At 44.9% G+C, this 57,671-nt stretch carries 41 protein-coding genes, 6 tRNA genes, 6 rRNA genes and 1 riboswitch (2 of these 54 cut by a window edge); of the genes, 42 read left to right on the forward strand and 11 right to left on the reverse strand.

Translation table 11 applies throughout. From position 1 onward, the window contains the following. Positions 1–996, forward strand: the 3' portion of a protein-coding gene (alr, locus tag OCU36_RS01410) for an alanine racemase (RefSeq protein WP_261838716.1). It extends 90 nt beyond the left edge of the window; 996 of the gene's 1,086 nt are visible here — the last part of the coding sequence; its start codon lies beyond the left edge, outside the window; it ends in the stop codon at positions 994–996. 167 nt (positions 997–1,163) lie between these two features. Here the strand turns inward: alr and OCU36_RS01415 are convergent, their stop codons facing one another. Beyond that, complete coding sequence (locus OCU36_RS01415; protein ID WP_261838717.1) at positions 1,164–1,589, reverse strand: secondary thiamine-phosphate synthase enzyme YjbQ; 426 nt, start codon at positions 1,587–1,589, stop codon at positions 1,164–1,166. Positions 1,590–1,915: 326 nt separating this feature from the next. Between OCU36_RS01415 and pgi the strand changes: the two genes are divergently transcribed. Further along, entirely contained in the window at positions 1,916–3,568 is a 1,653-nt protein-coding gene (gene pgi / locus OCU36_RS01420) for a glucose-6-phosphate isomerase (RefSeq protein WP_261838718.1), read from the forward strand. Between the two features lie 165 nt (positions 3,569–3,733). On the opposite strand, the gene OCU36_RS01425 is transcribed toward pgi, so the two are convergent. Then, the gene (locus tag OCU36_RS01425) at positions 3,734–4,195 is read right to left on the reverse strand and encodes a chemotaxis protein CheX (RefSeq protein WP_261838719.1); all 462 of its coding nucleotides are present in this window, start codon (positions 4,193–4,195) and stop codon (positions 3,734–3,736) included. 17 nt (positions 4,196–4,212) lie between these two features. Continuing rightward, entirely contained in the window at positions 4,213–4,659 is a 447-nt protein-coding gene (gene zur, locus OCU36_RS01430) for a zinc uptake transcriptional repressor Zur (RefSeq protein ID WP_261838720.1), read from the reverse strand. Positions 4,660–4,885: 226 nt separating this feature from the next. On the opposite strand from zur, the gene OCU36_RS01435 reads away from it, so the two are divergent. The 3 genes from OCU36_RS01435 (at position 4,886) to OCU36_RS01445 (ending at position 6,997) form a co-directional block, all read left to right on the forward strand. Further along, positions 4,886–5,089, forward strand: a complete 204-nt coding sequence (locus tag OCU36_RS01435) for a hypothetical protein (RefSeq protein ID WP_315972666.1) — start codon at positions 4,886–4,888, stop codon at positions 5,087–5,089. Further along, positions 5,089–5,250 (forward strand): hypothetical protein, encoded by a 162-nt coding sequence (locus OCU36_RS01440; RefSeq protein ID WP_261838722.1) that lies wholly within the window; start codon positions 5,089–5,091, stop codon positions 5,248–5,250. Before OCU36_RS01435 ends, OCU36_RS01440 begins: the two co-directional genes overlap by 1 nt. A gap of 187 nt (positions 5,251–5,437) precedes the next feature. After that, a complete protein-coding gene (locus OCU36_RS01445) occupies positions 5,438–6,997 on the forward strand; it encodes a HEPN domain-containing protein (RefSeq protein ID WP_261838723.1) in 1,560 nt (519 codons plus the stop codon). A gap of 56 nt (positions 6,998–7,053) precedes the next feature. Here the strand turns inward: OCU36_RS01445 and OCU36_RS01450 are convergent, their stop codons facing one another. Beyond that, on the reverse strand, positions 7,054–7,359 hold the full coding sequence (locus tag OCU36_RS01450) for a tyrosine-type recombinase/integrase (protein ID WP_261839668.1): 306 nt from the start codon (positions 7,357–7,359) through the stop codon (positions 7,054–7,056). 166 nt (positions 7,360–7,525) lie between these two features. On the opposite strand from OCU36_RS01450, the gene dusA reads away from it, so the two are divergent. From dusA to OCU36_RS01545, 19 genes are all read left to right on the forward strand, one after another. Then, positions 7,526–8,527 carry a tRNA dihydrouridine(20/20a) synthase DusA gene (gene dusA / locus OCU36_RS01455; protein WP_261838724.1) on the forward strand — a complete coding sequence of 334 codons (1,002 nt, stop codon included), beginning with the start codon at positions 7,526–7,528 and terminating at the stop codon, positions 8,525–8,527. Positions 8,528–8,747: 220 nt separating this feature from the next. Then, the gene (pspG, locus tag OCU36_RS01460) at positions 8,748–8,969 is read left to right on the forward strand and encodes an envelope stress response protein PspG (protein ID WP_261838725.1); all 222 of its coding nucleotides are present in this window, start codon (positions 8,748–8,750) and stop codon (positions 8,967–8,969) included. Between the two features lie 135 nt (positions 8,970–9,104). Then, on the forward strand, positions 9,105–9,776 hold the full coding sequence (locus OCU36_RS01465; RefSeq protein WP_261838726.1) for a TIGR04219 family outer membrane beta-barrel protein: 672 nt from the start codon (positions 9,105–9,107) through the stop codon (positions 9,774–9,776). A gap of 194 nt (positions 9,777–9,970) precedes the next feature. Then, positions 9,971–10,201 (forward strand): hypothetical protein, encoded by a 231-nt coding sequence (locus OCU36_RS01470; RefSeq protein ID WP_261838727.1) that lies wholly within the window; start codon positions 9,971–9,973, stop codon positions 10,199–10,201. Positions 10,202–10,324: 123 nt separating this feature from the next. Next, complete coding sequence (locus OCU36_RS01475; RefSeq protein WP_261838728.1) at positions 10,325–12,190, forward strand: assimilatory sulfite reductase (NADPH) flavoprotein subunit; 1,866 nt, start codon at positions 10,325–10,327, stop codon at positions 12,188–12,190. After that, positions 12,190–13,917: an assimilatory sulfite reductase (NADPH) hemoprotein subunit gene (cysI, locus tag OCU36_RS01480; RefSeq protein WP_261838729.1), complete on the forward strand. Its 1,728-nt coding sequence runs from the start codon at positions 12,190–12,192 to the stop codon at positions 13,915–13,917. The genes OCU36_RS01475 and cysI overlap by 1 nt, the downstream gene beginning before the upstream one ends. After that, positions 13,910–14,686, forward strand: coding sequence for a phosphoadenylyl-sulfate reductase (locus tag OCU36_RS01485; protein WP_261838730.1), 777 nt, complete (start codon positions 13,910–13,912; stop codon positions 14,684–14,686). The genes cysI and OCU36_RS01485 overlap by 8 nt, the downstream gene beginning before the upstream one ends. A 647-nt stretch (positions 14,687–15,333) precedes the next feature. Continuing rightward, positions 15,334–16,888: ribosomal RNA gene (locus OCU36_RS01490) — 16S ribosomal RNA — on the forward strand. Between the two features lie 67 nt (positions 16,889–16,955). Next, a tRNA-Ile gene (locus OCU36_RS01495) sits at positions 16,956–17,032 on the forward strand. Between the two features lie 14 nt (positions 17,033–17,046). Next, positions 17,047–17,122 (forward strand) — tRNA-Ala (locus OCU36_RS01500). A gap of 350 nt (positions 17,123–17,472) precedes the next feature. Next, positions 17,473–20,366: ribosomal RNA gene (locus OCU36_RS01505) — 23S ribosomal RNA — on the forward strand. Between the two features lie 92 nt (positions 20,367–20,458). Next, positions 20,459–20,574: ribosomal RNA gene (rrf, locus tag OCU36_RS01510) — 5S ribosomal RNA — on the forward strand. A gap of 398 nt (positions 20,575–20,972) precedes the next feature. Further along, a 16S ribosomal RNA gene (locus OCU36_RS01515) occupies positions 20,973–22,527 on the forward strand. A gap of 67 nt (positions 22,528–22,594) precedes the next feature. After that, positions 22,595–22,671: transfer RNA gene (locus tag OCU36_RS01520), tRNA-Ile, on the forward strand. 14 nt (positions 22,672–22,685) lie between these two features. Beyond that, positions 22,686–22,761, forward strand: a tRNA-Ala gene (locus OCU36_RS01525). 350 nt (positions 22,762–23,111) lie between these two features. Further along, positions 23,112–26,005 (forward strand): 23S ribosomal RNA (locus OCU36_RS01530). A 99-nt stretch (positions 26,006–26,104) separates the two neighbouring features. Then, positions 26,105–26,220: ribosomal RNA gene (gene rrf / locus OCU36_RS01535) — 5S ribosomal RNA — on the forward strand. Together the 16S, 23S and 5S rRNA genes with 6 tRNA genes alongside form the textbook arrangement of a ribosomal RNA operon. 67 nt (positions 26,221–26,287) lie before the next feature. Continuing rightward, positions 26,288–26,364 (forward strand) — tRNA-Asp (locus OCU36_RS01540). 60 nt (positions 26,365–26,424) lie between these two features. Then, positions 26,425–26,501: transfer RNA gene (locus tag OCU36_RS01545), tRNA-Trp, on the forward strand. Positions 26,502–26,854: 353 nt separating this feature from the next. On the opposite strand, the gene OCU36_RS01550 is transcribed toward OCU36_RS01545, so the two are convergent. Next, a complete protein-coding gene (locus OCU36_RS01550) occupies positions 26,855–27,199 on the reverse strand; it encodes a helix-turn-helix domain-containing protein (protein WP_315972667.1) in 345 nt (114 codons plus the stop codon). A 162-nt stretch (positions 27,200–27,361) separates the two neighbouring features. Further along, positions 27,362–28,642, reverse strand: coding sequence for a cation:proton antiporter (locus OCU36_RS01555; protein WP_261838731.1), 1,281 nt, complete (start codon positions 28,640–28,642; stop codon positions 27,362–27,364). A gap of 168 nt (positions 28,643–28,810) precedes the next feature. On the opposite strand from OCU36_RS01555, the gene metH reads away from it, so the two are divergent. Continuing rightward, positions 28,811–32,488, forward strand: coding sequence for a methionine synthase (gene metH, locus OCU36_RS01560; protein WP_261838732.1), 3,678 nt, complete (start codon positions 28,811–28,813; stop codon positions 32,486–32,488). A gap of 116 nt (positions 32,489–32,604) precedes the next feature. Here the strand turns inward: metH and lysC are convergent, their stop codons facing one another. Next, positions 32,605–33,972: a lysine-sensitive aspartokinase 3 gene (lysC, locus tag OCU36_RS01565; protein WP_261838733.1), complete on the reverse strand. Its 1,368-nt coding sequence runs from the start codon at positions 33,970–33,972 to the stop codon at positions 32,605–32,607. Between the two features lie 108 nt (positions 33,973–34,080). Beyond that, positions 34,081–34,257: riboswitch (Lysine riboswitch) on the reverse strand. A gap of 177 nt (positions 34,258–34,434) precedes the next feature. Between lysC and OCU36_RS01570 the strand changes: the two genes are divergently transcribed. Then, positions 34,435–35,574: a pyridoxal-phosphate-dependent aminotransferase family protein gene (locus tag OCU36_RS01570; RefSeq protein ID WP_261838734.1), complete on the forward strand. Its 1,140-nt coding sequence runs from the start codon at positions 34,435–34,437 to the stop codon at positions 35,572–35,574. Between the two features lie 103 nt (positions 35,575–35,677). Here the strand turns inward: OCU36_RS01570 and OCU36_RS01575 are convergent, their stop codons facing one another. The 4 genes from OCU36_RS01575 to OCU36_RS01590 form a co-directional block, all read right to left on the reverse strand. Beyond that, on the reverse strand, positions 35,678–37,441 hold the full coding sequence (locus OCU36_RS01575) for a PglL family O-oligosaccharyltransferase (protein WP_261838735.1): 1,764 nt from the start codon (positions 37,439–37,441) through the stop codon (positions 35,678–35,680). A gap of 90 nt (positions 37,442–37,531) precedes the next feature. Then, entirely contained in the window at positions 37,532–40,369 is a 2,838-nt protein-coding gene (gene uvrA, locus OCU36_RS01580) for an excinuclease ABC subunit UvrA (protein WP_261838736.1), read from the reverse strand. A 147-nt stretch (positions 40,370–40,516) separates the two neighbouring features. Next, positions 40,517–41,389 (reverse strand): UTP--glucose-1-phosphate uridylyltransferase GalU, encoded by an 873-nt coding sequence (gene galU, locus OCU36_RS01585; RefSeq protein ID WP_261838737.1) that lies wholly within the window; start codon positions 41,387–41,389, stop codon positions 40,517–40,519. A gap of 160 nt (positions 41,390–41,549) precedes the next feature. Then, the gene (locus OCU36_RS01590) at positions 41,550–42,197 is read right to left on the reverse strand and encodes a LuxR C-terminal-related transcriptional regulator (RefSeq protein ID WP_261838738.1); all 648 of its coding nucleotides are present in this window, start codon (positions 42,195–42,197) and stop codon (positions 41,550–41,552) included. Positions 42,198–42,475: 278 nt separating this feature from the next. Between OCU36_RS01590 and OCU36_RS01595 the strand changes: the two genes are divergently transcribed. The 16 genes from OCU36_RS01595 to OCU36_RS01670 all read left to right on the forward strand — a co-directional run. Further along, positions 42,476–43,030, forward strand: coding sequence for a single-stranded DNA-binding protein (locus OCU36_RS01595; RefSeq protein ID WP_261838739.1), 555 nt, complete (start codon positions 42,476–42,478; stop codon positions 43,028–43,030). Positions 43,031–43,191: 161 nt separating this feature from the next. Continuing rightward, the gene (gene csrD / locus OCU36_RS01600) at positions 43,192–45,213 is read left to right on the forward strand and encodes an RNase E specificity factor CsrD (protein ID WP_261838740.1); all 2,022 of its coding nucleotides are present in this window, start codon (positions 43,192–43,194) and stop codon (positions 45,211–45,213) included. Beyond that, entirely contained in the window at positions 45,210–46,652 is a 1,443-nt protein-coding gene (locus OCU36_RS01605) for an MSHA biogenesis protein MshI (protein ID WP_261838741.1), read from the forward strand. The genes csrD and OCU36_RS01605 overlap by 4 nt, the downstream gene beginning before the upstream one ends. Continuing rightward, a complete protein-coding gene (pilO, locus tag OCU36_RS01610) occupies positions 46,652–47,299 on the forward strand; it encodes a type 4a pilus biogenesis protein PilO (RefSeq protein ID WP_261838742.1) in 648 nt (215 codons plus the stop codon). The genes OCU36_RS01605 and pilO overlap by 1 nt, the downstream gene beginning before the upstream one ends. Then, positions 47,292–47,624: an MSHA biogenesis protein MshK gene (locus tag OCU36_RS01615; protein ID WP_261838743.1), complete on the forward strand. Its 333-nt coding sequence runs from the start codon at positions 47,292–47,294 to the stop codon at positions 47,622–47,624. The genes pilO and OCU36_RS01615 overlap by 8 nt, the downstream gene beginning before the upstream one ends. 15 nt (positions 47,625–47,639) lie before the next feature. After that, positions 47,640–49,310: a pilus (MSHA type) biogenesis protein MshL gene (mshL, locus tag OCU36_RS01620; RefSeq protein WP_261838744.1), complete on the forward strand. Its 1,671-nt coding sequence runs from the start codon at positions 47,640–47,642 to the stop codon at positions 49,308–49,310. 53 nt (positions 49,311–49,363) lie between these two features. Further along, entirely contained in the window at positions 49,364–50,203 is an 840-nt protein-coding gene (locus tag OCU36_RS01625) for an ExeA family protein (protein ID WP_261838745.1), read from the forward strand. A gap of 2 nt (positions 50,204–50,205) precedes the next feature. After that, the gene (locus tag OCU36_RS01630; protein WP_261838746.1) at positions 50,206–51,372 is read left to right on the forward strand and encodes a tetratricopeptide repeat protein; all 1,167 of its coding nucleotides are present in this window, start codon (positions 50,206–50,208) and stop codon (positions 51,370–51,372) included. Then, a complete protein-coding gene (locus tag OCU36_RS01635; protein ID WP_261838747.1) occupies positions 51,362–53,086 on the forward strand; it encodes a GspE/PulE family protein in 1,725 nt (574 codons plus the stop codon). The genes OCU36_RS01630 and OCU36_RS01635 overlap by 11 nt, the downstream gene beginning before the upstream one ends. Positions 53,087–53,098: 12 nt before the next feature. Further along, positions 53,099–54,322 (forward strand): type II secretion system F family protein, encoded by a 1,224-nt coding sequence (locus tag OCU36_RS01640; RefSeq protein WP_261838748.1) that lies wholly within the window; start codon positions 53,099–53,101, stop codon positions 54,320–54,322. Between the two features lie 3 nt (positions 54,323–54,325). After that, entirely contained in the window at positions 54,326–54,790 is a 465-nt protein-coding gene (locus tag OCU36_RS01645) for an MSHA biogenesis protein MshF (RefSeq protein ID WP_261838749.1), read from the forward strand. Positions 54,791–54,860: 70 nt separating this feature from the next. Beyond that, positions 54,861–55,436 (forward strand): prepilin-type N-terminal cleavage/methylation domain-containing protein, encoded by a 576-nt coding sequence (locus tag OCU36_RS01650; protein WP_261838750.1) that lies wholly within the window; start codon positions 54,861–54,863, stop codon positions 55,434–55,436. A 35-nt stretch (positions 55,437–55,471) separates the two neighbouring features. Then, positions 55,472–55,942 (forward strand): type II secretion system protein, encoded by a 471-nt coding sequence (locus OCU36_RS01655; protein WP_261838751.1) that lies wholly within the window; start codon positions 55,472–55,474, stop codon positions 55,940–55,942. Positions 55,943–56,081: 139 nt separating this feature from the next. Continuing rightward, entirely contained in the window at positions 56,082–56,588 is a 507-nt protein-coding gene (locus OCU36_RS01660; protein ID WP_261838752.1) for a prepilin-type N-terminal cleavage/methylation domain-containing protein, read from the forward strand. After that, positions 56,588–57,157 (forward strand): type II secretion system protein, encoded by a 570-nt coding sequence (locus OCU36_RS01665; protein ID WP_261838753.1) that lies wholly within the window; start codon positions 56,588–56,590, stop codon positions 57,155–57,157. The genes OCU36_RS01660 and OCU36_RS01665 overlap by 1 nt, the downstream gene beginning before the upstream one ends. Continuing rightward, positions 57,157–57,671, forward strand: the 5' portion of a protein-coding gene (locus OCU36_RS01670) for a PulJ/GspJ family protein (protein WP_261838754.1). 226 nt of this gene lie beyond the right edge of the window; the window shows 515 of its 741 coding nt (coding positions 1–515); the start codon lies at positions 57,157–57,159; its stop codon lies beyond the right edge, outside the window. The genes OCU36_RS01665 and OCU36_RS01670 overlap by 1 nt, the downstream gene beginning before the upstream one ends.

The raw sequence follows: 57,671 nt of genomic DNA on the forward strand, positions 1-57,671 counted from the left end.
AAGGTCATGTCGGTTGTGAAAGCCAACGGCTACGGACACGGCTTACTGCATATCGCCAAGCATTCAAAAAGCTCTGATGCTTTTGGTGTGGCGCGTATTGAAGAAGCACTGCAACTTCGTGCTGGTGGCATTGTTAAACCTATTTTGTTACTGGAAGGGTTTTACTCTTCGTGCGATTTGCCAATCTTGGTGACCAATAACATCCAAACTGTGGTGCACTGTGAAGAGCAATTAAGCGCACTAGAGAATGCGGATTTGGAAACACCCGTTGTGGTATGGCTAAAAGTCGACAGTGGTATGCACCGATTAGGTGTTCGCCCTGAGCAATATCAGAACTTTGTTGAGCGTTTGCATCAATGTGCGAATGTTGCCAAACCTCTGCGTTACATGAGCCACTTCGGTTGTGCGGATGAACTGGATAGATCCACCACCGTTGAACAGACAGCGCTTTTCTTGTCTCTTACCGAAGGTTGTGAAGGGGAGCGTTCACTGGCTGCCTCTGCGGGTTTACTCGCTTGGCCAGACAGTCACCTTGATTGGGTTCGACCGGGAATCATCTCTTACGGTGTCTCTCCGTTTGTGGATAAATCAGCGCAAGCGCTAGGTTTTCTACCTGTGATGACCCTGACCTCACACCTGATTGCCGTTCGTGATGTAAAAGCCGGTGAAAGTGTCGGTTATGGCGCTAACTGGACCAGTGAGCGTGATACCAAGGTTGGTGTTATCGCGATTGGTTACGGAGATGGCTACCCTCGCACTGCGCCTAACGGCACGCCAGTGTTCGTTAACGGTCGAAAAGTACCGATCGCAGGACGAGTATCAATGGACATGCTAACGGTCGATCTCGGCCCTGATGCGGCCGATAAAGTCGGTGATGAAGCGACATTATGGGGTAAAGATTTACCTTCAGAAGAAGTGGCTGAACATATCGGCACTATCGCTTACGAGTTAGTCACTAAACTGACTTCACGTGTTGCGATGGAATATGTGAAGTAATGGCTTAACCAAAACTCGACAATACAAAAATCTGCTTTTATAAAACAGTGCATCAAAACGAAACGCTCTACTTTTTAGGGTGGCACAGAACCGTGTCACCCTTTTTGATGGGTTCCTTGCTTGCGATGTATGGCTGTTGAATGTCGAACCTATCGATAGCAGACGGACTAAAACGACTCACCTTGAATGGTCGCAATCACCGTACGGCTGCCACCACAATCGCGATGCTCACCTAAGTAAATGCCTTGCCATGTTCCTAAAGCTAAACGACCGTTCGTTATCGGTATTGTCACACTGGTGCCAAGTGTCGATGCTTTAATGTGGGCGGGCATGTCATCATCGCCTTCATCGATGTGTCTGTAGTAGGGGGCTCGCTCGGGAGCAAACTGATTGAAGTGCGACTCCATATCGGTACGGACTGTCGGATCGGCATTCTCATTGAGGGTAAGACTGGCCGAGGTATGTTGAATAAAGAGATGTAGTAAACCAACAGATAGACCATTGATATCGTTTACCTGTTGTTCAATTTCATCAGTAATGAGATGAAATCCCCGCTTTCGTGGGTTTAGGTATATCGTTTTCTGCAGCCACATACGCCATCCTCTATAATGTATTTGGAAAAAAAGTGGTTTAAGGCTATCTTTTTAACTTGAATTTATCCGGTTTCGCTCGCATCTAACTATGTTAGAGGGGTTTCCATCGCTGATCTTTCTATCAGGAAATCGAATCCTGATTTATCTCAAGGTACAGCTCTTCATATGCGGCATAATACGTCGTGAAAAAAAATTACAAAGAATCTTTCAGTGATGACGCGGTTTGGTCATCATAGAAAAATATAAACTTTCGCCTAATCGGGGGTTCTATTCATCACCTCGGTGACGTTTAGAATAAAACCTACAGTAACATCGGGATAGATACCATGTTGAAAAATATCAACCCAACGCAAACACAAGCGTGGAAAGCTCTAACGGCACATTTTGAGTCTGCTCAAGATATGGATATGAAAGAGCTGTTTGCTCAAGATGCAAAGCGTTTCGAGAGTTTTTCTGCTCGTTTCGGTTCAGACATCTTAGTCGATTACTCTAAGAACCTTATCGACGCTGAAACGATGCAGCACCTATTTGCTCTTGCGAACGAGACTGAAGTTAAGTCAGCAATCGAAGCAATGTTCGGCGGTGATGCAATCAACAAGACTGAAGGTCGTTCAGTTCTTCACACGGCTCTACGTAACCGTAGCGACAAGCCAGTAATGGTGGATGGCAAAGACGTAATGCCAGCCGTGAACGCAGTACTCGCAAAAATGGAACTGTTCACACACCGCATCGTTTCTGGTGAGTGGAAAGGTTACACAGGAAAAGCGATCACGGATGTTGTGAACATCGGCATCGGCGGTTCGGACCTTGGTCCATACATGGTGACTGAAGCACTCACGCCATACAAAACGCGCCTAAACATGCACTTCGTTTCGAACGTAGACGGCACTCACGTCGTTGAGACGCTTAAGCCTCTCAACCCAGAAACAACGCTATTCTTAGTGGCATCAAAAACATTCACGACTCAAGAAACAATGACTAACGCGCACTCTGCACGTGATTGGTTCTTGGCGGAAGCGGGTGATAACGCTCATGTTGCTAAGCACTTCGCAGCACTATCAACCAACGCAACAGCGGTCGCTGAGTTTGGTATTGATACTGACAACATGTTCGAATTCTGGGACTGGGTTGGTGGTCGTTACTCACTATGGTCTGCAATCGGTCTTTCTATCTCACTATCTGTTGGCTTCGATAACTTCGTTGAGCTACTAGAAGGTGCTCACGAGATGGATAACCACTTTGCTTCAACTGAGTTTGAAAGCAATATTCCAGTAATCCTTGCGCTTATCGGTATTTGGTACAACAACTTCCACGGCGCAGAGTCAGAAGCAATTCTACCTTACGATCAATACATGCACCGTTTTGCGGCTTACTTCCAGCAAGGCAACATGGAATCGAACGGTAAATTTGTGGATCGTGACGGCAACCCAGTAGAGTACCAAACAGGTCCTATCATCTGGGGTGAACCTGGTACAAACGGCCAGCACGCTTTCTACCAACTGATTCACCAAGGCACTAAGCTGATCCCATCAGACTTCATCGCGCCGGCTATCAGCCACAACCCAGCCTCTGATCACCACCAGAAGCTAATGTCTAACTTCTTTGCTCAAACGGAAGCTCTCGCTTTCGGTAAGACAAAAGAGACAGTAGAAGCTGAATTTCTAGCTGCGGGCAAAACAGCTGAAGAAGTGGCTGAGCTAGTACCTTTCAAAGTCTTTGAAGGTAACCGCCCAACGAACTCAATTCTTGTTAAGCAAATTACCCCTCGCGCTTTAGGTAACTTAATCGCGATGTACGAGCACAAGATCTTCGTTCAAGGTGTTATCTGGAACATCTTCAGCTTCGACCAATGGGGTGTAGAACTTGGTAAGCAACTGGCGAACCAAATTCTTCCAGAGCTGGCTGACGATGCGCAAGTAACGTCTCACGACAGCTCAACGAACGGTCTCATCAACGCATTTAAAGCACTTAAAGCTTAATTGAGTTAATAGCACCAAAAAAACGCCAACCTTCGGGTTGGCGTTTTTGTCTCTGTCGATCAAGCAAAGGCCACATCGCAGCCAATAAAAAAGGCTGACATATGGACGTCAGCCTTCTCAATTCTGAGTGGTTGTTTCGATAGCGATATATTTTAGCCGATGACTTTATTCGAAACAGATCTCGATGAAAGCATTGCCCCATTGAGAGGTGAACGGCATGATGATGATAGCCCCTTCACACTTGTGACGAATAGTATGGCCTTTACCAGAAACAACAATCGGGGTCGCCATATCGAAATCGAACCCGCTTTCAGCAAGAATGCGCTTGGCACCGCCAGTCACCATGTTGGTAATTTCACCCACCATATCGGTCACTTCTTCGTTTAAGCCATTTGGTCGCTCGCCTAGCATGTTTTCCATGATCTCTAGGGCAAGGCTCTCATCAAAAGTGATCGACATCGAGCCTCTAGACTGTGTTCCAACCATACCAATCAGGCCAGAAACATCACCACGAGCGATTTCATCTTTCTTAACTCTCGGTTTTTGTGGCTTTAACTCTAAGGAAGCCATCGTTTTTAGTACATTCATTAAAGAAGCTAAAAACGGGTTTACAAATTCAGCGCGCATAATGTTCTTCTATAATCTTATTCTTTCATATCAGAGGAGCAAGTTTGGCAAATGCCATGAGACTCAATAACGTGATTCGTTAATTGAAAACCGTGCTTCTCGGCGTTTTTAGCGAGTTGCTTGATAAGAGCATCGTCTTGTAGCTCTATGACTGTGCCACACTTATCGCAAATTAAGAGCTGCGAAAAATGTTGCTTCGCATTACATGAACAGCAACATATAAAGCTATTGGTTGACTCAACTCGATGAATGAAGCCTTGTTCCAACAAAAAATCTAAAGCGCGATAAACGGTAGGAGGTTTAGCTTGCGGTTCACTGACTTTCAATTGCTCTAACAATTCATAAGCACTAGAGGCTTTCCTATTAGAGAAAATGAGTTCAAACACTCGTTTTCTCTGAGGTGTTAGCCTAACTCCTCGCGATGTACATATCCCTTCAACTTGCTCTATTAATGTGTGGTCCAAATTTTTTCACCATTCAATTGGATATCCCCAATATAACACGATTTCTAGGGTGCTTCTTTTTAGGAGCCATTGATTTTTATTAAAGTCAGGTACAGGGCATATTGTGACCTACGACTTCGAATAAGACAAGTTAACTCAAAAGAACGGTGGGACTCAAGACATAACTGATTAATGAACCTTAACTATAGCCATTATGAATGTGTGGAAAAATGATGGCGTGGTGTGTATGTGGCTAAAGGTTGACCTTGACCCACCATCCACTAAAAAGGGTTTAGCGTTACTTGGCGCGGGAGCGGCTTTGGTCGCTGGTCACCCTGAACTTATCACCGCTAGCGTATCGGCAGACGGTGTTCAATTCGGTGGCATTATTGGCGCAAGTGCTCCAATAGTATTTGGCCTATGGGAAACCCTACGCAACGAGTTCAAGTAATGGCAGAGTATCAAACATTAATAATCGCAGTTGCTAGCGCTTTATCTAGTGGAGTTGGTGTAGGTATAACCTTGAAAACGGATGTTAAGTGGATGCGCTTAATGATGGAAAAGATGGATGATCGTTTAACTCGACTTGAAAGCAAAAGCCCTAATTTGTAGGGCTTTTTTGATTAAATGAGTTTTGTTCTGACTTCTTCAGTTATAACTTTTGGTAATGAGAATCGACTCATCTAATAGGTATATTCAACTGATTGATTTGCACTGTCTCACGCGCCCAGTTTATGTATATGTACTTTTTTGCGAGTGTTCTTCATAGTGGCTAGTTGGGACATGATAGGAATTCAGAATGTTTAATATTTTTAACAAGTTAAGACAGTTGCTTGGTGTGCATTGCCTAGAGTATGCGTTGAACCAGACTAACCTTGAAACTATTCAGAGTGCTGATGGAGTCGTATTTAATGCAAATGAGATTGCGGTTCTTGAATTACTCAACCAGAAAATAAAAGAAATACGAGTCGCTTTGATTCAAAAGGACTCTTATGAAGACCAATACCTTACTCTTTTAAGTGAAATGGAGGCTGGTGGTAAGCCTATTTTCCACCTTTGTCGAGCCTTATGTGGTGGTGAGCCACTTCTTCGTACCTCTGAAACAGATGAGCTTCTTAATTATTGTTTCCAGATAGCGAGTAGAGAATATCCAACACTTCTTATGAAGCAGAGTGGATTGATGGCAAAGCAATACAATTACAATCAAAAATACCCAATGGACTTTGAAGGGTTTGAAGCTTTGATAAAAAGAGACAAGATATCTGACTTGTTAAATAGAGAAGCTGGCTTGATGAGTGCGATCAAGTTTGTGACTGATGATGGTATCAGTCACTACACTCAAACTGTTCAATTGTTAGAGAACATCATCACAATTTCATTTCAAAACTGCACCTTTAGAGGGTGTTTTACTTATGACGACTTAACTCGTGAGATTGAAAAACAAGTTTTGTTCCTGCGACACATTGTGAACAACGAAGAAGCTGACTATTCAAGTTTCATTGGTATTGTTGGTTTAAATTTAGGGGATCTTGGCGAACTGAGACTTGAAGATATAGTCGTTAGGCAGTTTGACGACAGAAATAGTCCTAATAAAATTGCCCAAATGGCAATGCATAACAGAAGCCAAAATGGTGAAGTAACTTCATTTGGTTGTATTGGAGAAATTAATCATCGAACAAGATTGACTGGAGATGTTAAAGATTACTCTAGCTCCAATTCCAGAAAGACTAATGAATATGTCAATAAAATCGAGAATGCATTTAGTTTAGCGTTGATTTTTACAACATTTGAACCAAAAGGCTTTAAGTATGTATTTTCGACTATGGGTTTATGTACATCGTCCGCGGGAAACTTTTCTTACACTTCAGACAATAAACCTCATGGGATGCTGTCTATTGAAGAGGGGCATCTTGATAAATTAGAAATGTGGTATCAGTTATTAAAAAATACTGATTTAAAAACGGTGGAACTACCGTTGCGTAAGCTGTCCCAAGCCGTTTTTGAAAGAAAGAATTCTACTGATTCGTTTATCGATGCTATTACTGCTTTAGAAGGAATGTTTGGTGCTCAGGGGGAGACTCTTTTCAAGGTATCAACAAGTGTTTCTAGGTTTTTGTATGATTCTTTTGAGGAACGTACAAAATCGAAAAGGTCGATTAATACCCTCTATAAATTAAGAAGCAAATTGGTACATGGTGCAAATGACTCCGTACCTTCGCACGAAGTAATTGAAGAAAGCACAAACCAAATTTTAGAGTTGTGTTTTCATGCTATGTCGAAGCTTCTACAAGACGAGAAGCTATTGGCACTACAGCCCCATGAGAGGATTAACCTAATAGTTTACGGCGAAGACTACTAATCAGGCTATTTTGAATAGCTAGAGCTCTCTAAGAAATGTTTTTAAAGGGTCATTACTCAAGTTTTGTTATGCAATTTATGCGGAAACAGCTGAGTGTAAACTTGCCATAAAATATTTAAATTTCTATGACCTGTTACCTGGGCTACTTCTTCAATGGAGTAGCCTTTTTCAAATAAACGACTTGCCCCTTCTCTCCGTAAATCGTGGTACCTCAAGTCCTCAATACCTAATTCGTTTCTCACTCTTTGGAATCCCGCACTAACACTGCGTGAGTTGTATGAAAAAATAAGTTCCTCTTTGTTCCTGAATGTTTTTGATTCCCTGTGTATAATCGGCCCATTATTTTTGACTACAATGTCCACTGTGAAGCGTGATTCACCGCTTTTTAGTGTTCTTTTTTTAATGCTAAATGATGCCATTCGTCCTACTTTATCGCTACGCACTATATGTGTACCGAAAGGGTGAGTTAGGGGCATTCTAGCCAGTCGCTGTATATCGATGCAGTGTATAGATTTTGAGTAACACCTTATGAAACCTGACAATACTAGTAAATATGCGGCTAACCGCTTATCCGTTGCACCCATGTTGGATTGGACCGACCGCCACTGTCGTTACTTTCACCGTTTGCTTTCTCAGCAGACTCTTCTGTACACGGAAATGGTAACAACGGGCGCGATCTTACATGGTAAGGGTGACTTTCTAGAGTATAGCGAGCAAGAACATCCTCTTGCCCTTCAACTTGGCGGTTCAAACCCCGTTGATCTTGCTGCTTGTGCCAAACTGGCCGGTGAGCGTGGTTATGATGAAGTCAACCTTAACGTAGGTTGCCCTTCCGACCGAGTTCAAAATGGTCGCTTTGGTGCTTGCTTAATGGCCGAGCCGGAGCTGGTGGCAGATTGTGTCTCGGCGATGAAAGAAGCCACGGATATTCCAATCACGGTGAAAACGCGCATTGGTATCGATGATCAAGACTCTTATGAGTTTCTCACTCAGTTTATTTCAACGGTTTCTGAAAAGGGCGGTTGTGAGCAATTTACTATCCATGCGCGTAAAGCGTGGTTGAGTGGTCTTAGCCCGAAAGAGAATCGAGAGATCCCACCGCTAGATTACGATCGCGCATACCAAATCAAGAAAGATTTCTCTGATCTTGTGATTGCCGTGAATGGTGGTATTACGACTCTTGAGCAAACGAAAGAGCACTTGCAACATCTTGATGGTGTGATGATTGGTCGTGAGGCTTACCATAGCCCATTCATCTTGGCAGAAGTCGATCAGCAGATCTTTGGTTTAGACACGCCAATTAAGAAGCGCTCACAGGTTGTCGAAGAGATGTATCCGTACATTGAACGTGAACTTTCAAATGGCGCTAGTTTAGGCCACATTTCTCGTCATATGCTTGGTTTGTTCCAAAGCATGCCGGGAGCACGACAATGGCGTCGCTATATCAGTGAAAATGCACATAAGAAAGGCGCAGGCATCGAAGTGATACAAACGGCATTGGCGAAGATCCCTAAAGAGCTAAATGTATAACCTCTTTCAAGGTTAAGAGCCTAAGCTGAAAACGGGAGGTTAAATTCGCCATTAGCGGTTAAATTTACCCTTGTGAGTTTAAGGAAAGCCATGCATGAAGATGTGTGGCTTTTTTATTTGATTGATAAATAAGGTTTTTGTTGGTGCTGTTAACTTGGTATGGAAGCTGCAATGTTAGACAGTAGGCGAGCTCGGTCATTAACTCATTAGGGAGACCATTATGTTTGAATTAATCTTTGTGGTTATTTTCGTCGCAACTTTACTTGTCACGGGGATCACATTCGTGACGATATTGGCTGCAACCGGAGTGGCGTTCGCGGTTCTGCTGGTCTTAGGGATGATGGGGGTTGTGTTTAAGTTGCTGCCTTGGTTGATTGTGATTGCAATCGGTGTGTGGTTTTTCAAAAACGTTGTATATCGGTCTCATCCAAGACGTTATTAAGGTCAGTGGGTCGTCAAATCTTTGGTCGTCAGAGGTTTATCGTTTTAGTATTTTAGATGTGTGGTAGAATTTTCCCCAATAATCTATGAATGTGCATACAATGCGCACAACGATATGGAATTGGAGCTATCTCAAATGAATAAAATGCCATTAATTGCTTTAGTGGGAATGCTATCTTTAAGTTCGGCTGTGTCTGCTGAAGACGGTTTTTCTTACACGGCGAAAGCTGGTGCCGATATGTGGTTGGGAAGTACAAAGCTAAACGAAGTGAAACAAAGTGAGGATGCGAACTCACCTTCGGTGTATTTCGCATTTGAGCATAATCTTCCAATGTTACCGAATGCGAGTTTTCGTTATACCTCTGTGGATACTAAAGCGTTGGCTTTCGATAAATACGACTACACGCTCTACTACACCTTGTTAGATCATAAGTTGATGGACTTTGACGCCGGTGTGACGTTTACCCAATACGCGAACTCGAATTACATTGAACCTAAGCCTACTGGTGCGAAAACGGCAACGTTTGATGAGATGACTTGGAGCTTCTACGGTAACGCAGAGATCAATGTTCCTGATACGCAATTCGATATCATTGGTATGATGGAGTTTGGTAATAGCGGCGGGATCAAGAGTACGGATTTGATGGCTGGGGTTCAGTACCGTCTTCCAATCGCAGAGACTGAATTGGCATTTCGTGGTGGCTACCGTGTGATTGACCTTGATTCGGAAGAGTTTTTCTCTTCAGATTTAGGCAAGCAGTTTGTGATGGTTAATGGCTGGTTTATGGGTGCTGAAGTACGCTTTTAAGGCTATTTTAAAAACGCATCTGGAACAGATTTTAAGAACGCCGCTCGATTGAGTGGCGTTTTTTTATACCTATTGATTATATCTTTCTGGAATGAGTTAGCACATTCATCACTTTCGACCAACTTTATGCAGAGCTCTGATTAGCGTCTATCCTTATAAGGTCTATGTTGTGAGGTCAAAGCAAGGGATGAAATATGACACTCAATGAATTACGAAATTTGTATCGAGAAAACCTGTTAGTTGAAGCGGTTATTGAACCCTCAATTCAAGAGGGGGCGTGGGTTGTCGAGTTTCGCCATATGGGGGGCGGCTTCGTTTTGCTTACCGATGCTCACGGCGAAGAGTGCCACTACGCTGACCTAGATTTAGCATCGAAATCGGCAATGGCGGTTGGTTTTCAGCAAGTACGTATTGAGAATCAGTAGGCCAATTGATCGTTCAATCGCTTTTATCTTCCAAAAAGTTATAAAACATACTTTTCTATTCTTTCTTGTTATTAAAGTGAGTGGTTAATCTATCGTCACGCAATGATTAGGGATGTCGTGACCATGTCTTTATATAAGAAAGAGTCTTCACAAAATAATAATGCACCGGCTGGGGCAAGTGAGTTACCTGGGCTGGCAGCACCACTCAATGACCAACAATTGGGTCATCTTCAACAAACGGTTTCTGAGTTATCTTCACAACAACTGGCTTGGGTCAGTGGTTACCTTTGGGGGGTAAGCCAAGCTCAGCCTGTCGGTGCAGCAGCACCAATCGCTCAAGCGGCCGCGGCTGTCGCGGCGAAACCTGCGGGCAAGCTCAGTATTATCTTTGCTTCTCAAACGGGTAACGCTAAAGGTGTTGCTGAATCGCTTGAGGCGGAAGCGAAAGCTTTAGGCATTGCTGTCGAGCTTTTTGATGCCAGTGATTATAAAGGTAAGAACCTAGCCAAAGAGACTCACGTGATTTTTGTGGCTTCCACCAATGGTGAGGGCGAAGCTCCTGATAATGCCATTGAGTTACATGAATTCCTGCAATCGAAGAAAGCGCCAAAATTATCAAATCTGCAATACGGAGTGATCGGTTTAGGTGACTCTAGTTACGAGTTTTTCTGCCAAACGGCGAAAGACTTCGATAACTTCCTCGCTAAGCTCGGTGCAAAATCGTTTATTGATCGTCTTGATTGTGATGTTGATTACGAAGCATCAGCAACGGAATGGCGCGCGAAAGCATTAGAGCAAGTCAAAGAAACGCTATCGACAGGTGCCGAAGCAGATATCGTTCAGTTACCTGTAGGTCAAGCGGCTGCCGGTCATTCGCAATACACCAAACAAAATCCATATACAGCGACACTATTGACGAGTCAAAAGATCACGGGGCGTGACTCGGGTAAAGATGTACGTCATATCGAGATCGATCTTGCCGGATCAGGGATAACCTACCAACCCGGTGATGCATTAGGCGTGTGGTTTGAAAACAGTTCAGAACTCGCCAATCAGATCCTGTCTAAGGTTGGGTTGTCTGGCATTGAAAGTGTTGATGTCGATGGCCAAAACTTATCTCTTCATAGTGCCCTAATCAGTCATTTTGAGATCACGTCATCAAACCCTCAACTAGTGGCTAAGTTTGCTGAGCTTTCAGGCAGCAAAAAGTTAACTAAGCTGTTGGAAGATAAAGACAAGCTTCGTGAATATGCAAGCAACACTCAAATTGTCGATGTGCTGGCTGAAAAGAAAACCAAGCTATCGGCTGATGAGTTAATTAGCCTGTTACGTAAGCTGACTCCGCGCCTCTACTCAATTGCATCAAGCCAAGCCGAAGTGGATGAAGAAGTTCATTTAACGGTTGGTCTGGTTGAATACCAAAAAGGCGAAGAGTCTCGTTTGGGCGGCGCTTCAAGTTTCTTAGCACAACGCCTTGAAGAAGGTGGTGAAGTGAAGGTGTTTGTTGAGAACAACAATAACTTCAAACTGCCGCAAGATGATAATACTCCCATCATTATGATTGGTCCGGGTACTGGTATCGCACCTTTCCGCAGTTTTGTGCAAGAGCGTGAAAACAATGATGCTCAAGGCAAAAGCTGGTTGTTCTTTGGTGACCGTACCTTTACTCAAGATTTCTTATACCAAGTTGAGTGGCAGAAGTTTCTTAAATCAGGTGCGTTAACTAAGCTCGATGTGGCCTTTAGCCGAGATCAAAAAGAAAAGGTCTATGTTCAAGATCGCTTAATTGAACAAGCTGATCAGGTTTGGCAATGGCTTCAAGAGGGCGCGTACCTTTATGTGTGCGGTGATGCGACTCGAATGGCAAAAGATGTTCATGAAGCACTCGTCACTATTGCAGAAAAACATGGCAATCAGAGCCGCGAGCAAGCTGAGCAATATATTAATGATTTACGTAAAGCGAAACGTTACCAAAGGGATGTGTACTAATGAGTAAGCAAGTAATAGAGCAAGAAGTGCTAGGTCAAGTACTTGGACCTTTGGCTGACAATGAGCGTCTTAAGCGTGAAAGTAATTATTTGCGCGGAACAATTGAACAAGATCTCCAAAATAGAATAACGGGTGGTTTTACTGCGGATAATTTTCAACTGATCCGTTTCCACGGTATGTATCAACAAGATGACCGTGATATTCGTAACGAGCGTGCAAAGCAAAAACTAGAACCTTTGCATAATGTGATGCTACGTGCGCGCATGCCCGGTGGCATTATTACGCCTAAGCAGTGGTTGGCGATTGATAAGTTCGCCGATGAGCATACCTCTTATGGTTCTATTCGTCTCACAACCCGTCAAACGTTTCAGTTCCACGGTGTGTTGAAGCCGAACATTAAGTTAATGCACCAAACGTTGAATAACATTGGTATTGATTCAATCGCGACGGCGGGGGATGTAAACCGAAATGTTTTGTGTACCACAAACCCGGTTGAGTCCGAGCTCCACCAAGAAGCGTATGAGTGGGCCAAAAAGATCAGTGAACACCTATTACCTAAAACTCGTGCTTACGCAGAGATCTGGTTAGATGGTGAAAAGCTAGCAACAACGGATGAAGAACCTATCTTAGGCAGTAATTACCTACCGCGTAAGTTCAAGACAACGGTCGTAATTCCTCCGCAAAATGACGTCGACGTTCATGCTAACGATCTTAACTTCGTTGCCATAGCTGAAGACGGAAAGCTGGTGGGCTTTAACGTGTTAGTGGGTGGTGGTCTTGCCATGACACACGGTGATACCTCAACTTATGCTCGTAGAGCGGATGATTTTGGTTTTGTGCCATTAGAGAAAACACTTGATGTGGCAGCAGCCGTTGTGACGACGCAGCGTGATTGGGGTAACCGTTCAAACCGTAAGAATGCCAAAACGAAATACACGCTAGATCGTGTCGGTATTGAGGTCTTTAAAGCGGAAGTCGAGAAACGTGCAGGCGTTGAGTTCTCGGAAAGTCGTCCTTATGAGTTTACTGGTCGTGGTGACCGCATTGGTTGGGCGGAAGGTATTGATGGTAAGCACCACTTAGCACTGTTCATTGAGAATGGTCGTTTACTTGATTTTCCAGGTAAAGCTCTGAAAACCGGTGTTGCTGAGATTGCTAAGATCCATAAAGGCGATTTCCGGATGACCGCTAATCAGAATCTGATTGTTGCTGGAGTCCCTACGAATCAGAAATCTAACATCGAGAAAATCGCTCGTGAGTATGGCTTAATGGACGATAGCGTTTCTGAGCAGCGTAAAAACTCGATGGCGTGTGTGGCATTTCCAACGTGTCCTTTAGCAATGGCAGAAGCCGAACGTTTTCTTCCAGGGTTCGTGACCGATGTTGAAGACATTCTGAAAAAGCATGGATTACCTGAAGATGACAACATTATTCTCCGTGTCACGGGGTGTCCGAACGGTTGTGGTCGTGCAATGCTGGCGGAGATCGGCTTAATCGGTAAAGCTCCGGGGCGATACAACATGCACTTAGGTGGCAATAAGGCCGGAACTCGTATTCCTAAGATGTATAAAGAGAACATCACATCGGCTCAGATCTTAGAAGAGATAGATTCGCTGGTGGGACGCTGGTCTACAGAGCGTAACGACAATGAAGGATTCGGCGATTTTACAATTCGAGCTGGGATCATCGAAGAGGTGATCATTTCAAAGAGGGATCTGCATGCCTAATTCTGTCGCTTCAAAATTAAAGTTAGCAGAGCTACTCACATTAACGAAGACGGAGCAGATACTTCGTCTTGGGCAAATTAACGCTGAGTTAGAACAGCTAACGGCATCAGAAAGGGTCAAGTGGGCTCTAGATCATTTAGAAGGCGTCCATGTAGTGTCTTCCAGTTTTGGGATCCAAGCGGCGTTGATGCTGCATTTAGTGACTCAAGCTAAACCGGACATTCCTGTTATCCTGACGGATACGGGCTATCTATTTCCAGAGACCTATCGTTTTATCGACGAATTAAGTCAGAAGCTGACTCTAAACCTTCAAGTCTTTCGCGCACAACAGAGTCCTAATTGGCAAGAAGCGCAATATGGGAAATTGTGGGAGCAAGGTCTAGAAGGGATAGAGAAGTACAACAAGCTTAATAAAGTTGAACCAATGCGAAGAGCGCTGGATGAGCTCGAAGCTGGTACATGGTTTTCTGGGTTAAGAAGAGAGCAATCTCAATCGCGTGCAAACCTGCCGATCTTATCGATTCAAAATGGTGTGTTTAAATTTTTGCCAGTCATCGATTGGACGAATAAAGACGTACACTATTACTTAGAAGAGCACGGTCTAAGTTACCACCCTCTTCGTGAGCAGGGTTACCTTTCGGTGGGAGATACACACACCACTAAGAAATGGGAGCCGGGTATGACGGAAGAGGAAACACGTTTTAATGGCTTAAAACGTGAATGTGGTCTTCATGAAGACGATGGAGAGCAATATGGGTCTGGAATTTAGATTCATTACTCTTTAAAAAGCTGCTGATGGCAGCTTTTTTGCTTTCTAGAGCGTTGAAATAAAGCAATTGTGGATAAGTCTGTGGTTATTTTGTAGGTACTTTGTGGTTAAACTTACACAAATAAGGCTTTGGTTGTTTATTCGGCATGTAGTCGTTATTTTTACATTTTTCTTCAATAAACGCTTGCCAAAGAGATGAACATCTCTATAATGCCGCCTCACTGACACGGCAGACGCCACAAGGCTTCTGCGAAGAATGTTAGTAAGGCAACTAGCTTTAAGCGATGATTCGCTTCTACTTTAGAAAGTAGAAATTAATTCAAAATAAGTGTTTGACACTGAGAATTAAATCGCTAGAATGGCCGCCTCTTCCATAGTGATGTGAGTCACAATGAAGAGAAGCTCTTTAACAATTTAAACCTATCAATCTGTGTGGGCACTCGTTGATGAATATCAAAACGTTTTATCGTTAGATAAAACAGATTCTTCGGAATCAAAATTGATTTCAATGAACTGAGTGACCAATCGAGATTAAGTTTACTTAGTCTTGGCACAGTCAATTCATTATCATTCTGTTGGAATGATAATAGCTTTAGAATTACTTTTTGTAGTTTTGAAGTCAGTATTCGTTGAGTCGACAAAATCTTAAATTGAAGAGTTTGATCATGGCTCAGATTGAACGCTGGCGGCAGGCCTAACACATGCAAGTCGAGCGGAAACGACACTAACAATCCTTCGGGTGCGTTAATGGGCGTCGAGCGGCGGACGGGTGAGTAATGCCTAGGAAATTGCCTTGATGTGGGGGATAACCATTGGAAACGATGGCTAATACCGCATAATGCCTACGGGCCAAAGAGGGGGACCTTCGGGCCTCTCGCGTCAAGATATGCCTAGGTGGGATTAGCTAGTTGGTGAGGTAATGGCTCACCAAGGCGACGATCCCTAGCTGGTCTGAGAGGATGATCAGCCACACTGGAACTGAGACACGGTCCAGACTCCTACGGGAGGCAGCAGTGGGGAATATTGCACAATGGGCGCAAGCCTGATGCAGCCATGCCGCGTGTATGAAGAAGGCCTTCGGGTTGTAAAGTACTTTCAGTTGTGAGGAAGGGGGTAGTGTTAATAGCGCTATCTCTTGACGTTAGCAACAGAAGAAGCACCGGCTAACTCCGTGCCAGCAGCCGCGGTAATACGGAGGGTGCGAGCGTTAATCGGAATTACTGGGCGTAAAGCGCATGCAGGTGGTTCATTAAGTCAGATGTGAAAGCCCGGGGCTCAACCTCGGAACTGCATTTGAAACTGGTGAACTAGAGTACTGTAGAGGGGGGTAGAATTTCAGGTGTAGCGGTGAAATGCGTAGAGATCTGAAGGAATACCAGTGGCGAAGGCGGCCCCCTGGACAGATACTGACACTCAGATGCGAAAGCGTGGGGAGCAAACAGGATTAGATACCCTGGTAGTCCACGCCGTAAACGATGTCTACTTGGAGGTTGTGGCCTTGAGCCGTGGCTTTCGGAGCTAACGCGTTAAGTAGACCGCCTGGGGAGTACGGTCGCAAGATTAAAACTCAAATGAATTGACGGGGGCCCGCACAAGCGGTGGAGCATGTGGTTTAATTCGATGCAACGCGAAGAACCTTACCTACTCTTGACATCCAGAGAAGCCAGCGGAGACGCAGGCGTGCCTTCGGGAGCTCTGAGACAGGTGCTGCATGGCTGTCGTCAGCTCGTGTTGTGAAATGTTGGGTTAAGTCCCGCAACGAGCGCAACCCTTATCCTTGTTTGCCAGCGAGTAATGTCGGGAACTCCAGGGAGACTGCCGGTGATAAACCGGAGGAAGGTGGGGACGACGTCAAGTCATCATGGCCCTTACGAGTAGGGCTACACACGTGCTACAATGGCGCATACAGAGGGCAGCAAGCTAGCGATAGTGAGCGAATCCCAAAAAGTGCGTCGTAGTCCGGATTGGAGTCTGCAACTCGACTCCATGAAGTCGGAATCGCTAGTAATCGTGAATCAGAATGTCACGGTGAATACGTTCCCGGGCCTTGTACACACCGCCCGTCACACCATGGGAGTGGGCTGCAAAAGAAGTGGGTAGTTTAACCTTTCGGGGAGGACGCTCACCACTTTGTGGTTCATGACTGGGGTGAAGTCGTAACAAGGTAGCCCTAGGGGAACCTGGGGCTGGATCACCTCCTTATACGAAGATACTTACGATGAGTGTCCACACAGATTGATTAGGTTTAGAAAAGTTAAGAGACGATATTGGGTCTGTAGCTCAGCTGGTTAGAGCGCTCGCCTGATAAGCGGGAGGTCGGTGGTTCAAGTCCACTCAGACCCACCAATATCGACCTAGATGGGGCTATAGCTCAGCTGGGAGAGCGCCTGCCTTGCACGCAGGAGGTCTGCGGTTCGATCCCGCATAGCTCCACCATCTTTAAGCGTTCTTGTTAGATAAAAAGTCTTACGAGAGTCTTTAAAAATGGTTCAATTTATTGAATCAAGCTCTTTAACAATTTGGAAAGCTGACTGATTGATTACTTACGAGTAATTCAATCAAATTTAAAAGTTCTCAATGTTTATCTTTCATTAGATAGACACAACAAACACATTCAAGTGTCTTGTATTCGATTCAAACTTGTTTGAATCACAATTGAGTCCGGCAAACAGTTATTAAGAATTAACCCTTCTTAATGACAACCAAAAACCTTGGTTGCTTTTTGTCTTCACTTTTTAAAAGTGAAAGCAAATTTGTATCATACATAAGACCCTTTCGGGTTGTATGGTTAAGTGACTAAGCGTACACGGTGGATGCCTTGGCAGTCAGAGGCGATGAAAGGCGTAATAACTTGCGATAAGCCCAGATTAGGTAGTAATAACCTTTTGAGTCTGGGATTCCTGAATGGGGAAACCCACTTACATAAGTAAGTATCCTGTTGTGAATACATAGCAACAGGAGGCAAACCGGGGGAACTGAAACATCTAAGTACCCCGAGGAAGAGAAATCAACCGAGATTCCGAAAGTAGCGGCGAGCGAAATTGGATTAGCCCTTAAGCTTTTAATGATGCAGGTGAAGAGTCTGGAAAGTCTCGCAGTAAAGGGTGATAGCCCCGTAACCGACACATCATAATCAGTGAAAACGAGTAGGGCGGGACACGTGATATCCTGTCTGAATATGGGGGGACCATCCTCCAAGGCTAAATACTACTGACTGACCGATAGTGAACCAGTACCGTGAGGGAAAGGCGAAAAGAACCCCTGTGAGGGGAGTGAAATAGAACCTGAAACCGTGTACGTACAAGCAGTAGGAGCACCTTCGTGGTGTGACTGCGTACCTTTTGTATAATGGGTCAGCGACTTAATTTTAGTAGCAAGGTTAACCGTTTAGGGGAGCCGTAGGGAAACCGAGTCTTAACTGGGCGTACAGTTGCTAGGATTAGACCCGAAACCAGGTGATCTAGCCATGGGCAGGTTGAAGGTTGAGTAACATCAACTGGAGGACCGAACCGACTAATGTTGAAAAATTAGCGGATGACTTGTGGCTAGGGGTGAAAGGCCAATCAAACCTGGAGATAGCTGGTTCTCCCCGAAAGCTATTTAGGTAGCGCCTCGGACGAATACTACTGGGGGTAGAGCACTGTTAAGGCTAGGGGGTCATCCCGACTTACCAACCCTTTGCAAACTCCGAATACCAGTAAGTACTATCCGGGAGACACACGGCGGGTGCTAACGTCCGTCGTGGAGAGGGAAACAACCCAGACCGCCAGCTAAGGTCCCAAAGTATAGCTAAGTGGGAAACGATGTGGGAAGGCTCAGACAGCCAGGATGTTGGCTTAGAAGCAGCCATCATTTAAAGAAAGCGTAATAGCTCACTGGTCGAGTCGGCCTGCGCGGAAGATGTAACGGGGCTAAGCTATACACCGAAGCTGCGGCTACGTACCTTAGGGTGCGTGGGGTAGGGGAGCGTTCTGTAAGCCGTTGAAGGTGGTCTGTAAGGGCTGCTGGAGGTATCAGAAGTGCGAATGCTGACATGAGTAACGATAAAGGGAGTGAAAAACTCCCTCGCCGGAAGACCAAGGGTTCCTGTCCAACGTTAATCGGGGCAGGGTAAGTCGACTCCTAAGGCGAGGCCGAAAGGCGTAGTCGATGGGAAACGGGTTAATATTCCCGTACTTCTTACAATTGCGATGGGGGGACGGAGAAGGCTAGGTGGGCCTGGCGACGGTTGTCCAGGTTCAAGTACGTAGGCGGGTGGTTTAGGTAAATCCGGACCGCTACTAACGCTGAGATACGATGTCGAGCTACTACGGTAGTGAAGTCATTGATGCCATGCTTCCAGGAAAAGCCTCTAAGCTTCAGATTGTAAGGAATCGTACCCCAAACCGACACAGGTGGTCGGGTAGAGAATACCAAGGCGCTTGAGAGAACTCGGGTGAAGGAACTAGGCAAAATGGTACCGTAACTTCGGGAGAAGGTACGCTCTTATCAGTGAAGTCCCTTGCGGATGGAGCAGACGAGAGTCGCAGATACCAGGTGGCTGCAACTGTTTATTAAAAACACAGCACTGTGCAAAATCGTAAGATGACGTATACGGTGTGACGCCTGCCCGGTGCCGGAAGGTTAATTGATGGGGTTAGACTTCGGTCGAAGCTCTTGATCGAAGCCCCGGTAAACGGCGGCCGTAACTATAACGGTCCTAAGGTAGCGAAATTCCTTGTCGGGTAAGTTCCGACCTGCACGAATGGCGTAATGATGGCCACGCTGTCTCCACCCGAGACTCAGTGAAATTGAAATCGCTGTGAAGATGCAGTGTACCCGCGGCTAGACGGAAAGACCCCGTGAACCTTTACTACAGCTTGGCACTGAACATTGAACCTACATGTGTAGGATAGGTGGGAGACTATGAAACCGCGTCGCTAGATGTGGTGGAGTCGTCCTTGAAATACCACCCTTGTAGTTTTGATGTTCTAACGTTGGTCCCTGAATCGGGATTACGGACAGTGCCTGGTGGGTAGTTTGACTGGGGCGGTCTCCTCCCAAAGAGTAACGGAGGAGCACGAAGGTGGGCTAAACACGGTTGGACATCGTGTGGTTAGTGCAATGGCATAAGCCCGCTTGACTGCGAGAATGACAATTCGAGCAGGTGCGAAAGCAGGTCATAGTGATCCGGTGGTTCTGAATGGAAGGGCCATCGCTCAACGGATAAAAGGTACTCCGGGGATAACAGGCTGATACCGCCCAAGAGTTCATATCGACGGCGGTGTTTGGCACCTCGATGTCGGCTCATCACATCCTGGGGCTGAAGTCGGTCCCAAGGGTATGGCTGTTCGCCATTTAAAGTGGTACGCGAGCTGGGTTTAGAACGTCGTGAGACAGTTCGGTCCCTATCTGCCGTGGGCGTTGGAAAATTGAAAGGGGCTGCTCCTAGTACGAGAGGACCGGAGTGGACGAACCTCTGGTGTTCGGGTTGTCATGCCAATGGCATTGCCCGGTAGCTAAGTTCGGAATCGATAACCGCTGAAAGCATCTAAGCGGGAAGCGAGCCTTGAGATGAGTTTTCCCTGGCGCTATAAGCGTCCTAAAGGGTTGTCGTAGACTACGACGTTGATAGGCAGGGTGTGTAAGTGCTGCGAGGCATTGAGCTAACCTGTACTAATTGCCCGTGAGGCTTAACCATACAACACCCAAGGGGTTTTGTGGGCTCAATAGAAAGACAGACCTTGAATGAGTTTGAAGAGAATTTAACAGCTTTCTGAATTTTAAAATTTGCTTGGCGACCATAGCATTGTGGACCCACCTGATTCCATGCCGAACTCAGAAGTGAAACACAATAGCGCCGATGGTAGTGTGGGGCTTCCCCATGTGAGAGTAGGACATCGCCAGGCTTTAATTTCGACTTTGTCTATTAAATAGACAAGTCACCATAGAGTTCTAAGTTTTCTTAGTATTTTATGTTGACTTTCAAAGTAGAAAGCGTATTATACGCGTCCTGCTTAAGTGCTAAGGCACTGAAAGCGTTCTCTTTTTAGAGAACAAGCTCTTTAACAATTTAAACCTATCAATCTGTGTGGGCACTCGTTGATGAATATCAAAACGTTTTATCGTTAGATAAAACAGATTCTTCGGAATCAAAATTGATTTCAATGAACTGAGTGACCAATACGTTTAACTACTTGTAGTTATTCGGCACAGTCAATTCATTACCATTCTGTTGGAATGGTAATAGCTTTAGAATTACTTTTTGTAGTTTTGAAGTCAGTATTCGTTGAGTCGACAAAATCTTAAATTGAAGAGTTTGATCATGGCTCAGATTGAACGCTGGCGGCAGGCCTAACACATGCAAGTCGAGCGGAAACGACACTAACAATCCTTCGGGTGCGTTAATGGGCGTCGAGCGGCGGACGGGTGAGTAATGCCTAGGAAATTGCCTTGATGTGGGGGATAACCATTGGAAACGATGGCTAATACCGCATAATGCCTACGGGCCAAAGAGGGGGACCTTCGGGCCTCTCGCGTCAAGATATGCCTAGGTGGGATTAGCTAGTTGGTGAGGTAATGGCTCACCAAGGCGACGATCCCTAGCTGGTCTGAGAGGATGATCAGCCACACTGGAACTGAGACACGGTCCAGACTCCTACGGGAGGCAGCAGTGGGGAATATTGCACAATGGGCGCAAGCCTGATGCAGCCATGCCGCGTGTATGAAGAAGGCCTTCGGGTTGTAAAGTACTTTCAGTTGTGAGGAAGGGGGTAGTGTTAATAGCGCTATCTCTTGACGTTAGCAACAGAAGAAGCACCGGCTAACTCCGTGCCAGCAGCCGCGGTAATACGGAGGGTGCGAGCGTTAATCGGAATTACTGGGCGTAAAGCGCATGCAGGTGGTTCATTAAGTCAGATGTGAAAGCCCGGGGCTCAACCTCGGAACTGCATTTGAAACTGGTGAACTAGAGTACTGTAGAGGGGGGTAGAATTTCAGGTGTAGCGGTGAAATGCGTAGAGATCTGAAGGAATACCAGTGGCGAAGGCGGCCCCCTGGACAGATACTGACACTCAGATGCGAAAGCGTGGGGAGCAAACAGGATTAGATACCCTGGTAGTCCACGCCGTAAACGATGTCTACTTGGAGGTTGTGGCCTTGAGCCGTGGCTTTCGGAGCTAACGCGTTAAGTAGACCGCCTGGGGAGTACGGTCGCAAGATTAAAACTCAAATGAATTGACGGGGGCCCGCACAAGCGGTGGAGCATGTGGTTTAATTCGATGCAACGCGAAGAACCTTACCTACTCTTGACATCCAGAGAAGCCAGCGGAGACGCAGGCGTGCCTTCGGGAGCTCTGAGACAGGTGCTGCATGGCTGTCGTCAGCTCGTGTTGTGAAATGTTGGGTTAAGTCCCGCAACGAGCGCAACCCTTATCCTTGTTTGCCAGCGAGTAATGTCGGGAACTCCAGGGAGACTGCCGGTGATAAACCGGAGGAAGGTGGGGACGACGTCAAGTCATCATGGCCCTTACGAGTAGGGCTACACACGTGCTACAATGGCGCATACAGAGGGCAGCAAGCTAGCGATAGTGAGCGAATCCCAAAAAGTGCGTCGTAGTCCGGATTGGAGTCTGCAACTCGACTCCATGAAGTCGGAATCGCTAGTAATCGTGAATCAGAATGTCACGGTGAATACGTTCCCGGGCCTTGTACACACCGCCCGTCACACCATGGGAGTGGGCTGCAAAAGAAGTGGGTAGTTTAACCTTTCGGGGAGGACGCTCACCACTTTGTGGTTCATGACTGGGGTGAAGTCGTAACAAGGTAGCCCTAGGGGAACCTGGGGCTGGATCACCTCCTTATACGAAGATACTTACGATGAGTGTCCACACAGATTGATTAGGTTTAGAAAAGTTAAGAGACGATATTGGGTCTGTAGCTCAGCTGGTTAGAGCGCTCGCCTGATAAGCGGGAGGTCGGTGGTTCAAGTCCACTCAGACCCACCAATATCGACCTAGATGGGGCTATAGCTCAGCTGGGAGAGCGCCTGCCTTGCACGCAGGAGGTCTGCGGTTCGATCCCGCATAGCTCCACCATCTTTAAGCGTTCTTGTTAGATAAAAAGTCTTAAGAGAGTCTTTAAAAATGGTTCAATTTATTGAATCAAGCTCTTTAACAATTTGGAAAGCTGACTGATTGATTACTTACGAGTAATTCAATCAAATTTAAAAGTTCTCAATGTTTATCTTTCATTAGATAGACACAACAAACACATTCAAGTGTCTTGTATTCGATTCAAACTTGTTTGAATCACAATTGAGTCCGGCAAACAGTCATTGAGAATTAACCCTTCTTAATGACAACCAAAAACCTTGGTTGCTTTTTGTCTTCACTTTTTAAAAGTGAAAGCAAATTTGTATCATACACAAGACCCTTTCGGGTTGTATGGTTAAGTGACTAAGCGTACACGGTGGATGCCTTGGCAGTCAGAGGCGATGAAAGGCGTAATAACTTGCGATAAGCCCAGATTAGGTAGTAATAACCTTTTGAGTCTGGGATTCCTGAATGGGGAAACCCACGTGCATAAGTACGTATCCTGTTGTGAATACATAGCAACAGGAGGCAAACCGGGGGAACTGAAACATCTAAGTACCCCGAGGAAGAGAAATCAACCGAGATTCCGAAAGTAGCGGCGAGCGAAATTGGATTAGCCCTTAAGCTTTTAATGATGCAGGTGAAGAGTCTGGAAAGTCTCGCAGTAAAGGGTGATAGCCCCGTAACCGACACATCATAATCAGTGAAAACGAGTAGGGCGGGACACGTGATATCCTGTCTGAATATGGGGGGACCATCCTCCAAGGCTAAATACTACTGACTGACCGATAGTGAACCAGTACCGTGAGGGAAAGGCGAAAAGAACCCCTGTGAGGGGAGTGAAATAGAACCTGAAACCGTGTACGTACAAGCAGTAGGAGCACCTTCGTGGTGTGACTGCGTACCTTTTGTATAATGGGTCAGCGACTTAATTTTAGTAGCAAGGTTAACCGTTTAGGGGAGCCGTAGGGAAACCGAGTCTTAACTGGGCGTACAGTTGCTAGGATTAGACCCGAAACCAGGTGATCTAGCCATGGGCAGGTTGAAGGTTGAGTAACATCAACTGGAGGACCGAACCGACTAATGTTGAAAAATTAGCGGATGACTTGTGGCTAGGGGTGAAAGGCCAATCAAACCTGGAGATAGCTGGTTCTCCCCGAAAGCTATTTAGGTAGCGCCTCGGACGAATACTACTGGGGGTAGAGCACTGTTAAGGCTAGGGGGTCATCCCGACTTACCAACCCTTTGCAAACTCCGAATACCAGTAAGTACTATCCGGGAGACACACGGCGGGTGCTAACGTCCGTCGTGGAGAGGGAAACAACCCAGACCGCCAGCTAAGGTCCCAAAGTATAGCTAAGTGGGAAACGATGTGGGAAGGCTCAGACAGCCAGGATGTTGGCTTAGAAGCAGCCATCATTTAAAGAAAGCGTAATAGCTCACTGGTCGAGTCGGCCTGCGCGGAAGATGTAACGGGGCTAAGCTATACACCGAAGCTGCGGCTATGTACCTTAGGGTATGTGGGGTAGGGGAGCGTTCTGTAAGCCGTTGAAGGTGGTCTGTAAGGGCTGCTGGAGGTATCAGAAGTGCGAATGCTGACATGAGTAACGATAAAGGGAGTGAAAAACTCCCTCGCCGGAAGACCAAGGGTTCCTGTCCAACGTTAATCGGGGCAGGGTAAGTCGACTCCTAAGGCGAGGCCGAAAGGCGTAGTCGATGGGAAACGGGTTAATATTCCCGTACTTCTTACAATTGCGATGGGGGGACGGAGAAGGCTAGGTGGGCCTGGCGACGGTTGTCCAGGTTCAAGTACGTAGGCGGGTGGTTTAGGTAAATCCGGACCGCTACTAACGCTGAGATACGATGTCGAGCTACTACGGTAGTGAAGTCATTGATGCCATGCTTCCAGGAAAAGCCTCTAAGCTTCAGATTGTAAGGAATCGTACCCCAAACCGACACAGGTGGTCGGGTAGAGAATACCAAGGCGCTTGAGAGAACTCGGGTGAAGGAACTAGGCAAAATGGTACCGTAACTTCGGGAGAAGGTACGCTCTTATCAGTGAAGTCCCTTGCGGATGGAGCAGACGAGAGTCGCAGATACCAGGTGGCTGCAACTGTTTATTAAAAACACAGCACTGTGCAAAATCGTAAGATGACGTATACGGTGTGACGCCTGCCCGGTGCCGGAAGGTTAATTGATGGGGTTAGACTTCGGTCGAAGCTCTTGATCGAAGCCCCGGTAAACGGCGGCCGTAACTATAACGGTCCTAAGGTAGCGAAATTCCTTGTCGGGTAAGTTCCGACCTGCACGAATGGCGTAATGATGGCCACGCTGTCTCCACCCGAGACTCAGTGAAATTGAAATCGCTGTGAAGATGCAGTGTACCCGCGGCTAGACGGAAAGACCCCGTGAACCTTTACTACAGCTTGGCACTGAACATTGAACCTACATGTGTAGGATAGGTGGGAGACTATGAAACCGCGTCGCTAGATGTGGTGGAGTCGTCCTTGAAATACCACCCTTGTAGTTTTGATGTTCTAACGTTGGCCCCTGAATCGGGGTTACGGACAGTGCCTGGTGGGTAGTTTGACTGGGGCGGTCTCCTCCCAAAGAGTAACGGAGGAGCACGAAGGTGGGCTAAACACGGTTGGACATCGTGTGGTTAGTGCAATGGCATAAGCCCGCTTGACTGCGAGAATGACAATTCGAGCAGGTGCGAAAGCAGGTCATAGTGATCCGGTGGTTCTGAATGGAAGGGCCATCGCTCAACGGATAAAAGGTACTCCGGGGATAACAGGCTGATACCGCCCAAGAGTTCATATCGACGGCGGTGTTTGGCACCTCGATGTCGGCTCATCACATCCTGGGGCTGAAGTCGGTCCCAAGGGTATGGCTGTTCGCCATTTAAAGTGGTACGCGAGCTGGGTTTAGAACGTCGTGAGACAGTTCGGTCCCTATCTGCCGTGGGCGTTGGAAAATTGAAAGGGGCTGCTCCTAGTACGAGAGGACCGGAGTGGACGAACCTCTGGTGTTCGGGTTGTCATGCCAATGGCATTGCCCGGTAGCTAAGTTCGGAATCGATAACCGCTGAAAGCATCTAAGCGGGAAGCGAGCCTTGAGATGAGTTTTCCCTGGCACTATAAGTGTCCTAAAGGGTTGTCGTAGACTACGACGTTGATAGGCAGGGTGTGTAAGTGCTGCGAGGCATTGAGCTAACCTGTACTAATTGCCCGTGAGGCTTAACCATACAACACCCAAGGGGTTTTGTGGACTCAAAGAAAGACCAGACCTTGAATGCGTTTGAAGAGATAGACTTTTAAATCAGTTTTCCGAATTTTAAAATTTGCTTGGCGACCATAGCATTGTGGACCCACCTGATTCCATGCCGAACTCAGAAGTGAAACACAATAGCGCCGATGGTAGTGTGGGGCTTCCCCATGTGAGAGTAGGACATCGCCAGGCTTTAAATTAAATCTTTAGGTTGACCGACCTGGAGATATGGACGCTCACTTAGTGAGTTGACCACTGCGGAGTGGTAGTTCAGTTGGTTAGAATACCGGCCTGTCACGCCGGGGGTCGCGGGTTCGAGTCCCGTCCACTCCGCCACTTATTCGATAACCTCGCCTAGTGCGAGGTTTTTTCGAATCTGAAGTAATAAAAAGTTTTAGGGGTGTAGCTCCAATTGGCAGAGCAGCGGATTCCAAATCCGCGTGTTGGGAGTTCGAATCTCTCCACCCCTGCCATATTTAAGGCTCTAGCAGAAATGCTAGAGCCTTTTTGCTTTCTATGATTTGGACACCAATCCCTCTTGATGGACATACAGAGCCAAATATCAAATTGCTGCTGTTTTACCAAGCGAGGTCTCGTCCCACGAGCTGCCCAAAGACGTGTTGTTTGTTCTGCTGACCAAATCGAGCTTCATCTTGAAACCAGACATCAACACGGCTGGGGATCTTAAGGATCGTTTCGATTTGGAATTTTTTTTAAATCGTCTTGGATTTTCTGTGATGGTTTAGGGTGTTTGGAACAGGAAGTTATCCAAGAAAACCCCATATGGGCGAGGAGATAATAAATGGAATTTGGGTGGTAGTGTTTATCACAGTTTAACGATGTAGTCATGTATATCGCTCCCGACAAGGCGTCCGCCAGAAGGTGATTCGACTTTTTTCTTTATAAACTCGTTGAGTTGTTTTCGTTGTCCTTCAGTGATGTAGGCTGGTCTACCTGTGCAGGGTTTCTCTTCAAGTCCTTCCAAACCTTTTTCAAAAAAAGTCTTAACCCATTTATTCACACTGTTCCGACTGACTTTGAGGGCTTTTACAATTTGTGCACGAGAGAGGCTGTCTTTAAAGTGTGCAAGCGCTAGTAAGTGAACCTTTATCTGAATGGTTTTTTGTTGGCTCGCTAGCTTTTTTAAATCGGTATTATTCAGGCTATTGATGGCTAAATTTCACAATAATTTATCAGTTTCAATTCGATCATATGTTTACTTTCATTGGTATTAGTGACGAGAACACCAAGTGGTGTGCATGAAAAAAGCCAGTAACGGGGCTACTGGCTTAATAACAATCGGCAATATATTTTAGAGCGAGATCATGAGATGTTAATCTAAATTTTTCTCTGCTTGCTTCGCTTTTTCGATCATAGGAGTAATCGTAGAGCCTTGTACTAAGATAGAGAATACAACGACCGCATAGGTCATAACGAGGATGATTTCTTTTACATCAATGAGTTTTTCTTCAATTACCCAAATGCCGGAAGGGATTGAAAGTGCCATCGCCAGAGCTAGACCACCACGCAAGCCTCCCCAGGTCAGAATATTAATTGACCACGGGTTGTAAGTTCTAAAGCGTTTGAATCCGATATAAGATAGGAAAACACTTAAGTAACGAGCACTTAGTACTAAAGGAACAGCGAAAGCCATCAAGATCCAGTCTTCTTGATGGAATTTAAATAACAACATTGACATACCAATTAATAGGAACAATACACCATTCAATAGTTCATCAACTAATTCCCAGAAGTGGTCTAGATGCTCCTCGCTCTCTTTTGAGAAGCCAATAAAGCGTGTCCAATTCCCAATCATGATACCCGAAACCACCATGGCTAAAGGTCCTGAAACATGCAGATATTCAGCAAAAGCATAACCTGCAGTTGGGACACCAATCGTTAACAGTAATTTCATTGAATGGTCATCAGTCGTACTGATCAAGTAATGAAAGATTAACCCTAAAATAAAGCCATAAACGATGCCGCCAATCGCTTCTTGGATAAATAGCAGTGCGACACTACTGACGGTTGGAGTGTCTGTGCCAAATGCGATAGTAAATAAGGTCACGAAGATGACAAGTCCAAAGCCATCATTGAAAAGTGACTCACCTTCAATTTGAGTTGATATACGTTTAGGAGCATTAAGCTTCTTAACTATTGCCAAAACGGCTATTGGGTCGGTTGGGGATATGAGTGAGCCAAAAAGTAAGCAGTAAATCAGATCAAAATGAATGCCGATCAACTGACAAAACCCATATAGAACGAAGCCAACAAAGAACGTTGAGAAGAGCGTAGCACCAAGTGCGAGCACTGTAATTTCCCATTTCTGGTCTTTTAAATTAGGTAACTTAATCCCCAATCCGCCAGCAAAGAGTAGGAACCCTAATATTCCTTTGAGTAGGAAATCTTCAAAGTTGATGCTAGCTACAGTTTCTGAAGCAATATCAGATAGTTGAAACCAATTATTTTGCCCTGCAATGATGATTAATAGAGATAACATCATTGAACCAGCGGTAATCGCGATAGTTGTCTGCATTTTACCAATTTTGCTATTAACTAAAGCAATAAGCATGGCTGCTGCGGATAAGAAGCATAAGGTGTAATAGACTGACATTGGGATTCCAATATGTGACAAAGTGTGAATATGAATTTTCGTTGTCTCATGTTCAAATAGCAACCATTTTTTGTCATGAATCGGTAATCAATTTACTCATTTAGACGTCTAGACTCCTTTTTAATGTGTGATAGGATGGACGAATAATTAAAGGAATGAGGTTGTATTGTGGGAAGTAATATAAGGCAAAAGATTGAATCTCTGTTGAAGCAACGAATTTTGCTGATCGATGGTGGTATGGGTACCATGATTCAGGATCGTAAATTGGACGAGCAGGACTATCGAGGTGAGCGCTTTGCTGATTGGCATAGTGACTTAAAAGGGAACAACGACCTTTTGGTACTTACACAACCTAATCTTATCAAAGGTATCCATACCGAGTATTTGGAAGCGGGGGCTGATATCCTCGAAACGAATACCTTTAATGCAACAACCATTGCTATGGCTGACTACGATATGGAAAGCCTTAGTGAAGAAATTAACTTTGCTGCTGCTAAGCTTGCTCGTGAAGCGGCTGATGAATGGACCGCAAAGACCCCGGACAAACCTCGCTTTGTGGCGGGTGTGTTAGGTCCAACTAACCGAACTTGTTCTCTCTCCCCGGATGTTAATGATCCGGGTTATCGTAATATTAGCTTCGATCAACTGGTTGAGGCCTATTCTGAATCAACTCGAGCTCTGATCAAAGGCGGCTCAGATCTTATTCTGATCGAAACTATCTTTGATACCTTAAACGCGAAAGCATGTGCGTTTGCGGTTGAATCTGTTTTTGAAGAAGTCGGCATTACTTTACCAGTCATGATCTCCGGTACCATTACTGATGCATCAGGCCGTACCCTTTCAGGTCAGACGACAGAAGCATTCTACAACGCTCTTCGTCATGTTAAACCTATCTCATTCGGCTTGAACTGCGCATTAGGCCCAGATGAACTGCGCGAATATGTCGGTGAGATGTCTCGTATCTCTGAATGCAATGTATCTGCACACCCTAATGCGGGTCTGCCCAATGCATTTGGTGAGTATGACCTTTCTCCCGAAGAGATGGCGGAACATGTTAAAGAGTGGGCTGAAAGTGGATTTTTGAACTTAATTGGCGGATGTTGTGGTACAACGCCAGAACACATACGCCAAATGGCAGAGGCTGTTGAAGGTGTAACGCCACGTCAATTGCCTGATTTGCCGGTTTCTTGTCGTCTTTCTGGACTTGAGCCTTTGACGATTGCTAAAGAGTCTTTGTTCGTGAATGTCGGTGAGCGGACCAATGTTACCGGTTCAGCTCGCTTTAAGCGCCTCATTAAGGAAGAATTATACGATGAAGCGTTGAGTGTGGCTCGAGAGCAAGTCGAAAACGGTGCTCAGATTATCGATATCAACATGGATGAAGGGATGCTAGACGCCGAGGCGTGTATGGTTAAATTCCTCAATCTATGTGCTTCAGAACCTGAAATCTCGAAAGTGCCGGTTATGGTCGATTCTTCTAAGTGGGAAGTTATCGAAGCTGGCCTAAAATGTATTCAAGGTAAAGGCATTGTTAACTCCATCTCTCTAAAAGAAGGCAAAGATAAGTTTGTTGAGCAAGCCAAATTAGTTCGTCGTTATGGTGCTGCTGTCATCGTGATGGCGTTTGATGAGGTCGGTCAGGCGGATACTCGAGAGCGTAAAGTTGAGATCTGCACCAATGCCTACAACATTCTTGTTGATGAAGTCGGTTTCCCGCCAGAAGATATTATTTTTGACCCGAACATTTTCGCAGTGGCGACTGGTATCGATGAACACAATAACTATGCGGTTGATTTTATTGAGGCGGTAGGGGACATTAAACGCGATCTCCCGCATGCGATGATCTCTGGCGGTGTGTCGAATGTTTCATTCTCATTCCGTGGTAATAATTACGTCCGTGAGGCGATTCACGCGGTGTTCCTATATCACTGTTTTAGAAATGGTATGGATATGGGTATTGTAAACGCGGGTCAGTTGGAAATTTACGATAATGTTCCAGAAGATCTGCGTGATGCGGTTGAAGATGTCGTACTAAACCGTCGTGATGACTCAACCGAACGCTTGCTTGATATCGCGACTGAATACCTAGAGCGCGCTGTCGGTAAGGTTGAGGATAAATCGGCATTAGAGTGGCGCACTTGGCCGGTAGAGAAGCGTTTGGAGCACTCTTTAGTAAAAGGTATCACTAACTTTATTGTTGAAGATACCGAAGAAGCTCGCATTAATGCCTCTCGTCCTATTGAAGTGATAGAAGGTCCTTTAATGGATGGCATGAACGTAGTTGGTGACCTGTTTGGTGAGGGTAAGATGTTCTTACCACAGGTTGTAAAGTCTGCGCGTGTTATGAAGCAGGCGGTTGCTCACTTAGAACCGTTCATCAATGCAACCAAAGATGTAGGTGCAACTAACGGGAAAATCTTACTTGCGACAGTCAAAGGCGATGTTCATGACATCGGTAAAAACATAGTAGGCGTGGTTTTACAGTGTAATAACTACGAAATTATCGATTTAGGTGTGATGGTGTCATGCGAAAAAATCCTTAAGGTCGCTAAAGAAGAGAACGTCGATATCATCGGTCTTTCGGGTTTGATCACGCCTTCACTGGATGAGATGGTTCATGTTGCTAAAGAGATGGAGAGGCAAGGTTTTAAACAGCCTCTGTTAATCGGTGGGGCAACGACATCTAAAGCACATACTGCAGTCAAAATCGAACAGAATTATTCAGAACCTGTCGTCTATGTAAATAATGCCTCGCGTGCTGTCGGTGTTTGTACTTCACTACTGTCAGATGAATTGAAACCCGCTTTCGTTGAGAAGTTGGATATCGATTACGATCGGGTTAGAGATCAACACCATCGTAAAAAGCCTCGTACTAAACCTGTTACGCTTGAGAAAGCACGAGCTAACAAAGTGGCTATTGATTGGGATGCTTATACTCCACCGGCCCCTGCGAAGCCGGGTGTACATATCTTCAATGATTTTGATGTATCTACTTTACGTCAGTACATCGACTGGACCCCATTCTTTATGACATGGTCATTAGTCGGAAAGTACCCTGCAATTCTTGATCATGAAGAGGTGGGTGATGAAGCTAAACGCCTATTCAAAGATGCCAACGATTTACTGGATCGCATCGAGAAAGAGAAGTTGCTTGAAGCGCGAGGTATGTGTGCTTTGTTCCCAGCGAACAGTGTTGGTGATGATATTGAGGTGTATACCGATGAATCTCGTACCGAAGTTCTAAAGGTTCTACACAACCTTCGTCAACAAACAGAAAAACCAAAAGGCTTTAACTATTGTTTATCTGATTACATCGCGCCAAAAGATAGCGGTAAAGCAGACTGGATTGGTGGATTTGCGGTAACGGGTGGCATTGGTGAGCGAGAGTTGGCTGATGAATACAAAGCGAAAGGCGATGACTACAACGCCATTATGATTCAGGCAGTTGCTGATCGATTAGCTGAAGCGTTCGCGGAGTATCTGCATAAAGAAGTGAGAAAGGATATTTGGGGTTACTCGCCAGATGAGGATTTGTCTAACGACGATTTGATTCGAGAGAAATACCAAGGTATTCGTCCAGCCCCGGGTTACCCTGCTTGTCCTGAGCATACAGAGAAAGGCACGTTATGGGAGTTGATGGACGTTGAAAAATCGATCGATATGTCATTAACGACGAGCTATGCGATGTGGCCAGGTGCCTCAGTATCTGGTATGTACTTCTCACATCCTGATGCCCGATACTTTGCTATTGCACAGATTCAACAGGATCAACTGGAGAGCTATGCCGACCGTAAAGGTTGGGATATGTTAGAAGCCGAGAAGTGGTTAGGGCCAAACATTAACTAACTTTTAGGCTATGACGAGCTTGGATTCGTAAAGTAAAAAAGAGAAAGGGTTGCTCAAGAGCAACCCTTTTTGTAGCTGTGATTTAGTTATTTATCTGTCGATGATAAACGCATTTTCTACTCAAACAACTCTTGGTGCAGTTTTTGAATCGCCAACTTAGCAACAGATTCATCTAGCAAGAAACACAGGTTGTGTGGGCTTGCTCCGTAACAAATCATACGTAAGTTGAAATCTTCCAGAGTACTGAAAACTTGCTTTGCATAGCCTTTGCTTTCACTCATGTTATTGCCAATAAGAGCCACAACGCACAAGCCGTGCTCGATATCCACAGAGCACAGCTCCTCAAGTTCAATTCGAGCCGCTTCTGGTAATTCTGGTGCACCACCAGAGGTATCTGTTTGGTCTAAAGTGAGTGAAACACTGATCTCTGAGGTGGTGATCAGATCAACAGAGATCTTATGTTTAGCTAGGATCTCGAATACCTTCGCTAAAAAGCCGTAAGCATGGAACATATTAGCGCTGCGCAGCGTAACCATGGTTTGATTGCAGCGTAGGGCAAGCGCTCTAAATAGAGGAGAGCTTTCAACTTGTTGGCGAATCCATGTACCACCAAGTTCAGGAGCTTTAGAGGAGCCGACAAATACTGGGATTTGGTGACGGAGTGCCGGAACTAGCGTTGATGGGTGCAGTATTTTCGCTCCAAAGTTTGCCATTTCCGATGCTTCGCTGAAGCTGATTTCTGGAATCGGCGATGCTTTAGGTGCAATACGAGGATCTGTTGTGTAGATACCTGGAACATCCGTCCAGATCTCTAAACCTATCGCTTGCACAGATTCGGCAATCAGCGCTGCTGAATAATCACTGCCACCGCGGCCCAAAGTCGTGGTATTACCTTGGCTATCAGCACCGATAAACCCCTGAGTAACGACAACTTGTTGCTGGCAAAGTGGGATCAGTTTCTCTTGCGCTAGAGCAGCAATGTCTTCTAGCTGAGGTTCGGCTTTACCAAAATCATCATTAGTACGCAGCACTTCTCTGATATCAAAACGAACCGCTGGTGTGCCGCGCTCGCGAATGATTTGAGCGAGGATATGTGTCGACATCAGCTCACCACATGCGACAAGGTGATCAGTCAGTTTGGCACTGGTTTGGAATGATGCAGCCTCTGCTGCATTCGCAATATCATCAAGAATACCGTGAACTTCTTTCTCGATGCTAATCGAGTCTGTGAGTTGATTAAGAATCACGTTATGAATGTCTGTTAATTGTGCCATTAATTCCTGACGACGAGCTTTGTCTTGAACGCCATTTGCCAGTTCAACCAGTAGGTTTGTGACACCAGAACATGCACTACTTACAACCAGTTTTGTATTGGAGTTGTTTTCAATAATGGCAGCACAACGGCTCATTGCTTCAAAGTTGGCAACACTTGTTCCACCAAACTTAGCGACATTAAAAGAACCAACTACATTAGATGCACTCACGATATATCTCCCACGACTTCCTAAAATAAAATTACGGTTGGGTAATCCAACGTCCGATGTTTTTCGAAGAGAGTATTAGAGCAAAAAGAGAGGAATGATTAGAATAGTCACCTCAGAAGCTCTTCACCATAGATATATGGTGACAGTTGCCGGGATTCAGCCCGCTCAACCGACAATAAAAGTCTGCATCCTTTTATTATCTCGGCACTGCTCCCCATCAATGTTTTGTATTGGAAATGCGGTTCCACAAAACACCTGCCTGGGCAGTGCTCCTCTTCTGCTAGATAGCCGTTTCATTGAACGTGTTTCCGGCAATAATGTCAATCTGTAACTGGAGATAGGCGTAAAAATAATTTTAACAATTATGTGACACTGGTATGACATCAATACTTCTGTCTAATTGCTGAGGTGATCGATTTGCTTTAGGGTGGAATATTCACACCATTAACGTAAGGGATGTACATGTCTAATTTAACACTCACAACGGCCATCGAGAGCTTTTATCCGCCACACCGAACGTTAATGGGACCGGGGCCTTCAGATATTTCTCCTCAAGTTTTACAGGCCTTGAGCCGTCCAACTATTGGCCACCTCGATCCGTTGTTCATCGCGATGATGGATGAACTGAAACAACTTCTTAAGTATGCATTCCAAACAGAGAATGAATTTACGATTGCCGTTTCTGCTCCGGGCAGTGCGGGAATGGAAACTTGTTTTGTTAACTTGATTGAGCCTGGCGAGAAAGTCATTGTTTGCCGCAACGGTGTTTTTGGTGAACGTATGCGAGAGAATGTTGTGCGCTGTGGTGGTGTAGCGGTTCTGGTTGATGACGAGTGGGGCAAGCCCGTTTCCGTTGCAAAGGTAGAACAAGCGTTAGTGGAAAATCCCGATGCCGTGGCTGTTGCTTTTGTGCATGCAGAAACATCAACCGGAGCACTATCTGATGCTCAAGCTATTTCAGCTGTCGCTTGTCAGTTTGATGCGTTAACAATTGTTGATGCTGTGACATCATTGGGTGGTGTGCCATTGTTGGTTGATGAATGGCAGCTTGATGCGGTTTATTCTGGAAGCCAAAAGTGTCTGTCTTGTGTTCCTGGCCTGTCTCCGGTGACATTTTCTCAGCGTGCCGTCGATAAGATGAAAGCCCGTCAAGCGCCAGTACAAAGCTGGTTCCTAGATCAAAGTTTGGTTCTAGGGTATTGGAGTGGAGAAGGTAAGCGGAGCTACCACCATACGGCGCCCGTGAACAGCTTGTATGCTCTACATGAGTCTTTGGTTGTACTGAAAAATGAAGGTTTGGACAATGCTTGGTCACGTCACTACGCGATGCACCAAGCGCTTAAAGTTGGTGTCGAAGCTTTGGGGTTAAAGTTTGTGGTTGATGAAGAGAGTCGTTTACCTCAATTAAATGCGCTTTATTTTCCCGAAGGGATTGATGAAGCAAAAGTTAGAGCCCAGCTGTTAGAAGAATATAATCTTGAAATTGGCGCAGGGCTTGGCTCGTTGGCCGGTAAGACTTGGCGTATTGGTTTAATGGGCTACGGTGCGCGTAAAGAGAATGTCGCGTTGTGTCTAAAAGCGCTAAAAGATGTATTGAAATAGTTGCAATGAACTGAAATTAAAAAGAAAAGCGCATGAGATATCATGCGCTGTTTTCGACTAACCTCAAACGGTTAAATGGTACTTGAGTGCTGAGAGTTCACTATCATTCAGTTGATGATACGTTATCTTCTGCTGGCGGCACTTGCTTATACTGAACCTTTGAAAAGTCTCTGTTAGGGAATAAAAAGCTCGCTTCGCTACGAATTTGCTCCGCTTTACTTTCTTCTCCTAGGCCTTGATATGCCAGAATCAGATTGCTGTAGAAAGCCGGTCTTGGCTTTCTCTTTATGATCTCCAGAGACCAATCAATGTAAGGCTGTATAAGGCTTGGATCAGCTTTGTAGAGACCAATATTAAGGTAAGTGCTGTAAATGTCCCAATCGTAGCGATCTTTCCATACCACAGGGTTCGTTACTAGCTTAAGAATGTCCGGATTTTTAGGCCTAGACACTTCAAATTTAGTCAGTACATAATTGGTGTGCAAGGCGCTCAACATATAAAAACTGATCAAGATAGGTACCACTAAGCTCGACACTCTAAACAGGGTTTTACTGATGATACTGAACGGTTGTTGATAATGTCGAGAAGAGCGTTGATCGACCCAGTAAATCAATATAATAAATGTAATCCAATGAATCGCTGAGTGGTAAAAAGGGTACTCAAGCTGAGAGTGCAAAAGGATTGGAATGAACAACGCGATCAAGGCTAGACGAGTGCCCTTTGCTGAACTTGCTATACGTGACATGACCAATATCGCGGCCATCAAGATCCCGATGATTGGTACAATTCCTCCTTCAACGCCCCAAAATAGGAACTCATTGTGCGGGTGATCCATTGAAGGAAGGCCTGGGTGATAGCTCGAGTTGAGCTGGTGTTGGCGAGCCGTGTATAGGATGTATTCGGCTTCGAACTTTCCGTAGCCATAACCTGTAAATGGCTTTTCGATCATCATATCTAGCGCTTGAGGGAAGGTATAAGCTCGTGGGCTTTCTAAGTTTACCCTTTTACTCGCGAGACTATCGGTTGCGCTGAGGTTTATCACCGAAAAGGCAACAACGATGCCGACTACGATGGATGTACACCAACCGTAAAATCGCTTTTTAGTCGAGAACTTGTATAGATACGGCAGAATGCATATCAACCCGATTGAGGCCGCTAACCATCCAGTACGTGATGCAATGATAATCAGCAGTGGTACGGTTAAGGTTGGGGTTAGGTAGAGTAGGAATGACTCGCTAATTTTGTGATTATACTTAGTTGGTTGCCTCGCTAAAAGATAAGCGGACAGCACAAAACCCGTAGCCAAAAAGCTAGCCATGACATTAGGTTGCTGAAATATCCCATATGGTCGGTTTGTCGCTGTGTTGTAGCCAAATAGGTTGCCAGGTTCTAATAAGAAATATTGCACATAGCCAAACAGTGCTTGTATAACGACAGCAAGTACTATGAACCACAACATACGCTGCTTATGTTTGTTGCTGAATTTAAATTGCTGGAGGACAACAAATAATGCAAAGCCTGCCCATAATCCAAGTAAGCGCCCTGACGCCGCTTGAGGAGAGGCGTTAGTGTAAAATATCGGCAGTGTCAGTATCACGCAGCTGATCAGCAAGCCTACGGTTAATTTGGAATACTTGAGAGTTCGATTGGTTGCGAGTTGGTAAAAGCCAATGGCCAGCGTGAAGCTTAGCGCTAGCCAAGTGGTTGGGTTAAATGATAACGCTAGGCCAGATCCACCAGGATTTGGCATGAAAAAATGCATGGCTAACAAGAATACAACAGCTAAAGATGCCAAAAATGCTTTATTGAGTGGTAGTTGAGTTACCTGATTTTCTAGCAGGGTACCGCTAGTGTGTATTGTTGCCATAAATCCCTAACCTTATAAAAACAGAGCTTGTTCCTTCTGAAACAAGCTCTGTGACTTTAACATTTTTCTGTCTGCTCGCTGGGCGCTATTTTACACTGAGTTCAAATTTAACATAGGCTTAAGGAATCGAGCAGTATGTGAACCTTCGACCAACGCCACATCTTCAGGTGTACCTTCTGCAACAATCTCACCACCGCCTTGACCACCTTCAGGACCAAGATCTAAGATCCAGTCTGCGGTTTTAATGACATCTAGGTTGTGTTCAATCACGACCACGGTATTACCGTGATCACGCAGCCTATGGAGTACGTTTAATAGCTGCTGAATATCGTGGAAATGAAGACCAGTGGTTGGTTCATCAAGAATGTATAAGGTTTTTCCTGTATCCCGTTTCGATAGCTCTCGTGCTAACTTAACGCGTTGAGCTTCCCCGCCAGACAAGGTTGTGGCTGCTTGTCCGAGGCGAATGTAGGAAAGGCCAACGTCTATGAGTGTTTGCAGTTTACGAGCAATAACGGGTACCGGATTGAAGTACTCTCGAGCATCTTCAACGGTCATCTCTAGAACTTCGTCAATGGTTTTACCTTTATAGCGGACCTCTAAAGTTTCACGATTATAACGTTTACCTTTGCACACATCACATGGCACATATACATCCGGCAAGAAGTGCATCTCGACTTTGATCACTCCGTCTCCCTGACAAGCTTCACAGCGACCGCCTCGAACGTTAAAACTGAATCGGCCTGGCTTGTAGCCACGAGATCGTGATTCCTGAGTACCAGCGAATAACTCTCGAATAGGAGTAAAAATTCCGGTGTAGGTAGCAGGGTTCGATCTTGGCGTTCGACCTATGGGGCTTTGGTCAATATCGATCACTTTGTCGAAATGCTCTAAGCCCTTTATCTTTTTGTGCGGCGCTGGAACAGCTGTCGTTGCACCATTTAATTGAGTGTGGGCGACTTTAAAGAAGGTGTCATTGATGAGTGTTGATTTACCTGACCCTGATACACCAGTGATACAGCTGAACAGACCGACAGGAATGGTTGCGGTAACATTCTTTAGGTTGTTCCCTGTTGCACCAACGATCTCGACGATCTTTTTCTTGTCGATAGGCGTTCTTTGTTTTGGTATTGCAATCTCTTTGGCGCCGCTCAGGTACTGCCCTGTTAAAGAGTTCGGGTTTTCTATGATGTCTTGCATGGTTCCTTCTGCAACCACGTGACCACCATGAATACCTGCCCCTGGGCCGATATCGATAACATGGTCAGCACAACGAATCGCATCTTCGTCATGTTCCACAACAAGTACCGTATTACCTAAGTCCCTCAAGTGAATCAAAGTCTGCAACAGGCGTTCATTGTCACGCTGGTGGAGCCCAATAGATGGTTCATCGAGTACATACATAACGCCCACTAAACCAGCACCGATTTGACTTGCTAGACGAATACGTTGTGCCTCACCACCTGACAGCGTTTCAGCACTGCGTGATAAATTCAGGTAGTTCAAACCAACGTTGACCAAGAAATGCAGACGATCATTGATCTCTTTCATCACTTTATCTGCGATCTGCCCACGCTGACCATCTAACTTCAACTCTTGGAAGAATTGGAGTGCGTCAGCAATACTGAGCTCAACGATTTCAGGCAGTGTTGTATCACCAATGAAAACATTTCGAGCTTCCAGTCTTAAGCGAGTACCACTGCAGCTAGAACAAGATTTCGTTGAGATGTATTTGGCAAGATCTTCACGTACTGCGTTAGACTCCGTATCACGGTAGCGACGCTCTAGTGTATTTAAAATCCCTTCAAATGGATGACGTTTAACTCGGATATCACCACGATCATTGATGTATTTGAATTCAACTTCAGTACGACCGGATCCTTTGAGAATGATCTCTTGAGTCTTTGTGGGGAGAGTGTTGAATGGCACATACAGATCAAAGCCATAATGGTCTGATAGCGACGTTAACATCTGGAAGTAGTAGTAATTTTTTTGATCCCAGCCTTTAATCGCACCTTCAGCAAGACTCAGTTTATCATCCAAAATCACTCGACTTGGGTCAAAATATTGTTGAACACCAAGGCCATCACACGTGCCACATGCACCTGCCGGGTTGTTAAATGAAAACAGGCGAGGCTCTAGCTCTTGCATACTGTAGCCACACTTTGGACAAGCAAAGTTGGCAGAGAATACGATCTCTTCTTGTTCTTTATTCTCCATCCAACCGACGACAGCGATACCGCCAGAGAGCTCTAGTGTTGTTTCAAATGATTCGGCTAAACGTTGTTGAAGGTCCGGGCGAACCTTAAAACGGTCGACGACGACTTCTATGGTGTGCTTCTTATGTAGCTCAAGTGTTGGTGGATCGGATAAGTCGCAGGTCTCGCCATCAATACGAGCACGGATAAAACCTTGTGCTGCTAGGTTTTCCAGTGTCTTGACATGCTCACCTTTACGCTCTTTGACGATCGGAGCCATCAGCATCATCTTTGAGCCAGTAGGCAGTTCTAATACCTTGTCGACCATTTGGCTGATGGTTTGCGCAGCGAGAGGGATATTGTGATCAGGGCAGCGTGGTTCACCGACTCGAGCATAAAGTAATCTAAGGTAGTCATAGACTTCAGTAATGGTACCGACAGTTGAGCGAGGGTTGTGTGAAGTCGATTTTTGTTCGATGGAGATGGCTGGAGATAAACCTTCAATGTGGTCGACATCGGGTTTCTCCATAAGAGATAGAAATTGACGGGCGTAGGCCGACAAAGACTCAACATAACGACGTTGACCTTCTGCGTAGAGAGTATCAAACGCAAGTGACGATTTGCCTGAACCGGATAAGCCAGTGATAACCGTCAGCTTATCACGAGGTATGGTTAGGTTAATGTCTTTGAGGTTATGTGTACGAGCACCTCTGATTTCTATTTTATCCATCTCAACAGGCCATGTAATTTTCAGTGGCTAAAGTATTACATAGAGTGAGATTTGTGCAAAGTTTTACTGGATAAAAAAACAGTAACAAAAGGGCGACCCAAAGCGTCGCCCTTTCTAGCATCTGTAACGCAAGTGATTAACCCGTCGTTATGCTTCTTTCTTTGTCGAGTGTTTACCGAGTTCGATTTGCTTTTGGTCTTTCTTGTATAGGTTTTCAAAGCAGTAGTTTGTTGCTTCGATATAACCTTCGACACTACCGCAGTCAAAGCGTTGGCCTTTAAATTTGTAAGCCAATACACAACCGGCTTTTGCTTGTTTTAGCAAAGCATCGGTAATCTGAATTTCGCCGCCTTTGCCCGGTTCTGTTTGCTCGATAAGTTCAAAGATATCTGGAGTCAAAATGTAACGACCAATAATAGCTAAGTTGCTTGGAGCTGTCCCAGGTTCTGGTTTCTCGACCATGTCATCGACACGGAAAAGGTCATCTTTAATCATCTCGCCCGAGATAACGCCATATTTGTGTGTTTCGTTTTCAGGTACTTCTTGAACTGCGACAATAGAGCAGCGGAACTGTTTGTATAGCGCGACCATCTGAGCCAATACCCCTTGTTGTTCGTTCACACAAAGGTCATCGGCAAGCACAACTGCGAAGGGTTCATCACCAACTAATTCACGACCAGTCAAGATTGCATGACCAAGGCCTTTCATTTCACGTTGGCGAATGTAAGTGAAGTTTGCTGCTTCAATCGTCTCGCGAATATTGATCAGCAAATCTTCTTTATTCGTGCCGCTAATCTGATGCTCAAGTTCGTAGTTCTTATCAAAGTGATCCATGATTGAGTGCTTACCACGTCCAGTCACGATGCACATTCCATCCATACCCGCTTCGATCGCTTCTTCTACACCGTATTCAATCAGAGGTTTGTTTACGACTGGCATCATCTCTTTAGGCATAGACTTGGTGGCAGGTAAAAAACGTGTACCGTAGCCAGCTGCCGGGAAAAGGCACTTTTTGATCATAATAAGACCCTTTATCTATAATAATTATGGATTCAACCTGAGTGGTTGATATTTCTGAGGGCAACTCTAGCATAATTGAGGTCGAAAATTCAGTAACAATAGCTATGGTTTACGAGAGCTTACCTCAACATTATCGTAAAACTAAGAGGCGAAGCATTGATTACGCAAGCAGGTTTTGGTTTGCCCATGCGATGGCTTGGACTCTATTTTTAACCGCCAGCTTACGAAATATCTGGTAAAGATGAGATTTGACGGTGAACTCGCTAATAAATAAGTCGTCGGCGATTTGTGTGTTTGATGCTCCAGATTGCAGACAGCGAATCACCTGGATTTCTCGAATGGTTAAGTCGACATTGGTCGGTGTGGTATTAGTATTGACCATATTACGATAATAAAATAACAGTTGATTAGTTACCTTTCTTGGTAGCCAATTTTGCCCGTCTATCACGGCTTGAAGACCAAGCGCGATTTTGTCTTTTGGCTCGGTGTGGTAAAAGAGCCCCTTTAATACGCCGTAGGTAAGAAGCTCTGAAGTAGGAAGTGGTTGAGGGACATTGAACAAAATGATCTCATGGTTTTTCCACATTACGGTCAGGTTCGCACAATCAATACGGAGTTGTGGTACCTCTTTGTAATCGACGAGTAAGATGCGGTTACTCCTTTTCCTATCAACGAGCATTAATTCATCCGGGGTCATTTTGTAGCAAGGGATTGATAGGTGTTTTCCTATCTCCTTTATGTGTAGGTGGGTGTCGCTTGGATCAGCACACAGAAAGTGTAAAGTGCGAGCGTATCGAGATGTTTTCATTGAAAGCCCTACTATTTGTGGTATGAGATTCTACGTTGTCATGCGCAATCTCTCATCTCTAGCGTCTTAGTTATGTCTTGCGTTGAACATCAATGATCAAAGTAAATGAGTGGTTTGTAAGTGGAGAAAAAAGCTACATCGATCTGAATATCATGATTTATTACGTTTTTATTCTTTGTCGTGAGGGGAGAATGGGAATGCGATTTATCACTGTAGAAAAGCGTGCTATTCTTATGCGCTAAAATTTTTTGAGACTATGAATTTAGACGGAGCAAATCATGGCTAGCCGTGGAGTTAACAAAGTTATATTAGTGGGTAACCTAGGTAATGACCCTGAAATTCGTTACATGCCAAATGGTAGCGCAGTAGCGAACATTACCATTGCAACGTCAGAGTCATGGCGTGATAAAGCGACTGGCGAACAGCGTGAAAAAACAGAGTGGCACCGTGTTGCTCTGTTTGGAAAACTGGCGGAAGTTGCGGGTGAATACCTACGTAAAGGTTCTCAAGTTTACATTGAAGGCCAACTTCAAACTCGTAAATGGCAAGATCAAAGCGGTCAAGATCGTTATACAACAGAAGTTGTCGTTCAAGGCTTCAATGGTGTAATGCAAATGCTGGGTGGCCGCGCTCAAGGTGGTGCTCCTGCTCAAGGTGGTATGGGTAATAACCAACAGCAGGGTGGTTGGGGGCAGCCACAACAGCCACAACAACAGCAATACAGTGCTCCAGCTCAACAGCAGCAGAAAGCACCTCAACAATCAGCACCACAGCCGGCTCAACCTCAATATAATGAACCGCCAATGGATTTTGATGATGACATCCCATTTTAAGCTCTGTTTTTAATATATTATAAAGACAGTCTTAAATTGGAAAAAGCCGCGTTTATCGCGGCTTTTTGTTACCTAAAGTTCTTAACACTTTATCGACAACCTCAGTTTATAGTATAAGTAGCGATACGGTATAATGTGAGTTGAAAAGGATTTCGTTATTCATGAGATATACCCCAACACTGAAATTGAGCACCCGCTTAGTGGCCTTTGTCACCGTGATTGTTATCAGCGCGATGTTCATTCTATTTATCGGTGGTACTCTTTCATTTAAACGTATTGGTCAGGAGTATTTAGATCATTATTTGGTTGGCATTGTCGACGTTGTTGATAAAGAGATGGAAGACCCTGATGCCGCCTATTCGATGCAACGTTGGATGCCTAAAATGTTGCAAGCGAGCAATATTGTTGAGATGGAGCTCTCGAACAAGAGTGGTATCGTTTATCGTTTTAAAGACACCTCTCCACAAATTGATCCTAGCCGTCTCTATGAGAGAAGTTTTGTCTTAGATCGGAATGAAGGTTATCGCATCGAATTTAAAGCTCTTCCCCCCTATATCGGCTATAACTATTCGTTTGAAGCCATGTGGTCAATTACTCTAGCGGTTGCGCTTATTATTTTCTGTTTAGCACGTGGCGTACAATGGCTAAAAGGTCAATTAATGGGTTCTGAAATGCTCGAAGAGCGTGGCAGAATGCTTCTTGCGGGGCAAGTTGAAGCTTATGCAAAAGGCGATGAACGAGAGTGGCCATATACGGCAAGTGAGGCTCTCGATGTCCTAATTGAGGAACTGCAAGATGCCCGGCAAGAGCGGAGTCGCTTTGATACTTTTATTCGCACCCATACTTTCCTAGATCAGCTTACTGGTACAGCTAATCGAATGCTATTTGATAACAAGCTTGAATCCGCACTGCATGAGAGTGGTGCGCGAGGGGGAGTGCTACTGATACGCATTGATGAATGGGAACAGGTTCGTGATGCGAATGATAAGCCAGTGACCGACAGTTTTATTGTTGAGGTTGGCGAGGTGCTTTCAAACATTGTTCAACGCTATCCTGATGTTATGTTCTCTCGTTATTACGACGCTGATTTTGCTGTGTTTATTCCGCATCAGGGGGCAAAGGATATCGCAAAGTTGGCGGCTCAATGTTTAAGGCAGTTAGATAAAATAACCCCACCGAAACCTTTGGCAGCTGACAATTGGTGTCATATCGGTGTGACAATGTATGTTGAAGGTGAGCGCCATAACCTGATCATGGATGAAGCGGAAACAGCATTAAAAAGCGCTCAGTTGGAGCAGGTTAACAACTGGAGTCGCTATCCTAAACAGAATACAAGTGAGCTTGATAGAGGCAGTGTCCGTTGGCGAACCCTGCTTGATAAAGCCCTACTTCCTGAAAACTTAGTGATCTTCACTCAGCGGTGCTACCTTATGTCGGATTCTGATCAGGCTATTGAATTGCATCAAGAAGTCTTCACGAGAATTCATGACCCAGACAAAGGTTTATTGAAATCATCTCGATTTATGCCCGCGGTTGAGCAAGTGGGTTATCAAGCGCAAATTGATCAATCGGTTTTGACGGTTTTATTGAAATCATTGAAAGAATCAACCAAACTCACCAGCTATTCGGTGAACTTGCATGTCACCCCGTTTGCCAATAAACACCATTTTAAGTGGTTTAGAAGTGAGTTGTTACAGCTTTCCGCCCAACACCGATCTCAATTAGCCTTTGAGTTTTCAGAAGGACATCTTATTGCCCACCTTGATTATATGAGACCGGTGGCAAAGATGTTGAAAGGGTTAGGGTGTAAAGTCATTGTCGGGCAAGCTGGACGCACGATTGTAAGCACACACTACATCAAGGATTTAAAGGTTAATTTTATTAAGCTTCATCGCAGCTTAATAAAGAGAATCGATCAAAGACATGAAAACCAACTGTTTGTCCGAAGCTTAATCGGGGCGTGTGGTGATTCTTCAACTCAAGTTATTGCGGTAGGTGTAGAGACAAAGCAAGAAAAGAACACTTTGATAGAGTTGGGTATTAACGGCTATCAAGGCAGATATTTCGAAGAAGAACAACAAATTATCCCTTTGCCTAACCAAGGTGACAGCGCAGTGGAAAACGAATCTGTTGTGAAAGTAGGTCGAAGAAATCGATGGCGCAAGAGTAGTAGTAAAACATGAATTTTAAAGCGATTTTAAACAAGGTAAAGCCAAAGAATAACAGGGGCAGCACACAAGTTGTCGTATTGGGTAATGAGGCTATTTATGTATCATCAGCAGATCTAGAGGCGCAATCCACTCGTATTCCATTGGTGAATGGGGACTGGGAAAGCGCGCTGAAAAAATCGCTGAATAGTGAGGCTTTTTCTAGTCATCGCTTCCAGTTAATCATCAGCGCTAACTACTACCAAACCTACCAGATCGATAAACCCAACATACCCGAAAACGAATGGCCTGTGGCGCTGCCTTTTTTACTCAAAGATCTGATATCGGAAAGAGTGACAGACATCACTGCGAGTGCGGTCGCGCTGCCCACCTCTAATAAGTTACAAGTGTATGTTTTACCGAGAAAACTGTTGAATAAGTTGGTGAGCATTGCTGATTCAGCGCAAGTTGAGCTTAACGGTATTGCCCCTGAAGACGAAATCTGGGGCTATAGCGCAGGTGATCTTGCTAATTTTATCCTACTGCAACGCAGTTCTGGAGCGCACTTTAAGCTTGGAGCGTTTGTTGACAATACCGTTTGCTTTCAAAGAACCATCCGCAGTGTTGTGCCGCCTTTAACCGGTGTTGCATCCCATTCTCTTCAGTTAGATAGCTTGGCTTTGGAACTGCAACGCTCGATTGATTACCTTTCCTCTCAAATTAAAGGCGCTCAACTGCATCAGCTAAAAATCTGCTGTGATGAGGAAGATGAAGTTGAATTACAAAGTGCTTTAAATAACACGTTGAGTTCAAGTGTCTCCTTATTAGTTGAAGGAGAGCGAGATAATTCAGAACGTTTGTTATTGAAAATCGCGTCTGAAAGAGATGGTTTCAATGTTAACCTTTACCCTGAGCATCTAAAACCGAAGAATGAATTATTCACGCTGACAAACGTTGTCGCCGGTTGGGTGTGTGTTTCTATCCTGCTACTTGGCGGGTACTTTATCATGCAGTATCAAGCTTCAGCACTTGATCAGGGTTTAACGGCATTGCAGCGTGAATCAGCACAGCTTAATAAGCAAGTTGATCAATTGAATAATAAGTTAACTCAGCATAAGCCATCTCTCGATAAAGTCGCCGCCGTGGCACGTCTCCAGCGAGAGACACAAGCCAAAAAAGAAGCTTTGAAGGCGGTAGGACAATACGATGAATCACAACAGGTCGGATATTCTGGTGTGATGATGGCCTTAGCTAAATTAGGTCGAAATGATATCTCACTCTCGCAGATTTACATCACTCACGACACGTTGGATCTCAGTGGTTTTGCTCGTAATGCTGATGCCGTTCCTAACTGGGTTGGTCAATTTAGAAGTGAACTTAATTTAGTTGGGCGAGCTTTTGAAAAACTCAAAATCGGTCGTAATGATCAAGATGTGGTGACGTTTGAGCTCAGCACTCGCAGGGAGAGCAAATAATGCAGTGGTGGAACCAACTTAACGACAAGTTTCTCGTTTTAAGCCAAAGAGAGAAATGGTTAATTGTTGTGTGCGGTTTGGTAGGGGTATCCATGTTGTTGTTCATCACATTGCTGGAGCCTGCGTATCTCAATTTACAGGCGAAAAGCACTGAGACGATGAGCCTGACTCATTCAAACCAAAGACAACAAGGCGATTTACTGACTCTGCAAGCTCAGCTCAATAGTGACCCAGATAAAGACATTAATGTTGAACTCAAGACATTACTCGAAGAAAGCCAAGCGCTTTCACTTCAGTTATCAGAAATCGTAGAGGGGCTGATCTCGCCTTCTCAAATGTCGCAGCTGTTGGAAAATGTCCTGAAAGCAGGCGATGGACTCAAATTAGAGTCTCTTGAGTCATTAAAACCAGAAGCCATTTCGAATAATCAAGAAACCAGTGAATATTCAGGTTATTTTCTTCACCCAGTAAGAATGGAGTTAACAGGGAGTTACTTTGATATTGCCGCTTATCTTCAAGCGCTAGAATCTCTGCCAGTTAACTATTACTGGCGCACATTTAAATACACAGTTGAAGAATACCCTAAAGCTCGACTTGTACTCGAGGTTTACACATTAGGTACCAGACAGGAGTTTATCGGTGGTTAGAGCTCTATTGTTGTCCTTACTGTTTAGCAGTTCAGTGGCGTGGGCCGAGCAAGACCCGACCGCCCCGTTAGGCTGGCTTAATCATGAACAAAAAATAGCGTCAGAGAAGGCGACCCCCATTCGTTATCGCTTGCCGTCTCTAGAGAGCATCGTTTGCAGAGGTGACATCCCCTGCTATGCCATTATGAATGGTCAAGTTCTCGGTCAGGGAGATACGATCAAAGGGTACCGAGTTAAGGACATCGCTCCAGAATATGTCACTCTACAGAGAAGCTCTAAGCAGTGGAAATTAGAGATGTTCTCTTTAGATGTTAAGAATAATTAAGGTTAGAGTGAAGACATGCGTAAATTAGTATTAGTAATTCTAGTGTCATCGTTAGTTGGTTGTTCAATGGGGCATAGAGATCCTGTTGAAATAAAAGAGTCTTTGAACGCATCGATTAATGAGGCCAATAGCAAGGCTCTTCATGATCTTCCGTCTTCGGTTCAAGATGATCTTATGCCTCAACTTGATTCAGACTCTACCTCTCCGGATATGGAAAAGGTCAAGCGCTTCCGTATTCAGGCGAAAGATGTTGACGCGAGAACTTTCTTTACAAGCTTAGTGAAAGGCACCGAATACAGTGCCGCTATTCACCCCGGTGTCTCAGGAAAGCTCACTTTTAATCTCACAGACGTTACCTTAGATGAAGTTTTGTCGGTTGCACAGGACATGTATGGTTACGATATTGAAAAGCGTGGCAAGGTCATACAGGTTTATCCTGCTGGCCTTCGCACGGTCACTATCCCTGTCGATTACTTGCAATTAAAACGCTCAGGTCGATCATTAACAACGATCAGTACAGGAACGATCTCTAATTCTGATTCTAATTCATCAAACTCTTCAAGTTCGAACTCGTCAAATTCATCGAATTCATCGAACTCATCGAACTCATCGAATTCGACATCAAATGGCGGTACTGAGATTGAAACGACCTCTGAAAGTGATTTTTGGCCACAGCTTGAAGCTGCGGTTGCTCATCTGATTGGGTCTGGTGATGGTCAAAGTGTGGTTGTGACTCCGCAAGCGAGTGTGATTACCGTTCGTGCATATCCGGACGAAATTCGTGAAGTCAGAGAGTTTTTGGGGATTTCTCAGAAGCGTTTGCAGCGCCAAGTTATTTTGGAAGCCAAAATCATGGAAGTCACCTTGAGCGATGGTTACCAACAAGGCATTAACTGGACGAAGATGTTTTCGGCAAATGGCACCAACTATACGCTCGGTATGGGATCGATTGTTAAAAATGCGGCGGGTGCGATTATCCCTGGTGCATTGCCTGGCATGGATCCAATTGGTGCGACTTTAGGCGGTCAATCTAACCTTGTTGTCTCTGGAGGGAGTTTTGAAGCTGTATTGAGTTTCATGGGGACACAAGGTGACCTCAATGTGCTTTCTAGTCCTCGAGTCACCGCTGCCAATAACCAGAAAGCCGTGATTAAAGTGGGCACTGACGAATATTACGTCACTGACTTATCAAGTACGGTTGGCAGCGGTGATAATGCCAATGTTGCCCCTGATGTTGAGCTTACTCCCTTTTTCTCTGGTATCTCGTTGGATGTGACGCCGCAAATAGATGATAAGGGGAGTGTGTTCTTGCATGTTCATCCAGCCGTTATTGAAGTTGCAGAAGAAGTGAAAGAACTTAATCTTGGCGCAACAACGGGGGTGGTATCACTGCCTTTGGCAAAAAGTTCTATTCGTGAGTCTGACTCAGTGATTCGAGCACAGGATGGGGATGTTGTCGTTATTGGTGGATTAATGAAATCCAACACGAATGATATCACCTCCAAAGTCCCATTCCTGGGAGATATTCCTGGATTAGGTCACTTGTTCCGTAATACCCGTCAATTAACCCAGAAAACAGAGTTAGTCATTTTATTAAAACCAACGATTGTTGGTGTGAACACTTGGCAAACGGAAATAGAGCGTTCTCGAGATCTTCTGCAACAGTGGTTTCCTGATGAAAAGTAGTCACAGGTTTTCTCCATGTAGATTGGCAGTATGTCATTAAGGTAGGTCACCTTATGTATCAAGCGCATTTTGGCTTTGAACAACTGCCGTTTACTCTTACGCCGAATACTGAGTTTTTTTATGGATTAGCGCCTCATTTTGAGGCCATTCAAATGGTTATTTCGGCGTTAGAGATGGGGGAAGGTGTGATCAAGGTGACGGGCGAGGTCGGCACTGGGAAAACGATGGTATGCCGAATGCTGGTGAATCATTTACAAAACAGTACGGCTCTGATCTACCTTCCGAACCCAATGTTATCGGGTGCCGACTTACGTCAAGCCGTCGCCAAAGAATTAGATATTGTCGTCGAGAGCGAAGCCACCTTAGTGGATAATATTCAACATCGATTAATTGAGTTGAATCGCGCAGGATTAAGAGTGGTTGCGATACTCGATGAGGCTCAAGCTCTGTCGGATGAGGTGCTCGAAACGTTGAGATTATTCGGTAACCTCGAGACTGAAGATAAGAAGCTGCTCCAAATGGTGCTGCTAGGACAACCGGAGCTGGATGTTAGGTTGGAGGAGTATCATCTTAGGCAGTTTCGTCAGAGGATTACTTTTAGCTCGACATTGAGGCCGCTAACTCTCGATGAAACCGTCGCTTACATTGACAATCGGATCGTTAAATCGGGTGGTAATCCTGAGTTGTTCAGTTTGAATCAAAAAAAGGCAATCAGCCGCTCTTCGTTAGGTATTCCAAGGTTGATCAATCAACTCTGTCACAAAGCTTTATTGCTTTCGTTTAGTGAGAATAAGCAACACATTGAGAATCAGCACCTGTATTCAGCCATGCACGAGACATACGATGTATGTAAACCAAAATTTAAAACGCCAATATTGTGGGGTTGGAATTAATTATGAGTGTCATTAACAACGCCTTATCTGAGTTGGCAAAAAAGCAGTCAACAACTTCGATTGAAGCGGTCGTCGTACCGAAAATCCGAACACACTCTCCTTTAATGTGGGTTGCTGTGGGTTTTACACTCAGTCTGGCCATGAGTGGTTGGGCGATATCACAAGGCCCGGCTGTTGATCGAACAATATCAACTCGGGATGCACAAGCTCCGCTCTCGGTTGTGGATAATCAGAGCGAAAATCACAGTGGGATAACACCGGAACTGTTGTCACCAACTAAAAAATTAGTGACGCTAAACGCAACGACGATTTCTTCGGAAAATTTAACGGCATCTTCTGGCGAGCAAATTAAAGCTGTGACTCAATCGAACGCAGCAACGGCACATGGCTCCCAAGTCACTCAATCTCAAGTCATGCCTAAGCTGCCCAGTACCGCGAAAGCCACTCATACGGGCATTCCCAAACCGATGTCTGTTGCGAGTGTGGCTAAAACCGATCCTAGCTCGGTCTCCAATAAGATAGATAGTGATGGTGATTCAAAAAATAACGCAATGTTGATTGAGCAGGTGGAGCTAACACCAAAACAATTATCAACAAACGCACAAGGTCGAGCTCAGAAAGCGTTGGATGCGAACGATCTTAATGGCGCCTTGAAAGGCTATACAGAGGCGCTCCGCTATGCGCCAAGAAATGAGGATGTTCGTCAGAAACTGGCCATTCTCTATTTTGGAAAAGGGGAGACTCGAAAAGCCTATGAGCTTTTTCAATCCGGTATAAAATTGAATAACGACAGTGAAAAACTGCGCCTAGGGTTGTCAAAACTACTGGTCAAAGCAAATCAGGCTGAGGCGGCGTTGAGCCCGTTAATACACTTGCCGCCCAATCCCACGAAAGAATATTTAGCAATGCGTGCCGCTTTGAGCCAAAAAGCGCAGCAAGAGGAGATGGCGTTGGAGAGCTATCGTCGGCTCGTTGAAGTGGACTCAGAGAATGCGCGCTGGTGGTTAGGGTTGGCCATTCAACAAGAGCGACAGCTTGATTTTTCCGCGGCAAAAGAGTCCTATCAAGGTGCTTTAACCCGAGTTGGTATATCGTCGCAGTCACAAAGTTTTGCCCGTGACCGCTTAAAAATACTCAGTACCTTAGAGGAGAGTAGCGATGAAAATTAGATTAAGGAAGCGACTCGGTGATTTGCTTGTTGAAGAAGGTATTGTTACAGACAATCAAGTAGAACAAGCTCTTGCGGCCCAAAAGCATACCGGGCGTAAGCTAGGCGATGCGCTGATAGAGCTGGGTTTTTTGTCTGAGCAGCAGATGCTGACCTTTTTATCTCAACAGCTAGCGATTCCTCTTATTGACTTAAGTCGTGCTGATGTCGATGTAGAAGCGGTACAGTTGTTGCCTGAGGTGCATGCCCGCCGTCTGCGAGCGTTGGTTATTGGACGTCAAGGGGATACTTTACGTATCGCGATGAGTGATCCAGCTGATCTCTTTGCGCAAGAGTCGTTGCTTGGTCAACTGGGTAACTACGAATTAGAGTTTGTAGTCGCGCAAGAAAGGCAATTGGTTGAGGGGTTTGACCGCTATTATCGAAGAACCAAAGAGATAGCCTCATTTGCTGAACAGTTGCACGCTGAACATCAAGTTAATGATGCCTTTGATTTTGATATTGCTGAAGAAGACAGTGATGAAGTTACCGTCGTTAAGCTCATTAACTCGTTGTTTGAAGATGCAATCCAAGTTGGCGCTTCTGATATTCATATTGAACCGGATTCAAACGTATTACGCCTTCGTCAGCGGATTGATGGTGTCTTACATGAAACACTGCTCAATGAGGTGAATATAGCTTCAGCGTTAGTTTTACGTTTGAAGTTGATGGCCAACCTCGATATTTCAGAGAAACGTCTTCCTCAAGATGGTCGTTTTAATATTCGCACAAAAGGCCAATCGGTTGATATTCGTATGTCGACGATGCCGGTGCAGTATGGTGAGTCGGTGGTGATGCGCTTGCTTAATCAAACATCAGGTCTCCGTAAATTAGAAGCATCAGGTATACCCAGTGATCTTCTTATTAGACTGCGTCAACAGTTACGCCGCCCGCATGGCATGATCTTGGTGACAGGCCCTACGGGGTCAGGTAAAACAACCACTCTTTATGGGGCGTTGAGTGAACTGAACGAACCGGGTAAGAAGATCATTACCGCAGAAGATCCGGTTGAATATCGCCTTCCGCGAGTGAATCAAGTGCAAGTGAATCCTAAGATAAATCTCGACTTCTCTACTGTTCTTAGAACTTTTCTTCGTCAGGATCCCGATATTATTCTTATAGGTGAAATGCGAGATCAAGAAACGGTCGAAATTGGTTTGCGGGCAGCACTTACGGGCCACTTAGTGTTAAGTACACTGCATACCAATGATGCTGTAGACAGTGCGTTGCGTATGATGGATATGGGCGCGCCGGGCTATTTGGTGGCGAGCGCGGTGAGAGCGGTAGTCGCACAGCGATTGGTTCGTAAGGTATGCACAGATTGTAAGGTGAATGACGAATTAGATGAAGCTCGTAAACAGTGGTTGAGTGTCCGTTTTCCAAATCAGGTGGGTGTCTCATTCATGAAAGGACGTGGTTGCCAGAACTGCAACTTGACTGGCTACAGTGGGCGTATTGGTGTGTTTGAAATGTTGGAGTTAGAGCAAAACATGATGGATGCATTAAGATCAAATGATGCGGTAGGCTTTGCTCAAACCGCGAGACGGTCTGAAAGTTATAAACCGCTATTAGCTTCTGCTATGGAGCTCGCTTTGCAAGGTGTGGTGAGTCTTGATGAGCTTATGCTTCTTGGTGAAGGTGATGCTTCTGGATCCACGGATCCTATTTATCTGTAGAGGTAAAGTGATATGCCAACATATCGTTATGTCGGACGCAGTTCTGATGGTCGCCAAGTCACTGGCCGATTGGATGCGAATAACGAAGATCTTGCGACAGAAAGTTTGCTGAATAAAGGGATTATTCCTACTTCAATCAAGCTCGGCAGAAGTGGTGGCTCAATATTGGATAGGGATGTCTCTAGCCTGTTCTCACCGACTGTTCCGCTAGAGGTGTTGGTTCTGTTTTGCCGCCAGTTATACAGCTTGACCAAGGCGGGGGTTCCATTATTGAGATCGATGAAAGGCCTGACTCAAAATTGTGAAAACAAACAGCTGAAAACGGCTTTAGAAGAAGTGGTCACCGAGTTAACGAATGGTCGGGGGTTATCCACATCGATGCAGATGCACCCCAAGGTATTTAGCCCATTATTTGTATCGATGATCGGTGTTGGTGAAAATACCGGTCGCTTAGATCAAGCTTTGTTACAGTTAGCTGGATATTATGAGCAAGAAGTCGAAACTCGTAAGCGGATCAAGACGGCGATGCGTTATCCGACGTTTGTCGTTAGCTTTATTTTGGTGGCGATGTTTATCCTCAACATCAAAGTTATCCCACAGTTTTCGAGCATGTTCGCGCGCTTTGGTGTCGAGCTACCATTACCAACACGTATTTTGATCGGGATGTCGGAGTTCTTTGTTAATTATTGGGGGTTAATGCTTGCTGTGATTTTCGGTCTTATTTTTGGCTTGAAAGCATGGTTAAAGACAGACAAAGGCTTAGAAAACTGGGATCGGTTACGGTTGAAACTACCGGTTATTGGTGGCGTCGTGAATCGAGCTTTGTTGTCGCGTTTCTCTCGAACTTTCGCATTGATGTTGAAAGCGGGCGTGCCACTGAACCAATCATTAGCACTCTCTGCCGAGGCTTTGGATAACCGCTTTCTTGAACTGCGTGTTCAAGGTATGAAGTCTGCAATAGAAGCAGGTAGTACGATTTCATCTACCGCGATTAATAGCGAAATTTTCACTCCACTCGTTATACAAATGATCTCGGTGGGAGAAGAAACCGGTCGAATTGATGAGCTGCTATTGGAGGTGTCCGACTTTTATGATCGTGAAGTTGATTACGATTTAAAAACACTAACAGCAAGAATTGAACCTATTTTATTGGTGATTGTTGCAGGCATGGTGCTTGTCTTAGCTTTGGGTATTTTCTTACCTATGTGGGGAATGTTAGATGCTATCAAAGGGTAGGGAATGTTAAATAACCTACAACGCTCACGCTTTGTTATTTGGAGTGTGGTTATCCTTTTTTTAATGATAGCGTTGCTTTCTGCATGGGACACAATAGAAGAAGACGCAACCAATACCGCATTGATCGTAGCAAGCAAACGGATTTTGGAGCAGGCCAATTTGTTCAAACAGCAATACCTGTTATCGAGTCCGGAGAAAAAAAATGATTTAGAACGATTAAAGCGCTATAGCCGAACGGGCTGGATCATGCCGCTCCAAGGCTCAAAGCGAAACTGTCAATATTGGTTAGAACAACTGTACCCTCAACAGAATATCTTGGGAATCACGTCGCCCAGTATTGAAGATAAAAGCAGTTCCTTACAATTTCATTGTATTTATCATTATGGTGAGAAGTATCAAATAGACATCGTATTAAAAAAAGACCGGTTTACGGTCAAGGCCAATATTTTGGCGTTGAGAGCGTATTGACACTGTTTTAATGATTTTATACATATGTAAATGTATACTGCGCGTTAACAATTAGGTGAGTGGGTAGCAAATGCTTAAGAATCAAAAAGGTTTCTCTCTAGTCGAGTTGGTCATTGTCATTGTCGTTGTCGGTTTATTGGCAGCCGCGGCTTTACCTCGCTTTTTAGATGTGACCGATGAGGCCAAGAAATCAAGTATTGAAGGCGTTGCTGGTGGTTTTGCAACCGCTGTTTTATCGGCAAGAGCACAGTGGGAAGCGGAAGCAAGGCCATCGAAGAAAATTGGCGTTGAAACATACAATACTGTAAATTATGACGGTGTGGATTTTTGGTTGACTAGGTCAAAAAACAGCAATGGTGTGGAAACGGACTTTCGAGACGGCTACCCATTGACTCTGAATCATAATTCCGGCATCGCTCCACAGGGTATTTCAGATAAAACCTGCTCTGAGTTAATGGAAAATTTATTACAAAATCCGCCTAAAGTTGGCGCGGTTTCTGATATTGCTAACGACTCAAATTACAAATATTCAGCAAAAGCAAATTCAGGTGAGGCAACCTGTACTTACATTCAATTAGAAGGTAATACTGAGCACCAATTTGTTTATGAAATTAAAACCGGTCGCGTGACCGTAACTTTGCAGTAAGTCTGCGCAAAATAGAACATAGAGAGAGCTTAACTATGAAAAGACAAGGCGGTTTCACCCTAATCGAATTAGTGGTTGTAATTGTTATTCTGGGTATCCTTGCGGTTACGGCTGCACCCCGCTTCTTAAACCTGCAAGACGATGCGAAAAAAGCGACTCTTGAAGGGTTAAAAGGCTCTATTCAAGGCGCATCTGGTATCATTTACGGTAAATCAGCGATTGAGGGTATTGAATCCAATGCATCTGGTGCTGTTAGCGCAGGGGCGTCTACCATCAACGTTGTATATGGTTATCCGGAAGCGTCTTCTTCTGCGATCACCGCAATCGTAGACGGTCTTGGTACAAACGAAGACTTTACTTTTATTAAGGATGTGACGGCAGGTAGTGAAGTGACTTTCGGTCTTAAAGATTATAAAACTCATTGCGTTAGCTACACTGAAGCGATAGACAAAAATTCAGCTCCCGTTATTAAGGTTATCGATACTGAAGCAAATTGTACTCCTTAGTGGCACTTAACTTTTAGGCCAGCTATTGCTGGCCTTTTTTCTATCTACAGCACACAAATAACAAAACGATATCTATACATAACATCGTAACTGTCGTTCTTTTGTATAATCAGTATTCGTTAGACGTTAGAGGCTCAATATGGATAGCAGCCCCAAATCCCGTGGCTTTACTTTAATCGAGTTGATCATCGTTATCATTATACTCAGCATTATTTCAATTTTTGCCGCAAGCCGCTTCGTCGGCACCTCTAGTTTTTCTATTTTTACTGCGCAAGAGCAAGCCATCTCCGTTATACGCCAAATTCAAGTTAATCGAATGCAATCTAATGTTTCTGGGGCTAATAATAGCTTTCGCCTGGCGATTAACCGCGACTGTTTAGGCTCTGTAACCGCTTGTCGCTTAGATCTATCGAACAGTGCCCAGAAAAAACAAGCGGATGCGCGTAGTGATTATGTCCGAGAGGCTGATATTTCATTTTCTCCGACGAATACCATTATCGACTTTGATCTATTAGGTAACCCTTCTACCTCTTCTACCCCTTCCGGGAGTACGGAAGTGAATATTACTATTCATTCAAACTCTTCAAATTACAGCTCTCAAGTGTGTATCAACTCTCAAGGCTATGTGCGTGAGGGAGCGTGTTGATGATTCGAACAAGAGGTTTCACTCTTATTGAAAGTATTGTTGCGATTGTCATACTGGGCATTGCGATGATCACGATTGCGAGCTTTTTAGTGCCACAAGTCACCCGTTCTGCAGATCCACAATATCAAAATCGTTCTGTTGCTTTGGGGCAGAGTTTGATGAATCAAATTTTAGCTCTTGGCTTTGATGAACACAGTGATTTTGATGGTGGTTTGGTTCGTTGTGGTGATGCTGGTGCGGCAACTTGCTCTGCTTCGAATAAACTCGGTGTGGATGGCTCAGAGGCAACGCCTGCGGCTTTTAATGATGTTGATGATTATATTGGCTGTTGGTATACAGACAGTACCAAGTCCGATTGTGTCTCTTCTACTCAATCCCCATTAGCCAATATTTTGGATGAGAATATCACCGATAGTTATGCGAATTTTCGTGTTGAGGTTGTGGTCTTTTATGATCAAAACCTGGACGGAACCGATGATAATGCGATTGGCACAATGAAACGCGTTGAATTACAAATCTTGGGTGGTCAAACCCGCTATAGCTTGATTGCTTACAAGGGGAATTACTAATGAAGCAACGGGGTTTTACTCTTATCGAAATGATCGTAACGATTGCTGTGGTGGCGGTTATTGGGTTGGCGATTGCCAGTTTTGTTGAATACGGTATGAAAGGCTATGCTGAGACGATTGACCGACAAAAAGTACAAGTAAAAGGTCAATTTGTTGTAGAGAAAATGTCACGAGAGATAAGCCACGCGGTTCCGAATAGTTTTACTACCACGATCACTCCGGCTTCGGCTTTTTCTCAAAAATGTATCGTTTTCTATGCGATTAAGTATTCCGGTTTTTATCACCTAGATGAAGCGAACGATAAACTGAATTTTATTATCGGGCAAGACTCCCCAAGACTCGATGCTAATGATTATCTTATTATTAATCCCACCACTCCCTCTGAGTTAGGGGCGGGCTCGACCAAGCGAATTTCGGTCTCAGGCTTAGCCTCTACGAATAATGTATTTACGGTATCTTCGGTAAGCCTTAGCAGTCAGTCAATTGCTCGGCGACATTATATCTATGATAGCAA

Source organism: Vibrio artabrorum (assembly GCF_024347295.1).
Lineage (GTDB): Bacteria > Pseudomonadota > Gammaproteobacteria > Enterobacterales > Vibrionaceae > Vibrio > Vibrio artabrorum.

Bases quoted from the DNA above. Each gene is read 5' to 3' on its own strand.
- OCU36_RS01415 (WP_261838717.1), bottom strand. From the start codon at position 1,589: ATGTGGCTGCAGAAAACGATATACCTAAACCCACGAAAGCGGGGATTT.
- OCU36_RS01650 (WP_261838750.1), top strand. From the start codon at position 54,861: ATGCTTAAGAATCAAAAAGGTTTCTCTCTAGTCGAGTTGGTCATTGTC.
- pilO (WP_261838742.1), top strand. From the start codon at position 46,652: ATGCAGTGGTGGAACCAACTTAACGACAAGTTTCTCGTTTTAAGCCAA.
- OCU36_RS01665 (WP_261838753.1), top strand. From the start codon at position 56,588: ATGATTCGAACAAGAGGTTTCACTCTTATTGAAAGTATTGTTGCGATT.
- OCU36_RS01595 (WP_261838739.1), top strand. From the start codon at position 42,476: ATGGCTAGCCGTGGAGTTAACAAAGTTATATTAGTGGGTAACCTAGGT.
- uvrA (WP_261838736.1), bottom strand. From the start codon at position 40,369: ATGGATAAAATAGAAATCAGAGGTGCTCGTACACATAACCTCAAAGAC.
- OCU36_RS01635 (WP_261838747.1), top strand. From the start codon at position 51,362: ATGAAAATTAGATTAAGGAAGCGACTCGGTGATTTGCTTGTTGAAGAA.
- cysI (WP_261838729.1), top strand. From the start codon at position 12,190: ATGAGTAAGCAAGTAATAGAGCAAGAAGTGCTAGGTCAAGTACTTGGA.
- OCU36_RS01645 (WP_261838749.1), top strand. From the start codon at position 54,326: ATGTTAAATAACCTACAACGCTCACGCTTTGTTATTTGGAGTGTGGTT.
- OCU36_RS01655 (WP_261838751.1), top strand. From the start codon at position 55,472: ATGAAAAGACAAGGCGGTTTCACCCTAATCGAATTAGTGGTTGTAATT.
- pgi (WP_261838718.1), top strand. From the start codon at position 1,916: ATGTTGAAAAATATCAACCCAACGCAAACACAAGCGTGGAAAGCTCTA.
- OCU36_RS01570 (WP_261838734.1), top strand. From the start codon at position 34,435: ATGTCTAATTTAACACTCACAACGGCCATCGAGAGCTTTTATCCGCCA.
- OCU36_RS01475 (WP_261838728.1), top strand. From the start codon at position 10,325: ATGTCTTTATATAAGAAAGAGTCTTCACAAAATAATAATGCACCGGCT.
- OCU36_RS01575 (WP_261838735.1), bottom strand. From the start codon at position 37,441: ATGGCAACAATACACACTAGCGGTACCCTGCTAGAAAATCAGGTAACT.
- OCU36_RS01435 (WP_315972666.1), top strand. From the start codon at position 4,886: ATGTGGCTAAAGGTTGACCTTGACCCACCATCCACTAAAAAGGGTTTA.
- OCU36_RS01555 (WP_261838731.1), bottom strand. From the start codon at position 28,642: ATGTCAGTCTATTACACCTTATGCTTCTTATCCGCAGCAGCCATGCTT.
- OCU36_RS01625 (WP_261838745.1), top strand. From the start codon at position 49,364: ATGTATCAAGCGCATTTTGGCTTTGAACAACTGCCGTTTACTCTTACG.
- OCU36_RS01630 (WP_261838746.1), top strand. From the start codon at position 50,206: ATGAGTGTCATTAACAACGCCTTATCTGAGTTGGCAAAAAAGCAGTCA.
- OCU36_RS01640 (WP_261838748.1), top strand. From the start codon at position 53,099: ATGCCAACATATCGTTATGTCGGACGCAGTTCTGATGGTCGCCAAGTC.
- OCU36_RS01440 (WP_261838722.1), top strand. From the start codon at position 5,089: ATGGCAGAGTATCAAACATTAATAATCGCAGTTGCTAGCGCTTTATCT.
- mshL (WP_261838744.1), top strand. From the start codon at position 47,640: ATGCGTAAATTAGTATTAGTAATTCTAGTGTCATCGTTAGTTGGTTGT.
- OCU36_RS01470 (WP_261838727.1), top strand. From the start codon at position 9,971: ATGACACTCAATGAATTACGAAATTTGTATCGAGAAAACCTGTTAGTT.
- galU (WP_261838737.1), bottom strand. From the start codon at position 41,389: ATGATCAAAAAGTGCCTTTTCCCGGCAGCTGGCTACGGTACACGTTTT.
- OCU36_RS01590 (WP_261838738.1), bottom strand. From the start codon at position 42,197: ATGAAAACATCTCGATACGCTCGCACTTTACACTTTCTGTGTGCTGAT.
- dusA (WP_261838724.1), top strand. From the start codon at position 7,526: ATGAAACCTGACAATACTAGTAAATATGCGGCTAACCGCTTATCCGTT.
- csrD (WP_261838740.1), top strand. From the start codon at position 43,192: ATGAGATATACCCCAACACTGAAATTGAGCACCCGCTTAGTGGCCTTT.
- OCU36_RS01425 (WP_261838719.1), bottom strand. From the start codon at position 4,195: ATGCGCGCTGAATTTGTAAACCCGTTTTTAGCTTCTTTAATGAATGTA.
- OCU36_RS01465 (WP_261838726.1), top strand. From the start codon at position 9,105: ATGAATAAAATGCCATTAATTGCTTTAGTGGGAATGCTATCTTTAAGT.
- OCU36_RS01605 (WP_261838741.1), top strand. From the start codon at position 45,210: ATGAATTTTAAAGCGATTTTAAACAAGGTAAAGCCAAAGAATAACAGG.
- OCU36_RS01485 (WP_261838730.1), top strand. From the start codon at position 13,910: ATGCCTAATTCTGTCGCTTCAAAATTAAAGTTAGCAGAGCTACTCACA.
- pspG (WP_261838725.1), top strand. From the start codon at position 8,748: ATGTTTGAATTAATCTTTGTGGTTATTTTCGTCGCAACTTTACTTGTC.
- OCU36_RS01660 (WP_261838752.1), top strand. From the start codon at position 56,082: ATGGATAGCAGCCCCAAATCCCGTGGCTTTACTTTAATCGAGTTGATC.
- OCU36_RS01445 (WP_261838723.1), top strand. From the start codon at position 5,438: ATGTTTAATATTTTTAACAAGTTAAGACAGTTGCTTGGTGTGCATTGC.